The sequence below is a fragment of the Agrobacterium sp. CMT1 genome, assembly GCF_037203725.1.
Lineage (GTDB): Bacteria > Pseudomonadota > Alphaproteobacteria > Rhizobiales > Rhizobiaceae > Agrobacterium > Agrobacterium pusense.
Window position 1 is genome coordinate 57,672 of sequence record NZ_JBBCAR010000021.1, and the last position, 57,487, is coordinate 115,158.

The 57,487-nt window shown below is 58.7% G+C and carries 50 protein-coding genes, 1 tRNA gene and 1 pseudogene (2 of these 52 only partly in view); 16 read left to right on the forward strand and 36 right to left on the reverse strand.

Annotated features, from left to right (window positions below; genetic code table 11):
- The 5 genes and pseudogenes from WA845_RS24870 to cpdR form a co-directional block, all read right to left on the reverse strand.
- Positions 1–790, reverse strand: partial view of an ABC transporter permease gene (locus tag WA845_RS24870; protein WP_112555202.1) — the 5' portion only. It extends 212 nt beyond the left edge of the window; 790 of the gene's 1,002 nt are visible here — the first part of the coding sequence; its start codon is at positions 788–790; its stop codon lies beyond the left edge, outside the window.
- 12 nt (positions 791–802) lie between these two features.
- A pseudogene (locus WA845_RS24875) lies at positions 803–2,323 on the reverse strand (sugar ABC transporter ATP-binding protein).
- Between the two features lie 70 nt (positions 2,324–2,393).
- The gene (locus tag WA845_RS24880; protein WP_112555200.1) at positions 2,394–3,407 is read right to left on the reverse strand and encodes a substrate-binding domain-containing protein; all 1,014 of its coding nucleotides are present in this window, start codon (positions 3,405–3,407) and stop codon (positions 2,394–2,396) included.
- Positions 3,408–3,692: 285 nt separating this feature from the next.
- Positions 3,693–3,767 (reverse strand) — tRNA-Val (locus WA845_RS24885).
- 81 nt (positions 3,768–3,848) lie between these two features.
- Complete coding sequence (gene cpdR, locus WA845_RS24890) at positions 3,849–4,211, reverse strand: cell cycle two-component system response regulator CpdR (protein WP_003497910.1); 363 nt, start codon at positions 4,209–4,211, stop codon at positions 3,849–3,851.
- Between the two features lie 181 nt (positions 4,212–4,392).
- On the opposite strand from cpdR, the gene WA845_RS24895 reads away from it, so the two are divergent.
- Positions 4,393–5,277: an N-formylglutamate amidohydrolase gene (locus tag WA845_RS24895; protein WP_037090410.1), complete on the forward strand. Its 885-nt coding sequence runs from the start codon at positions 4,393–4,395 to the stop codon at positions 5,275–5,277.
- A gap of 313 nt (positions 5,278–5,590) precedes the next feature.
- On the forward strand, positions 5,591–6,367 hold the full coding sequence (gene hisN / locus WA845_RS24900; protein ID WP_035207365.1) for a histidinol-phosphatase: 777 nt from the start codon (positions 5,591–5,593) through the stop codon (positions 6,365–6,367).
- A gap of 21 nt (positions 6,368–6,388) precedes the next feature.
- On the opposite strand, the gene WA845_RS24905 is transcribed toward hisN, so the two are convergent.
- Positions 6,389–7,330, reverse strand: coding sequence for an alpha/beta fold hydrolase (locus tag WA845_RS24905; protein WP_045534631.1), 942 nt, complete (start codon positions 7,328–7,330; stop codon positions 6,389–6,391).
- The gene (locus WA845_RS24910; protein WP_162719215.1) at positions 7,327–7,476 is read right to left on the reverse strand and encodes a hypothetical protein; all 150 of its coding nucleotides are present in this window, start codon (positions 7,474–7,476) and stop codon (positions 7,327–7,329) included. The genes WA845_RS24905 and WA845_RS24910 overlap by 4 nt, the downstream gene beginning before the upstream one ends.
- A 223-nt stretch (positions 7,477–7,699) precedes the next feature.
- On the opposite strand from WA845_RS24910, the gene hspL reads away from it, so the two are divergent.
- Positions 7,700–8,182 (forward strand): heat shock protein HspL, encoded by a 483-nt coding sequence (gene hspL, locus WA845_RS24915; protein WP_004437287.1) that lies wholly within the window; start codon positions 7,700–7,702, stop codon positions 8,180–8,182.
- Positions 8,183–8,244: 62 nt separating this feature from the next.
- On the opposite strand, the gene WA845_RS24920 is transcribed toward hspL, so the two are convergent.
- Entirely contained in the window at positions 8,245–9,264 is a 1,020-nt protein-coding gene (locus WA845_RS24920) for a bile acid:sodium symporter family protein (protein WP_022563300.1), read from the reverse strand.
- Positions 9,265–9,362: 98 nt separating this feature from the next.
- Between WA845_RS24920 and WA845_RS24925 the strand changes: the two genes are divergently transcribed.
- Positions 9,363–10,223: a LysR family transcriptional regulator gene (locus WA845_RS24925; protein WP_044459571.1), complete on the forward strand. Its 861-nt coding sequence runs from the start codon at positions 9,363–9,365 to the stop codon at positions 10,221–10,223.
- A gap of 6 nt (positions 10,224–10,229) precedes the next feature.
- Here the strand turns inward: WA845_RS24925 and glpK are convergent, their stop codons facing one another.
- The 16 genes from glpK to WA845_RS25005 all read right to left on the reverse strand — a co-directional run bounded on the left by glpK (position 10,230) and on the right by WA845_RS25005 (position 30,654).
- On the reverse strand, positions 10,230–11,729 hold the full coding sequence (gene glpK / locus WA845_RS24930) for a glycerol kinase GlpK (RefSeq protein WP_112555198.1): 1,500 nt from the start codon (positions 11,727–11,729) through the stop codon (positions 10,230–10,232).
- A gap of 69 nt (positions 11,730–11,798) precedes the next feature.
- Positions 11,799–13,520, reverse strand: coding sequence for an ABC transporter substrate-binding protein (locus WA845_RS24935; protein WP_112555196.1), 1,722 nt, complete (start codon positions 13,518–13,520; stop codon positions 11,799–11,801).
- Between the two features lie 74 nt (positions 13,521–13,594).
- Positions 13,595–13,888 carry a DUF2160 domain-containing protein gene (locus tag WA845_RS24940; protein ID WP_004437276.1) on the reverse strand — a complete coding sequence of 98 codons (294 nt, stop codon included), beginning with the start codon at positions 13,886–13,888 and terminating at the stop codon, positions 13,595–13,597.
- A gap of 2 nt (positions 13,889–13,890) precedes the next feature.
- Positions 13,891–14,814, reverse strand: a complete 924-nt coding sequence (locus WA845_RS24945; RefSeq protein ID WP_112555194.1) for a carbohydrate ABC transporter permease — start codon at positions 14,812–14,814, stop codon at positions 13,891–13,893.
- Between the two features lie 3 nt (positions 14,815–14,817).
- The gene (locus tag WA845_RS24950) at positions 14,818–15,684 is read right to left on the reverse strand and encodes a carbohydrate ABC transporter permease (RefSeq protein WP_004437268.1); all 867 of its coding nucleotides are present in this window, start codon (positions 15,682–15,684) and stop codon (positions 14,818–14,820) included.
- Positions 15,685–15,686: 2 nt separating this feature from the next.
- Entirely contained in the window at positions 15,687–16,757 is a 1,071-nt protein-coding gene (locus WA845_RS24955; RefSeq protein WP_022563294.1) for an ABC transporter ATP-binding protein, read from the reverse strand.
- Between the two features lie 12 nt (positions 16,758–16,769).
- The gene (locus tag WA845_RS24960; protein WP_006699929.1) at positions 16,770–17,840 is read right to left on the reverse strand and encodes an ABC transporter ATP-binding protein; all 1,071 of its coding nucleotides are present in this window, start codon (positions 17,838–17,840) and stop codon (positions 16,770–16,772) included.
- Between the two features lie 36 nt (positions 17,841–17,876).
- Positions 17,877–19,400 carry a glycerol-3-phosphate dehydrogenase gene (locus tag WA845_RS24965; protein ID WP_112555192.1) on the reverse strand — a complete coding sequence of 508 codons (1,524 nt, stop codon included), beginning with the start codon at positions 19,398–19,400 and terminating at the stop codon, positions 17,877–17,879.
- Between the two features lie 108 nt (positions 19,401–19,508).
- A complete protein-coding gene (locus tag WA845_RS24970) occupies positions 19,509–20,282 on the reverse strand; it encodes a DeoR/GlpR family DNA-binding transcription regulator (protein ID WP_006699927.1) in 774 nt (257 codons plus the stop codon).
- Between the two features lie 142 nt (positions 20,283–20,424).
- Positions 20,425–21,891 carry a siroheme synthase CysG gene (gene cysG, locus WA845_RS24975; RefSeq protein WP_162719216.1) on the reverse strand — a complete coding sequence of 489 codons (1,467 nt, stop codon included), beginning with the start codon at positions 21,889–21,891 and terminating at the stop codon, positions 20,425–20,427.
- A complete protein-coding gene (locus WA845_RS24980) occupies positions 21,863–24,511 on the reverse strand; it encodes a nitrate reductase (RefSeq protein WP_112555190.1) in 2,649 nt (882 codons plus the stop codon). Before WA845_RS24980 ends, cysG begins: the two co-directional genes overlap by 29 nt.
- A gap of 238 nt (positions 24,512–24,749) precedes the next feature.
- Positions 24,750–25,085, reverse strand: coding sequence for a nitrite reductase small subunit NirD (gene nirD / locus WA845_RS24985; RefSeq protein ID WP_112557237.1), 336 nt, complete (start codon positions 25,083–25,085; stop codon positions 24,750–24,752).
- 5 nt (positions 25,086–25,090) lie between these two features.
- Positions 25,091–27,538, reverse strand: a complete 2,448-nt coding sequence (gene nirB / locus WA845_RS24990; RefSeq protein ID WP_112557235.1) for a nitrite reductase large subunit NirB — start codon at positions 27,536–27,538, stop codon at positions 25,091–25,093.
- Positions 27,539–27,543: 5 nt separating this feature from the next.
- Positions 27,544–28,341 (reverse strand): ABC transporter ATP-binding protein, encoded by a 798-nt coding sequence (locus tag WA845_RS24995; protein ID WP_112557233.1) that lies wholly within the window; start codon positions 28,339–28,341, stop codon positions 27,544–27,546.
- Between the two features lie 13 nt (positions 28,342–28,354).
- Positions 28,355–29,248 carry a nitrate ABC transporter permease gene (gene ntrB / locus WA845_RS25000; RefSeq protein ID WP_112557231.1) on the reverse strand — a complete coding sequence of 298 codons (894 nt, stop codon included), beginning with the start codon at positions 29,246–29,248 and terminating at the stop codon, positions 28,355–28,357.
- A gap of 113 nt (positions 29,249–29,361) precedes the next feature.
- Positions 29,362–30,654: a CmpA/NrtA family ABC transporter substrate-binding protein gene (locus WA845_RS25005; RefSeq protein ID WP_006699923.1), complete on the reverse strand. Its 1,293-nt coding sequence runs from the start codon at positions 30,652–30,654 to the stop codon at positions 29,362–29,364.
- A gap of 33 nt (positions 30,655–30,687) precedes the next feature.
- On the opposite strand from WA845_RS25005, the gene WA845_RS25010 reads away from it, so the two are divergent.
- On the forward strand, positions 30,688–30,903 hold the full coding sequence (locus WA845_RS25010) for a hypothetical protein (protein WP_112557229.1): 216 nt from the start codon (positions 30,688–30,690) through the stop codon (positions 30,901–30,903).
- Positions 30,904–31,032: 129 nt separating this feature from the next.
- Here WA845_RS25010 and WA845_RS25015 read toward each other — a convergent pair whose 3' ends face one another.
- The 3 genes from WA845_RS25015 to WA845_RS25025 all read right to left on the reverse strand — a co-directional run bounded on the left by WA845_RS25015 (position 31,033) and on the right by WA845_RS25025 (position 33,715).
- The gene (locus WA845_RS25015; RefSeq protein WP_112557227.1) at positions 31,033–32,328 is read right to left on the reverse strand and encodes a CmpA/NrtA family ABC transporter substrate-binding protein; all 1,296 of its coding nucleotides are present in this window, start codon (positions 32,326–32,328) and stop codon (positions 31,033–31,035) included.
- Positions 32,329–32,361: 33 nt separating this feature from the next.
- The gene (locus WA845_RS25020) at positions 32,362–32,949 is read right to left on the reverse strand and encodes an ANTAR domain-containing response regulator (RefSeq protein ID WP_006699921.1); all 588 of its coding nucleotides are present in this window, start codon (positions 32,947–32,949) and stop codon (positions 32,362–32,364) included.
- Positions 32,950–33,049: 100 nt separating this feature from the next.
- Entirely contained in the window at positions 33,050–33,715 is a 666-nt protein-coding gene (locus tag WA845_RS25025; protein ID WP_004437233.1) for a GntR family transcriptional regulator, read from the reverse strand.
- 266 nt (positions 33,716–33,981) lie between these two features.
- Between WA845_RS25025 and WA845_RS25030 the strand changes: the two genes are divergently transcribed.
- The 6 genes from WA845_RS25030 (at position 33,982) to amyA (ending at position 41,778) form a co-directional block, all read left to right on the forward strand.
- A complete protein-coding gene (locus tag WA845_RS25030; RefSeq protein ID WP_006699920.1) occupies positions 33,982–35,223 on the forward strand; it encodes an NRAMP family divalent metal transporter in 1,242 nt (413 codons plus the stop codon).
- A 22-nt stretch (positions 35,224–35,245) separates the two neighbouring features.
- Positions 35,246–36,013 (forward strand): LamB/YcsF family protein, encoded by a 768-nt coding sequence (locus tag WA845_RS25035; protein ID WP_006699919.1) that lies wholly within the window; start codon positions 35,246–35,248, stop codon positions 36,011–36,013.
- A gap of 11 nt (positions 36,014–36,024) precedes the next feature.
- Positions 36,025–36,834 carry a putative hydro-lyase gene (locus tag WA845_RS25040; protein WP_006699918.1) on the forward strand — a complete coding sequence of 270 codons (810 nt, stop codon included), beginning with the start codon at positions 36,025–36,027 and terminating at the stop codon, positions 36,832–36,834.
- 7 nt (positions 36,835–36,841) lie between these two features.
- Positions 36,842–38,452, forward strand: a complete 1,611-nt coding sequence (locus tag WA845_RS25045; protein ID WP_112557225.1) for a 5-oxoprolinase/urea amidolyase family protein — start codon at positions 36,842–36,844, stop codon at positions 38,450–38,452.
- Positions 38,449–40,179, forward strand: coding sequence for an acetyl/propionyl/methylcrotonyl-CoA carboxylase subunit alpha (locus WA845_RS25050; RefSeq protein ID WP_112557223.1), 1,731 nt, complete (start codon positions 38,449–38,451; stop codon positions 40,177–40,179). The genes WA845_RS25045 and WA845_RS25050 overlap by 4 nt, the downstream gene beginning before the upstream one ends.
- Before the next feature lie 111 nt (positions 40,180–40,290).
- Positions 40,291–41,778 carry an alpha-amylase gene (gene amyA, locus WA845_RS25055; protein ID WP_037090378.1) on the forward strand — a complete coding sequence of 496 codons (1,488 nt, stop codon included), beginning with the start codon at positions 40,291–40,293 and terminating at the stop codon, positions 41,776–41,778.
- A 30-nt stretch (positions 41,779–41,808) separates the two neighbouring features.
- Here the strand turns inward: amyA and soxR are convergent, their stop codons facing one another.
- A complete protein-coding gene (soxR, locus tag WA845_RS25060; protein ID WP_003584914.1) occupies positions 41,809–42,264 on the reverse strand; it encodes a redox-sensitive transcriptional activator SoxR in 456 nt (151 codons plus the stop codon).
- A gap of 155 nt (positions 42,265–42,419) precedes the next feature.
- The gene (locus WA845_RS25065; protein ID WP_112557221.1) at positions 42,420–44,525 is read right to left on the reverse strand and encodes a TonB-dependent receptor plug domain-containing protein; all 2,106 of its coding nucleotides are present in this window, start codon (positions 44,523–44,525) and stop codon (positions 42,420–42,422) included.
- A gap of 148 nt (positions 44,526–44,673) precedes the next feature.
- On the opposite strand from WA845_RS25065, the gene WA845_RS25070 reads away from it, so the two are divergent.
- The gene (locus tag WA845_RS25070; RefSeq protein ID WP_112557219.1) at positions 44,674–46,143 is read left to right on the forward strand and encodes a glycosyl transferase family protein; all 1,470 of its coding nucleotides are present in this window, start codon (positions 44,674–44,676) and stop codon (positions 46,141–46,143) included.
- 10 nt (positions 46,144–46,153) lie between these two features.
- Here WA845_RS25070 and WA845_RS25075 read toward each other — a convergent pair whose 3' ends face one another.
- The 6 genes from WA845_RS25075 to repA form a co-directional block, all read right to left on the reverse strand.
- A complete protein-coding gene (locus WA845_RS25075) occupies positions 46,154–47,353 on the reverse strand; it encodes a low temperature requirement protein A (protein WP_045534587.1) in 1,200 nt (399 codons plus the stop codon).
- Positions 47,350–47,676, reverse strand: a complete 327-nt coding sequence (locus WA845_RS25080; RefSeq protein ID WP_223215478.1) for a hypothetical protein — start codon at positions 47,674–47,676, stop codon at positions 47,350–47,352. Before WA845_RS25080 ends, WA845_RS25075 begins: the two co-directional genes overlap by 4 nt.
- A gap of 65 nt (positions 47,677–47,741) precedes the next feature.
- Positions 47,742–47,954 (reverse strand): hypothetical protein, encoded by a 213-nt coding sequence (locus WA845_RS25085; RefSeq protein ID WP_112557217.1) that lies wholly within the window; start codon positions 47,952–47,954, stop codon positions 47,742–47,744.
- A gap of 452 nt (positions 47,955–48,406) precedes the next feature.
- Positions 48,407–49,684 (reverse strand): plasmid replication protein RepC, encoded by a 1,278-nt coding sequence (gene repC, locus WA845_RS25090; RefSeq protein ID WP_112557215.1) that lies wholly within the window; start codon positions 49,682–49,684, stop codon positions 48,407–48,409.
- Positions 49,685–49,869: 185 nt separating this feature from the next.
- Positions 49,870–50,883, reverse strand: coding sequence for a plasmid partitioning protein RepB (gene repB, locus WA845_RS25095; protein ID WP_112557213.1), 1,014 nt, complete (start codon positions 50,881–50,883; stop codon positions 49,870–49,872).
- A complete protein-coding gene (gene repA / locus WA845_RS25100; RefSeq protein WP_022563274.1) occupies positions 50,880–52,094 on the reverse strand; it encodes a plasmid partitioning protein RepA in 1,215 nt (404 codons plus the stop codon). The genes repB and repA overlap by 4 nt, the downstream gene beginning before the upstream one ends.
- A 420-nt stretch (positions 52,095–52,514) precedes the next feature.
- Here repA and WA845_RS25105 point away from each other — a divergent pair, with 420 nt between their 5' ends.
- From WA845_RS25105 to WA845_RS25120, 4 genes are all read left to right on the forward strand, one after another.
- Positions 52,515–53,900, forward strand: coding sequence for an FAD/NAD(P)-binding protein (locus WA845_RS25105; RefSeq protein WP_337322838.1), 1,386 nt, complete (start codon positions 52,515–52,517; stop codon positions 53,898–53,900).
- A gap of 323 nt (positions 53,901–54,223) precedes the next feature.
- Entirely contained in the window at positions 54,224–54,619 is a 396-nt protein-coding gene (locus WA845_RS25110) for a RidA family protein (protein WP_022563271.1), read from the forward strand.
- Positions 54,620–54,651: 32 nt separating this feature from the next.
- Entirely contained in the window at positions 54,652–55,740 is a 1,089-nt protein-coding gene (locus WA845_RS25115) for a D-TA family PLP-dependent enzyme (RefSeq protein WP_003584894.1), read from the forward strand.
- A 70-nt stretch (positions 55,741–55,810) separates the two neighbouring features.
- On the forward strand, positions 55,811–57,289 hold the full coding sequence (locus WA845_RS25120) for a M81 family metallopeptidase (protein ID WP_112557251.1): 1,479 nt from the start codon (positions 55,811–55,813) through the stop codon (positions 57,287–57,289).
- Positions 57,290–57,299: 10 nt separating this feature from the next.
- On the opposite strand, the gene WA845_RS25125 is transcribed toward WA845_RS25120, so the two are convergent.
- A protein-coding gene (locus WA845_RS25125; RefSeq protein ID WP_112557265.1) for a HutD/Ves family protein crosses the window boundary here: on the reverse strand, positions 57,300–57,487 show its 3' end. The gene runs 385 nt beyond the window's last position; 188 of the gene's 573 nt are visible here — the last part of the coding sequence; its start codon lies beyond the right edge, outside the window — the gene reads right to left on this strand; its stop codon occupies positions 57,300–57,302.

Sequence of the window (57,487 nt, forward strand, 5' to 3'; positions counted from 1 at the left end):
TGAGTTCCATGCCGATGCCGAAGCTTGGCTGGGCAGAACCGAAGCGCGCCATGTAGATAACACCTGCAACACCGCAAAGCATCGAACAAAGCGTTGTGGTGGTGAAGACCACGCGGCCGACACGGATGCCGGAATAGGCCGCGGCCTTGGGATTACTGCCGGTGTAGAAAACCTTGCGGAAAGCAGTCGCGCGCCGCAGCAGCAGATCGAAAGAAACGACCACCACCATAAATATGATCAGCACCAGCGGTATGCCGCCAATCACACCCTGACCGATGAACTTGAATTCCGGCGGCAGGGAGTAGAGCCCGAGCGGCCGCCCGCCGGTCGCCAGCAGGCAAACACCGCGCGCAATGACCATGACGCCCAGCGACACGATGAAATGATGCAGACCGATGACCGTGGTCAGAAATCCCATGACCATGCCGACCAATGTCGTCAGGCAGATTGCCAACCCCGCCGCCACCCAGGGGTCGACGCCGTTGAGGAAAAGCCAGCCGGCTGCCACCATCGCAAGCGCCGTAACGGATCCCACCGAAAGATCGATGCCACCAGAGATCAGCAGGATCGTCATGCCCACCACGACGATGCTTTCGATGGCGAAGACCATGGCCATGGCCCGCAGATTATCCACGGTCAGGAAGTACGGCGAGATGAAGGACATCACGGCAAAAAGCGCGAGAATGATTACGACCAGCCCGGTTTCCCGCGCCTTGAGCGCCGGCTCCCACCACGCTGTGCGGCGAACCGCCGTCCCGGCAAGGCTTGAAGGTGTTTCCGATGTTGCCATTTTCCCGCTCCCTCAGGCTTCCGCCGCATTTTGCATAATAGTGATCGACGCGAGCTGCATGATCTTCTCCTCCGTCATGTCGTCCCCCTCGACCTGGCCGGTGATGCGCCCCTCGCGCACGACAAGCACACGATCGCTGACGCCGATGAGTTCCGGCAGTTCGGAAGAGATGACGACCACGCCAACCCCCTCACGCGCCAGTTCCCGGATCTGGCGGTGGATTTCCGCCTTGGCACCCACATCCACCCCCCGTGTCGGCTCATCCAGAAAGATGACCTTCGGTTCCACCGACAGCATCTTCGCCAGCGCCACCTTCTGCTGGTTGCCGCCGCTCAGGGTCGAGACGGAATCGCCGACGCTGTTCGCCCGCAGTTTCAGCCGGCGCCCCAGCTCATCTGCGCGCTTCATCTCTTTGCGCCGTTCGATGAAACCCATGCCATTCGATATCCTGCCAATGTCGAGCGCGGAGACATTGGCGGCGATGGACATGTTCAGGAACAGCCCATCCCCCTTGCGGTCCTCGGAAAGATAAACGATCCCTTCCCGGATGCTGTCACGATAGTCTTTCAGGCCAAGCCGCCGGCCACGTAACATAACCTCGCCTGTCGGCTTGCCCTCCAGCCGGCAGACCGCCCGCGCGATCTCGCTTCTTCCCGCACCGATCAGTCCAGCCAACCCCAGGATTTCACCCCGACGCAGATCGAAACCGACGTCGAAAACGCGCTTTCCTTCATTCAGACCCCGAACAGAGAGAATGACGTCGTCAGATTTCTCATCATCCGAGAGCTTCGGCGGGTAGAGCTTGTCGAGTACCCGTCCCACCATGCTGTTAACGACTTCCTCAGGGGAAATATCAGCAATATTCTCCGTCCTGATATGGCAACCGTCGCGCATGACGGTGATGCGGTCGCAATGTTCGAAAATCTCTGCCATGCGATGCGAAATATAGATGATGGCAATGCCGCGCTCGGCCAGCCGGTGCATGATCCGGAAAAGTGTCTGGGCTTCGGTCTCTGTCAGCGCTGCCGTTGGCTCATCGAGGATCAGGATGCGGCAATCCAGCGTCAACGCCTTGGCAATCTCAACGATCTGCTGCTGCGAAATCGAAAGGCCGCCCGCGCGGCTGGCGGGATCGATGTCGCCGATCTCCCGCAGCACCGCTGCCGCCCGCTTTTCCAGGTCGCGGTAATTCATGAACCAGGAACGGCTTCGACCGGTCTCTGACATAAACATGTTTTCGGCAACCGAAATATCAGGGCAAAGAGCGATCTCCTGATGCACGAAACCGATGCCGAGCCGGTTCGCCACATTAGGCGAGGATATCTTGACCGGCTTGCCATCCAGCAGGATCTCCCCTCCATCGGGCTGCAGAATGCCGTCAATGATATGCATCAGCGTCGACTTTCAGGCACCGTTTTCCCCGGCCAGCGCGTGGATTTCGCCGCGCCGCAGGTCAAGTGCAGCACTCCGCAGCGCCTTCACGGGCCCGAATGCCTTATGAATATTCGTCATGCTGAGGATGACCTCACCCATAACGCCCTCCCGAACCGGCTTTCCCACATGGCCGGCGAGGCGTAAACCTCGCCGGGTCCAGATCGACGCCTCAGCGCCCCTTCATATATTCGTTGAGATCGAAGGAGGCGGCATTGGCCTTGGTGATGACTGCAAAACCATTGTCCATCGAAGGCACCTGCATCGGGTTGAAGCCGGAGACCTTGTAGTCGTTGAACGGGTCGATCAGGTCCGAATGAGCACCGAGAAACGTGTTCATGAAACCCATGAAGCCCTGAACCCCCTGATTGGGATTGATGGCCATATAGATATTACCCTGCTTGATGTGTTCCAGCGTTGCCGGCGTGATATCCGCATGCAGGATCAGGACCTTCTTTTTTGCCTCGAGAACGGCGGTCGTCGCACCTTCAGCCGAACCGGCCTCAGGGATCCACAATGCACCGAGATTGGGATTGGCCTGCAGTAGTGCGGCGGTTGCCTGATAAGCGACGTTTGCATCCTGGTTGGTCGCTTGCCGGCCAACGAGCTTCATCTGCGGATAAGTCCGCCCCATATAGTCTATGAGGGCGGTAACGCGCAGATCATGGTTGCTTTGGCCCGGATTTTCCAGAACGGCATATTCGCCTTTTTCGCCGAGCTTCTTGACGATTTCGTCAGCCGCAAACTTCGCCTCTGCGACATTGTCCGAGGTAATATAGGCGGTGCGCTTCGACTTCGGAGAATCGGCGGCAAAAGTGGTGACGGATACACCTGAGGCGATCGCCTTGTTGATCGGCTCGATGAAAGGATCGGCCTGCATCGGGTGCAGGAGAACGCCTTTCGGCTTCTTCACCAGCTCCTGCTCGAAGGACGCGATCTGCTTTGTGATGTCATATTCCGGCGTGCCGGTGAAAACAGCTTCGCAGCCGAGCGCCTTGGCGGCCTGCTTGAACCCTTCAAATACCGGCACCCAATAGGGATGGCTGGAAACCATGACATTCATCACATAGGTTTCGCCGGGTTCACAGGCAAACTTGCCTGCGGCGGCGGCCGGCGAACCGGGGCCAGCAGCAAGCGCCACGGCCAATACACCCGCAGCGACGGTCGATTTCAGAAAAGCCAACATATTCCCCCCCCAAGGATAATGACTTGTCGCGCAATAAATTTTAGTCTCTGTAATTTATTGCATGCTGATGGGATAGCTGGAAAAACTGGAGACGTCAACGGCACTGAATTTTATTTTTCAATGCGAAATTTATTGCAAACATACCCCGCCATCGCAGTGACTTGAAGCTCGTGCGCAGGCGAAAGCCAGCAGCGACAGAAATCGCTTCCGAGGAAAAAGGGCTGGGCTGAAGGAGAAACGAAAAAAGGGTTTCCGACTGCTCAGAAACCCCTTTATGAATTCGGATGGTGGGCGTGACAGGGATTGAACCTGTGACCCCTACGATGTCAACGTAGTGCTCTCCCGCTGAGCTACACGCCCTCCGTGGCGGCGGATAGACCACAAAACCGGTTCATGCGTCAACTGCTTTTTTTCGGTTTTGTGAAGGTTTTTTGAGAGGCCTTACGCCACAAGGAGTTTGTTGACCTCATCCACCAGATCGCGCAGATGGAACGGCTTGGAAAGCACCTTGGCGTCCTTCGGAGCCTTCGAATCGGCATTCAGCGCAACCGCTGCAAAGCCGGTGATGAACATGACTTTCAGGTCCGGGTCGAGTTCGGTCGCGCGTCGTGCAAGCTCGATACCGTCCATTTCGGGCATGACGATATCGGTGAGCAGAAGGGAAAAGGGCTCCTCGCGCAGCCGGTCGTAAGCGCTTGCGCCATTGTCGAAGGAAGAAACCTTGTAACCGGCTTTTTCCAGCGCCTTGACGAGGAAGCGGCGCATATCGTTATCGTCTTCAGCGAGAAGAATTTTCTGATTCATGGTTAAGTGACCGTAACTGCTCAATGTTTGGAATACCCTAGCCCGATTATAGGATTTTCACGGTAAATATCCTGTGAACACGTGAATCGGTATAGCGCTACTTGGGCGACAGTATGGACTTGCCGCACCGTAACTGGCAACATGAACCTCCTGATAGTTTGCGACATGGTAAATGGCCTGAATGGACTGGGTAACAGGTGAATATGAGCTGTTCGAAGTAACGGAACCTGCCGTTCAAACCCTGCCATTCGTCTATAATTCCCCCCATAGCGGCCGCTGCTATCCCATCTCCTTCCTAGAGTCGGCGCGGCTCGATTCGCATGACATCCGTCGTTCCGAGGACCACTTCGTCGACGAGCTTTTCGGCGCCGCCCCAGAGATTGGCGCGCCGCTGTTGAAAGCGAATTTTCCGCGCGCCTATCTCGACGTCAATCGAGAGCCCTACGAGCTCGATCCCCGCATGTTCGAGGGCACCTTGCCGCCCTACGCCAATATCGGCTCCATGCGGGTTGCAGGCGGCCTTGGCACCGTGCCGCGTATCGTTGCGGAAAACATGGATATTTATGCCCATCGCCTGCCGGTGGATGAAGCCCTCTCCCGTATCGAGACCATATACAAACCCTACCACGCCTGTCTGCGCCGCCTGCTGTCCCGCACGCACGCACATTTTGGCATGGCGGTCCTGATTGATTGCCATTCGATGCCCGGCAACATCCGGGTCACCGGGTCAAACCTCAGACCTGATGTTATTATCGGCGACCGCTACGGCACCAGCGCCTCCCAGGAAGTCTCGCGTGCGGCCCTGCATTTCCTCGAAGAACTTGGCTTCGTCGCCGTCTGCAACAAGCCCTATGCCGGCGGCTTCATTACCGAACATTACGGCCGTCCCATACGCTCGCTTCACGCGCTGCAGATAGAGGTCAACCGGTCGCTTTATGTCGATGAAAAAACGCTTTTGAAGAAAGGCGATTTCCCCGCCATTCAGGCTTCGCTGGAAATATTCATGCGCCAGCTCGGGGCTTTCGTGTCGGAATATGCGATCGAAACTTCGCTCGCCGCCGAATAGCACAGCCAAGCTTCTCAATTAAATCGTTCGCCCCTTGCCTGGCTGTGCGCCGGGCAAAAAAAACCGCGCCTTGGCGCGGTCAAGTCTAGGGAGGAAACACCCAAGGAGGGTATTTACAGTCAAAGACTGTAGCATCACGCTACGCAGTAATTGCACAATTGTCAATCATTTTATTTTTTGCATGTTTTTTGTGCTTTTGCCGAAAATATGGAAACCGCGGCTTCGTCACCATACGAGTGGACGGCGGATGTGATTCCGGTCTATGCATTTCGCCACACAATTGAGGCCATCAATTCACGCAATGAGGTTTCGCATGCTGCCCGACCGGAATTTCTTCTTCGAACTTGCTGATGCGGCCAGCGCCGAAACGCTTCCCCGCTTTCGCACGGGCGTTGCCGTTACCAACAAGCAGGATGGCGGCTATGATCCGGTGACGGAAGGCGATCAAGCGGCCGAAAGCGCCATTCGTGCGCTCATCGAGGCTCGTTTTCCCCAGCACGGCATCCTTGGGGAAGAACATGGTAATGTCGGTCTCGACCGCGAGCATGTCTGGGTCATCGACCCCATTGACGGCACACGCGCCTTCATTTCCGGCGTGCCCGTATGGGGAACTCTGATCGGCTTCCAGTCTGCCGGCCGCGCCACGATGGGTATGATGGACCAGCCCTTCACCAGGGAGCGTTACTTTGCCGACGGCACCTCCGCCTGGTATTTCGGACCCGAGGGCGAACGAACCATCCGCACGCGTGACTGCGCTTCGCTATCGGACGCAATACTTTTTACCACAACACCCCATATTTTCACCGCCGAGGAAAAGCCCTTCTACGAAAAGGTGCAGGATCAGGTCCGCCTTTTCCGCTACGGCGTGGATTGTTACGCCTATTGCCTGCTGGCCGCGGGTCATGTCGATCTCGTCATTGAATCCGGCCTGAAGCCCTACGATGTGGGCGCACTTATTCCGGTCATCGAGCAGGCCGGCGGCATCATCACCACATGGGATGGCGGCCGTCCTGAAAATGGCGGCCGCATTCTGGCCGCCGGCTCCAGATCCGTACACGAACAGGCGCTTGCCATTCTCTCCAGACTATAGACCTGCCCTGCAAGGCGGCCATCACTCCGGCGCGAAAAACGCGTCGATGGCGGCCAGTGCCTGCTTGCGGAAAACATCCCGCTCATGCAGCAGTTCATGACGCGCGCCGGTGATGGGAAGAAGCTGCGCTGCCCGGAAATTGCGCGACAGCTCTTCCTGCGCCTTATAGGGCGTTATCGTATCCAGCATGGGCGCCAGAATGAGGGTAGGAATGGTTATGTTCGTCAGATGATCCTGACGGGTCACGCGGCCCATGGTCTTCAATGCCTCATAGACCCAGCGGGCCGTTGGCGCGCCAATGAACAGTTCCGGAAACTGCCTGTGCAGCGAGAGATTCCTTGCGAAACGTTTTGCGTCCGAGGTTAGCGGATTGCCGTCAAAATCCCGTTCGCGCTGGTCCCTGCCAAGCTGAACCCTTCCCAGGCCGGCAAGGCTCAAAGCCGTGGCGACCAGCCGGATAACGGATGACGGGACGGATTGCTGACTGTCGAGTTCGATGAAGGGCGAACAAAGCGCCAGCCGATCAATCCTGTTCGCGAGCCCCGGCGCTGCGGCAAGCGCGGCAAGCGCGCCGGTAGAATGTGCAATCATGAAGAACGGCAGCCTCGTATCCGGAAGCACCACCTGTTCCAGAAAAAGGCTGATGTCGTGCTGATAATCGGAAAAGCGCCGCACGTGCCCGGCACCCGGCCTTTTCAGCAGCCGTTCGGAACCGCCCTGCCCGCGCGTATCGAACGTCGCGACCCAGAAGCCCATGGCCGTCAGATCGGCCACTGTTTCAAAATATTTTTCGATACATTCGTTTCTGCCATGCAGCAGAACCACCGTTCCGCGGGCAACATGACGATGGGTTCGAAAGATCGCATAGCGGAGCTGTTTGCCGCCATGGCCAGAAAAATATCCAACCACATGGCTGTCGGGAACCGGATTGTCTTCACTGGCGCGCAATGTGGCTTCGATCATCGGTCTTTTTCCGGCTTTTCAACTCTTTTCGGATAGGTCGGCAGCGCGGGAAGGTCAAAGAAAAAATTGCCGGAACCGTCGGTTAAAGCAGTCGCGGTTCCGGCGAGTAAGACAGAAGAAGAAGGGACGTTATTGCTTCTGTCCACGGAGAATGTCTCCGATGACGGGAGTTTTATGGCTCTCAAACTGAACGATGCCGGAACCGGATGTTCAGACATGGTTCATGTTGCATCCACCCCTTGACGCCGCGCGACGCCATTCCCATCTCCTTCATGCGGTCGCCAAAGCGGGGCCGCGCCAAATGTCCGACCGTCGCCAGAATGGGATGGCGGACTTAACCGCAAACAGTCGCTTCTTAAGGAGGACACCATGCGTCACGTTGATTTTTCCCCTCTCTATCGTTCCACCGTGGGCTTCGACCGCCTTTTTTCGATGCTTGACGGCCTCGGCCAGCCCGAGCAGGCCCAGTCCTATCCGCCCTACAATATCGAGCGGACCGGTGAGAATACCTATCGCATCACCATGGCGGTTGCCGGTTTCGATGAAAATGAACTCAGCATCGAATCCCGCGCCAATGCGCTGACCGTGAAAGCCGAGAAGGCCACGGATGAGAAGACGACGGAAGGCGAATTTCTGTATCGCGGCATCGCCACGCGCGCCTTCGAACGCCGCTTCCAGCTTGCCGACCACGTAGAAGTTCAGACCGCTTCCCTGAAGAATGGCCTGCTTCACATCGATCTCGTTCGCAATATTCCGGAAGCCATGAAGCCGCGCCGCATTGCGATCTCGTCCGACAGCGCCGATGCGCCGAAGACCATCGAAGCCCAGGTTACCCCGGCTCAGGTCAACTAAGTATTCCACATGCAAGACAGACGGCCCCCTTGAGGGGCCGTTTTTGTTGGCGGGAGCGCGTTTTATCGAGCGGAGGCTGCGGCGCCTTCTGCCGCAGCCGCTTCGGCTATCGCTGCCTTTTCATGGGCCTTGCGGGCATAACGCTGGGCAAGGACAGCGCAGACCATCAACTGGATCTGATGAAAGAGCATGATCGGTAAAACGATGGCACCGATGCTCTGGCCGGCGAAGATCGCGCCGGCCATGGGCACGCCGCTGGCGAGGCTCTTTTTCGAGCCGCAGAAGGTGATGGTGATCTCATCGGCCTTGTCGAAACCCAATAGCCGGCTGCCGAACATCGTCACACATAGGACAAGCGCCAGCAGCAGGATATTGATGACGATGACCACACCGATATCCCGGAGCGAAAACGTGTGCCATATGCCCTCGATGACCGCATCGGAAAAGGCGAGATAAACGACCATAAGAATGGAGCCGCGATCGACCGGAGAAAGCAATTTCTTGCGCGCCCTGATCCAGTCACCAATCCAGGGCTGCAGGACCTGACCGACGATGAAAGGCAGAAGCAGCTGCAGGAAGATTTGCAGGAAAGCATCCAGCGAAAATCCGCCGCCATGGCCGCCGACCGTGAACAGCAGGCCAACCAGCAACGGCGTCAGGAACATGCCGAAAATATTCGAAGCCGAGGCTGAACAAATCGCCGCCGGCACGTTTCCGCCCGCCATTGACGTGAAGGCGATGGATGACTGCACGGTGGATGGCAGCACACAGAGAAACAGCACGCCCATATAGAGCGGTGCCGGCAGGATGCTTTCGGGAATGAAGCCTATCGCCACACCAAGAAGCGGGAAAAGGCCGAAGGTCACGAGCAGGATCGCCAGATGCAGACGCCAGTGCAGGATGCCCGCAATCACCACATCCCGCGAAAGCCGCGCGCCGTGCAGGAAGAACAGCAGAGCGATCGCGAGTTTTGTCGCAAGCCCGAAATATTCTGCCGGCTCGCCGCTGATCGGCAGGATGGAAGCCAGAATTACGGTGGCCACCAGCATCATGGTGAAACGGTCGGGCAGGAAGCGGGTCATGGGAGGTCTTTCCGGCAGCGGTTTTGCTTGAAACGCGCGCCACTATCGCTCATCATGATTTCGGATGCAAAGATTAACAGTTATCATGATTTGAGATAATGCTGAACCTTCAACATCTTGCCAGCTTCGTCATGCTCCAGCAAACCGGTAGTTTTACCCTTGCTGCCGAACGGCTCGGCATTGGCCAATCTACTGTCAGCCAGCATATTCAAAGGCTTGAGGCCTCCCTTGGCCGCCGATTGATCGCACGCAACACCCATCAGGTAAAACTGACCGGCGAGGGTGAGGCATTACTCGGTTACGCTCGCAACATGCTTGAAATCGATAGCAAGGTCTCTTCGCTCTTCAGCGAAAGCCGCCTGCGCGGTCGGCTGCGGCTTGGTGTGTCGGAAGATTTTGTCGCCAGTCGCCTTACGACCATTCTGGAGGAATTCATTCGGCTTTACCCGCTGGTTGACCTTGAACTAACGGTCTCGCTGAGCGGTGTGCTTTACCAGATGCAGGACAATGGCGAACTTGACGTGGTGTTGGCCAAGCGTCGTCTCGGCGACAAGCTTGGTCATTTCCTTTATCGCGAACCGCTCGTCTGGCTGGCGCGCGATCCTGAGCGGATGCTGAACCAGCCGGATGCGCTCCCGCTGATTGCCTTTCCGCCACCGAGCATCACCCGGAAGGCGGCGCAGGAGGCACTGGACCGGGCCGGTCTCGCCTGGCGGATCGTCTGCACCTGCGGCAGTCTCAGTGGACTAACCGCCGCAGCAAGGGCGGGCATGGGCATTCTGGTGCAGCCGCGCAGCATGGCGCCGGCTGGTCTGAAGGAGATTGCCGCAGGCGTGCTGCCGCTGCTGGAAGACGTGGAATTCGTGCTTCAACCGAGCAAGGGCGCGGAGGCGGAGCTGGTGCGCGCCCTTTCCGATCTCGTTTCCAGCAAGAGCATCGCACCCGGCAGTTTCGTGTAACCGGCCTTAATTGTCCCGTTTCGAGAGGCAACGGCCGACGCTGTCGCGCCAGCCTGCGATAGCGTTCTTCCGCTCGCTCTCTTCCATCTCGGGGCTGAAGCGGCGGTCGCGCCGCCAATGGTCGGCGAAGGCCTTGCGGTCCGGCCAGATGCCGGCACGTGAGGCCGCAAGCCAGGCGGCACCAAGGATTGTCGTCTCGAGAAACACCGGTCTATCGACGGGCGCGGCGAGAATATCTGCCAGCCGCTGCATCGTCCAATCGGAGGCGACCATGCCGCCGTCGACCCTCAGCACCGTCTTGCCATTGTCACCTGCCCAGTCCTTGCGCATCGCATCCAGCAGGTCGAACGTCTGATAGGCAACGCTTTCGAGCGCCGCGCGGGCAAATTCCGCCGGGCCCGTCCCGCGTGTGAGGCCGAAGATCGCACCCCGCGCTTCGGCATCCCAATAAGGCGCGCCAAGACCGGTAAAGGCAGGCACGAGATAAACGCGCTGCTTTAGATCGGCCTTTTCGGCAAGCGCGCTGACTTCTGATGCAACCGAGATGAAACCAAGCTCGTCACGCAGCCACTGCACCGCCGCCCCGGCGATGAAGATAGAGCCTTCCAGCGCATAGGTCGTCACGCCGTCGAGACGATAAGCAATCGTCGTCAGCAGCCGGTTTGTGGAGGCCACCCGGTCTGTGCCCGTATTGAGAAGTGCGAAGCAACCGGTGCCGTAGGTCGATTTCATCATGCCCGGCTCGAAGCAGGCGTTGCCGATCACCGCCGCCTGCTGGTCGCCCGCAACGCCGAGGATCGGAATTTCCGCGCCCAGAAGCGACTTGTCCGTTACGCCGAAATCGGCGGCGCAATCCAGAACCTCCGGCAGCATGGCGCGGGGGATGTCGAGGATGGACAGGAGCTCATCATCCCAGACATTGTCTTCGATATTATAGATCAGCGTTCGCGAGGCGTTGGTGGCGTCGGTCACGTGCCGGCGGCCGCCGGTGAGACGGTAGATCAGGAAACTGTCGACGGTACCGAAGCAGATTTCTCCCTTGCCCGCCCTTTCGCGAAGACCGCTGACGCTGTCCAAGAGCCATTTCAGCTTCGTGCCGGAAAAATATGGATCGAGCAGCAGTCCGGTCTTTTTAGAGAAGAGCGGTTCCAGCCCCCTTCTTTTCAAATCCTCGCAGACCGGGGCGGCACGGCGATCCTGCCAGACCACGGCGCGGTGCACCGCTTCGCCGGTGTTGCGGTCCCACAGCACCGTCGTTTCCCGCTGATTGGTGATGCCTATCGCCTCTATATCGGTTGCGGCGATGCCGGCATCGGCAAGTGCAAGTCGGATGGTTTCAAGCACACTTTTCCAGATGTCTTCGGCATCGTGTTCGACCCAGCCGGAGGCAGGAAAATGCTGCGGAAATTCTCGCTGCCCGACACCGATGACCCGCATGTCGCGATCAAAGACCATCGACCTTGTCGATGTCGTGCCCTGATCGATCGCCAGAATATAACCGCCCATTATGTCACTCCCTTTTAAACGCAATGACGGGGCGGCAGAGCCGCCCCGATTTAAGATTTTATGCAGACATCACTTCTGCCAGCTTTTCACCAGTTCGTCGTAATTGACGGTGACCGGCTTTTCCTTTTCGTTGGCGATCTTTAGCTGCGGCGCGAGATTGCCCTTCGAAACGGCGTCCTTGTTCCAGTATTCGATATCATGCTCTTCCGCCAGCTTCGGGCCGATATCGCCCTGCACGCCAGCACGTTCCAAGCGGCTCATGACCTTTTCCTGTTCAGCGCAGAGCGAGTCCATGGCAGCCTGTGCGGTCTTGGCACCCGACGACGCATCGCCGATTGCCTGCCACCAGAGCTGTGCCAGCTTTGGATAATCAGGAACGTTGGTGCCAGTCGGCGACCACTGAACGCGGGCCGGCGAGCGATAGAACTCGACAAGACCACCGAGCTTGGAGGCCCGGTCCGTGAAGCTCTTGTGATGGATGGTGCTGTCACGAATGAAGGTGAGACCGACATGGCTCTTCTTCACATCCACGGTCTTTGAGGTCACGAACTGCGCATAGAGCCATGCGGCCTTGGCGCGGTCGTCTGGCGTGGATTTCATCAACGTCCAGGAACCCACATCCTGATAACCGAGCTTCATGCCGTCCTTCCAGTAGGCGCCGTGCGGCGAGGGTGCGACGCGCCATTTCGGCGAACCGTCCTCGTTCACCACAGGCAGGCCGGGCTTGGCCATGTCGGCAGTAAAGGCCGTGTACCAGAAGATCTGCTGGGCGATGTTGCCCTGTGCCGGCACCGGGCCTGACTCGGAGAAGGTCATGCCCTGCGCTTCCGGCGGCGCATATTTCTTCAGCCATTCGAGATATTTCTCGATGGAATAGACCGAAGCGGGACCATTGGTATCACCACCGCGCGCCACGCAGGAGCCGACCGGCTGCGACTTGTCATTGACCTTGATGCCCCATTCATCGACCGGCAGGCCGTTTGGCAGGCCCTTGTCGCCATTGCCGGCCATGGAAAGCCAGGCATCGGTGAATCGCCAGCCGAGCGAGGGGTCCTTCTTGCCGTAGTCCATATGGCCGAAGACCTTCTTGCCGCCGACGTCGCGGCCGGTGAAGAATTCGGCGATGTCCTCATAGGCCGACCAGTTGACGGGAACGCCGAGGTCGTAGCCGTATTTGGCCTTGAAGTCCGCTTTGTTCTTGTCGTCGTTGAACCAGTCGTAACGGAACCAGTAGAGGTTTGCGAACTGCTGGTCGGGAAGCTGGTAGAGCTTCTTGTCCGGTGCCGTCGTGAACGCGCTGCCGATGAAGTCCTTTAGGTCGAGACCCGGATTGGTGACATCCTTGCCCTCATTGGCCATGAAGTCCGTCAGGTTGCGCACCTGCTGGTAACGCCAATGGGTGCCGATGAGGTCGCTGTCGTTGACCCAGCCATCGTAAAGGTTCTGGCCGGTCTGCATCTGGGTCTGGATCTTTTCGACAACGTCACCTTCCTGGATAAGGTCGTGCGTCACCTTGATGCCGGTAATGGCGGTAAATGCAGGCGCCAGAACCTTTGATTCATATTCATGCGTCGTCAGGGATTCGGATACGACCTTGATCTCCATGCCCGCGAAAGGCTTCGCGGCATCAATGAACCATTGTACTTCCTTTTCCTGCTCTGCACGGGAAAGCGCCGACATGTCGCCGATTTCCTTGTCCAGAAACTGCTTTGCTTCCTCCATTCCGGCAAAAGCCGAACCTGTCATTGCCAGCAGCATGGCTGCCGTCGTCGTCATCAGATGCCGTCGCATATCAGTCCTCCCAAGGGTTGCGATTGCATGAAGTCTGCGAGATGCGGTTTTCCTCCGCCGCATCTTTTCCTGCTCTAGACAAAACGGAAAACGCCAACGGCGTAGACCACGGATAGAGCGAGAGCCCACCACAGGTTCGGGCCGACCAGCCCGAGCCATGCGAGATGAATGAAGGCGCTGCCAAGCAGCGAGATGAACAGCCTGTCACCACGCGTCGTTTCGAAGCGCAACAGGCCGAAGCGGGGATTGCCGCCAGGCGAGAGACGTTCCCAGAACCACATGCCGACCAGCAAAACCGCGATGGTGCCGAAAAAGGCCGCCGTCTGCCACGTCCACGCCATCCAGGTAAAATCGGGCATCTTCGTCATGGTCAAACCCTTCCCAGCGCAAAGCCTTTGGCGATGTAATTGCGCACGAACCAGATCACCAGAGCGCCGGGTATCAGCGTCAACACGCCGGCAGCGGCAAGCAGGCCCCAGTCCATGCCGGCAGCAGAAACGGTGCGCGTCATCGTCGCGGCGATCGGTTTTGCGTCCGTGGTGGTCAGCGTGCGGGCGATCAGAAGCTCGACCCACGAGAACATGAAGCTGAAGAAGCAGGCGACGCCGATGCCGGAAGCGATGAGCGGCATGAAGATCTTCACGAAGAATTTCGGAAAGGAGTAGCCGTCAATATAGGCGGTCTCGTCGATTTCCTTCGGCACGCCGGACATGAAACCTTCGAGAATCCAAACCGCCAGCGGCACGTTGAACAGGCAATGCGCGAGCGCCACCGCAATATGCGTGTCGATCAGCCCGAAAGCGGAATAAAGCTGAAAGAACGGCAGCGCAAAGACCGCCGGTGGCGCCATGCGGTTGGTCAAAAGCCAGAAGAACAGGTGCTTGTCGCCGAGAAAACGGTAACGCGAAAAGGCATAGGCCGCTGGCAGCGCGACAGCCACCGAGATCACCATGTTCATGACGACATAGATGATCGAATTGATATAGCCGGAATACCAGGATGAATCGGTGAAGATCGTCCTGTAGTTCTGCAGCGTCGGCTGATGCGGATAGAGCGTCATGGAAGAGACGATTTCCGCATTCGTCTTGAAGCTCATATTGATAAGCCAGTAGATCGGCACGAGCAGAAGCAGGATGTAGATGGTCGGCACCAGCCAGGAAAACCGGGATGGCCCGTGATGGCGGCGTGAGCGCGCCGTTGCGGCAAAGCTGGGTCTTGCCGACGTGTCAACGCCCGACGAGCCGGAGACCAAGCCGTTACGTTCCACGCCGGTCGTGACATTGGAGGCGCTCATGACTCAGGTCTCCGCGTCGTGGCTGGTCATCACGGTATAGAACACCCACGATAACAGCAGGATGATGAGGAAGTAGATCAGCGACATGGCCGCTGCCGGGCCGAGGTCGAACTGGCCAAGTGCCATCTTCACGAGATCGATGGACAGGAAGGTTGTGGAATTGCCCGGGCCGCCGCCGGTGACGACGAAGGGTTCGGTATAGATCATGAAACTGTCCATGAAGCGCAGCAGGAAGGCGATCAGCAGCACCCGTTTCATCTTCGGCAGCTGGATGAACCGGAACACCGCAAAACGCGACGCGCCATCGATCCTTGCCGCCTGATAATAGGCGTCAGGAATGGAAACCAGGCTGGCATAACACAGAAGCACGACAAGGCTCGTCCAGTGCCACACATCCATGATGACGACGGTAATCCAGGCATCGACGGGATCGTTGACATAGTTGTAGTCGAGCCCGAGCTGATTGGCGTAATAACCGAGAAGTCCGATATCGCTGCGCCCGAAGACCTGCCAGATCGTGCCCACCACATTCCACGGCACCAGCAGCGGCAGTGCCATGGTGACGAGGCAGATCGGCACGCCGATGCCGGATTTCGGCATTTTGAGTGCGATGAAGATGCCGAGCGGAATTTCAATCGCGAGGATGATGCCGGAGAATAGCAGGTTGCGCCCCAGCGCATCCCAGAACCGGTCCGACGCCAGGATTTCCTCGAACCATTGCGTTCCCGCCCAGAAGAACTGGTTGTTGCCGAAGGTGTCCTGCACCGAATAATTCACGACGGTCATCAGCGGAATGACGGCGGAGAAGGCGACCAGCACCAGCACTGGCAGCACCATGAACCATGCCTTGTTGTTCCAGCTTTTTTCCATGGTCAGGCCCCCATCTTTACACGCCAGGAATCGGCGAAAACACCGATGGCGGCCGGGTCGAAGCGCACACCGGCCTCCGCCGGGATTTCCTCGTCTTCCGCAACGACGATCGCGAGTTTCTGGCCGGCGAACCGGGCACGCACGATCTTCTGCCGGCCGATGTCCTCGACCTTATCGACAGTGATGGGCATGCCGCCGCGCTCCAGCCGGACGAATTCCGGGCGGATGCCGATTTCGATGCGCTGCCCCGATGCGATCGTCGGCGCACCTGCCAGCGGCACACCAAGACCGCCGACTACAGCCGTCGTCCCCTCGATATTGGCGGGCAGAACATTCATGCCCGGCGAGCCGATAAAATAACCGACAAATGTATGCCCCGGCCGCTCGAAAAGCTCAGCCGGCGTGCCGATCTGGACAATCTGGCCATCATACATCACCACCACCTTGTCGGCGAAGGTCAGCGCTTCGGTCTGGTCATGGGTGACGTAGACCATGGTGAAACCGGACTGGCGATGCAGGCGCTTCAGCTGCGAGCGCAGCACCCATTTCATATGCGGATCGATGACCGTCAGCGGCTCATCAAAGAGAATGGCGTTGACGTCGGAGCGTACGAGGCCGCGCGCCAGCGAGATCTTCTGCTTCTGGTCCGCCGTCAACCCGCGGGCCCTGCGTTTGGCCATACCGGAGAGGTCGGTCATCTCAAGGATTTCCCGCACGCGGCGGTCGACCTCGGCCTCCGGCACATGCCGGTTGCGCAGCGGAAAAGCAAGATTGTCGTAAACTGTCATCGTGTCGTAAACGACCGGGAACTGGAACACCTGGGCGATATTGCGATCTTCAGTCGCAAAATCCGTGACGTCTGTTCCGTCGAACGCGATGCGGCCTTCGGAGGGGCGCAGCAGGCCAGAAATGATGTTGAGCAGCGTGGTCTTACCACAACCGGAGGGACCGAGAAGTGCATAGGCCCCGCCATCCTCCCATTCGTGATGAACCTCCTTCAGCGCATAATCGCCGGCAGCCTGCGCCTTGGCGTTATAGGCGTGGCGGATATGATCGAGCGTGATACGTGCCATGACCGATCCCCCTTACGCCGCTTCGCCGATGGCGCGGCCATTTGCGTCGAATGCCATCAGGTGGCTTGTATCGAGAAACAGCTCGATATCCCTGTCCGGTTCGATGTCGTGGATGCCATGCGCCAGCATGACCCAGCGTCGGCCCGAAAATTCCACATGCACGAAGCTTTCCGACCCGGCGATTTCCGAGATCAGCGTCCGCGCCCGTATGGATTGCCGTGCTTCACCCTTCGCCTGCGGGAAAAGATGATGCGGCTGGAAAGCGATGGTCAAAGGTCCATCCGGCACGGTGGCAAGGTGCGCCGGCACCGCGACAACTGCGCGATCAGCACGGGTAAAGGCTCCACCCGTCTTGATGACCTCGATGGTGTTGAGCGGCGGGTCGGCGAAAATTTCCGCCGTCACAATATCCACCGGGCGCCGGTAAACCTCGATGGTGCGACTGAACTGGGTTACCCTGCCCTCGTTGAGTGTTGCCGTATTGCCGCCCAACAGCAGCGCCTCTGACGGCTCTGTGGTGGCATAAACGAAGATCGCGCCCGACTCCGCGAAAATGCGCGGCAGCTCCTCGCGCAATTCTTCGCGCAGCTTGTAATCGAGATTGGCCAACGGCTCATCGAGCAGCACCAGAGTGGCGTTCTTGACGATGGCGCGGGCAAGTGCCGTGCGCTGCTGCTGGCCGCCGGAAAGATTGAGCGGCGTACGGTCGAGATAGGGTGTAAGCCTCAGAAGCTCCGCGGCTTTTCTCACTTCCCGGTCGATGGTTGCCTGATCCTTGCCCGCAACCCGCATCGGCGAGGCAATGTTTTCGTAAACGCTGAGCGCCGGATAGTTGATGAACTGTTGGTACACCATGGCGACGTTGCGCTTCTGGACCGGCCAGCCGGTCACATCCTCGCCGTTGACCAGGATCGAGCCGCTGCTTGGCTTGTCCAGCCCTGCCATAAGCCGCATGAGCGACGTCTTGCCCGAAAGCGTCGGTCCAAGCAGAACGTTCAGGCTTCCGCGCTGCAACGTCAGATCCGTGGGATGAATATGATAGTCACCGCCCACCATCTTCGAGACATTTCGCAATTCAAGCATGGTGATCCAAAGCCTCCTCCGCTTTTGTCCGGATCGTCAGATTGCCTTCAATCGTCCACCTGCAATGTCATCGATGTAGTCCTCCAACCCACGCACCTCGTCGGGGGTCAAAAAAAGCCCCTGCTTGGTACGGCGCCACAAAATATCCTCCGCCGTCAGCGCCCATTCCCGCGCCATCAGCCAGCGAACTTCGGCTTCATAGAGCGTGCCGCCGAAATGCCGCCCAAGCGCCGACGCGTCTGTCGCATTGCCTATCATCGCCGCCACATCGGTGCCGTAGCAGCGTACGAGCCGCTCCGCATGACGCTTTTCCATGAAGGGATAACGCGATAGCAGCGCAGAAACCTCCGCAGCATAAGCTTCTACATTGAAATTTCCGCCCGGCAGATGAGAACCCGCTGTCCATGGGGCTCCCTTTGTTCCCAGCGCATCGCCGATCTTTTCAAGAGCATGTTCGGCGAGTCGCCGATAAGTGGTGAGCTTGCCGCCGAAAATATTGAGAAGTGGTGCCTCGCCGTCGGTCCCCTCGGTCTTCAAGACATAATCACGCGTCGCCTCCTGCGCTTTTGACGCGCCGTCATCAAAAAGCGGCCGCACCCCGGAATAGGTCCAGACAATATCGGCCGGCTTCACCGGTTCGGCAAAATATTCACTCGCCGCGCTGCAGAGATAGCTGATTTCCTCGTCGCTGATCTTAACAGCCCGGGGGTCACCGGTATAGTCGCGATCCGTCGTGCCGATCAGGGTGAAATCCTGTTCGTAAGGGATGGCGAAAATGATGCGGCCATCCGGATTCTGAAAGAAGTAAGCGCGCGGATCGGAGAACTTCTTGCGCACGATGATATGGCTGCCCTGGACGAGGCGAACATTGTGAACGTTGTTTTTTCCGAAGGTCGCCGACAGAACCCTGTCGACCCATGGACCGGCGGCATTCACCAACATCCGCGCCCGGTGGACCTGCGTTTCTCCGGCGGCATTTCTCGTCTCGACCCGCCAGAACGCGCCGTCGCGCCGCGCGGAAACCACCTGCGTCCGATTGAGGATCAACGCGCCACGGTCAGCGGCATCACGGGCGTTCAGCACGACCAGGCGGGCGTCATCGACCCATCCGTCGGAATACTCGAAAGCCCGGGCGAAAATCGGTTTCAAAGGCTTTCCGGCCGGATCACGGCGCAGATCGAGCGAGCGGGTGGCGGGCAGAAGCTTGCGGCCGCCAAGATGATCGTAAAGGAAGAGCCCGAGACGCACGAGCCAAGCCGGACGCACACCGCCCTTCTGGAAGGGCAGCACGAAACGCATGGGCCAGATGATATGAGGCGCCATGGCCCACAGAACCTCGCGTTCCATCAGCGCTTCGCGCACCAGGCGAAACTCGTAATGTTCGAGATAACGCAGGCCGCCATGAATGAGCTTGGTTGCAGCAGACGACGTACCGGAGGCGAAATCGTTCATTTCTGCAAGTGCGACGGAATAGCCCCTGCCGACGGCGTCGCGCGCAATGCCGCAGCCATTGATACCGCCGCCGATCACGAAAATATCGTGAATTGCCTCGTCAGACATGCACCCTCCCGCGCTTTCATCGACGCTCTCCTCATCGATATATTGAAAGCACGACCATCTAATTCGAAGATAAAACGAATGTCAAACGAAATTCCGACAGCCGGTGGATCAGGTGCCGCGGGCCTCCGTCTCGATCAGCCGGACATCGTGATCGGCGCAGATGCCGCGGATGGAATCAATCGGACAATGATCGGTGATGAAGGTATGAACCTGCGAAAGATGGCCGATGCGGACAGGGGCCGTCCGTTCGAATTTGAGCGAATCCGATACCAGAATCACATGGCGCGCGTTGGAGATGATTGCCTGCGCAACCTTGACCTCGCGGAAATCGAAATCCAGCAGGGCGCCGTCCTCATCGATGGCGGACACGCCGATGACGGCGAAATCCACTTTGAACTGGCGAATGAAATCCACGGCCGCTTCGCCGACAATGCCGCCATCGGAGCCGCGCACGACACCACCGGCAATCACCACCTCAATACCCGGGAAAACACGTAACCTGTTGGCAACATTTATATTATTCGTGATTACCATCAGTTCGTGATGATCCGCCAGCGCTTCGCCCACCGCCTCCGTGGTCGTGCCGATGTTGATGAAAAGCGACGAATTGTTGGGAATGAGAGCGGCGGCAGCGGCTCCGATCGCCTGCTTCTCCACGGAAGCAATCGCCCGCCGAGCCTCGTATTTGACATTTTCATTGCCGCTTGGAAAAAGCGCGCCGCCGTGGATGCGGGTCAGAACACGGGTATCGCAGAGGTCGTTCAGGTCCTTGCGGATCGTCTGAGGGGTGACGGAAAACCGAGATGCCAGCTCGTCGACCAGCACTCGCCCGTTCGCTTTCGCCAGCGCGACGATTTCATCCTGACGCGGTGTGAGCAACATTTCGCCCTCCCTCCTCTTTCAATTTTTTCGTTTTATTGAAGAGCGAACGAAAAACCAATGTCAAGGGATGGTTTAGGCCGACCGTGGGTGGCCGCGTCGACGTCGTGTGTCAAAAATTTGCGCCGGGGCGGCGCGTGGTCCGTCATCGAGCTATCAGAACGGGCAGAAGGATCTCCTTTGCGTCCATCACGGACAGCGCCGGGGAAGCGGCGCGGAACGCATCGCCAATGCCGATCAGAACGGGCTCGTTTACCCCCAGCCGCTCGATTGCCGCAGACAGTTGCGTGAGTGTGCCGCACCAGCGCTGCTCATTCGCCCGGGTGACGGAAACCACGACGGCAACGGGCGTCGAGGCGTCCATGCCGTGGGCGAGCAAGGAGGACTGGATTGCCGCCGCGGTTCGCCCGCCCATGTAAAAAACCGTGGTTACGGCGGGGTCGGCAAGCGATGTCCAGTCAATATTCTCCGGCAGCTTTCCCTGACGGGAATGGCCGGTGATGAAGCGCACTGACTGGGCGTGGTCGCGATGGGTCAGGGAAATGCCGAGGCGGGAGGCCATGGCGCTTGCCGCGGTGATGCCGGGCACGACATCGACGGGAATGTTTTCAGCCGCCAGCGCGGCGATCTCCTCACCGGCGCGCCCGAAAATCATCGGATCGCCGGATTTCAGGCGCACCACCCTCTTTCCCGCCTTTGCAAGCCGGATCATCATGTCGTTGATATCTTCCTGCCTGCAGCTTTCGCGGCCGCCGCGCTTGCCAACCAGCATGCGCTTGGCCTCCCGCCGCGCCAGCTCCAGCACCTCGGCTGAGACAAGATCGTCAAACAGGATGACATCTGCCGCCTGCAGGGCGCGCACCGCTTTCAGCGTCAGCAGTTCGGCGTCTCCAGGGCCGGCGCCCACAAGCGTCACCCGCCCCCCAACCTCGCAAGCCTGCATTCCGGTAGCCATCAGCAATCGTTCTTCGCTCTCTTCGTCCAGCCTTTCGGTAAAGGCCCGATCGACGAATTTCTCCCAGAACAGCCGCCGGGACGGACCTGGCGTCAGCCGCAGGTTAACCCGCTCACGGATGGTCCGGGCAAGCGCGCCCCAATCCCTGAGCGAGGGCGGCAGCAATGTCTCAATGCGCCGACGGATAGCCTGAGCCAGAATAGGTGCTGCGCCATCGGTGGAGATCGAGACGACCACTGGCGAGCGATTGACGATGGAGCCGAACTGGAACTGGCAGAATTCCGGCTTGTCGATGACGTTGACGGGAACACCCGCCGCCCGCGCAGCGGCATGAAAGGCTGCCGCCTCCGTATCCGTTTCGCAATCCGCCAGCGCCAGTTCCGCATTGGCGAATATGCCACTATGCCAGCGCATGGCATGGAAATGCAGGCGAGTGCTTCTGACAACGAGCCCTGCAAATGTCTCGGACAGGTCACCCCTCTCACAAAAGACATGCAATTCCGCGCCGCAGGCCAGCAACAGCTCCGCCTTCCAGGCGGCCCCATCCGATCCGCCCGCCAGCACCACGCGCTTGCCCTCAAGCCCCCAGAAAACCGGCAGCTTGGCGAGTTTCTCCATACGGGCCGGTTCATTCCGCTGCGGTTTTAAGGCATCCATTGATGACCCCCTTGATTTCGGCGCGGCACGAGCCGCAATTGGTGCCGGCATTCAACACCTTGCCGATGGCTTCGACGCTATGGCAGCCATCCCGGACTGCAGCCGTGATCTGGTTGACGCCGACATTGAAGCAAGAGCAGACCGTGGCCCCCGGATCGGGACGGCCGGCTCCGGGGCGACCGGCGATCAGCGCAAACCGCATTCGCAGATCCTCATGGCGCTCGGTCAATTGTAAAATCGCCCAGTTGCGTGCAACAGCCACCGGCCGCCTTGCGATGAACAGCGCCGCCAGCAGTATATCGCCATCGAAAAAGGCAAGGCGCAGATCGCCGGTTTGCCGGTCGCTATAACCCAGCGGCTCGATCCCGGCGTCGATGCCGAAGACCTGTCGTGCCCAGAGCGTCCAGTCCTGCGGCTCTTCCGCAAAGGCAAGCTCCATGCGATAGCCGCCATCCGCCTTTGCAATCGCCCAATAGGCGCAGTCCGGCGCATCGGGCCGGGTGCGGGAAATGGCGAAACCGTAAGCCTTCGCTTCGAAACGTCTTGCCCTCACGCCCGTGTTTTTCGAGGCGGGCTGGCCGGAATAAGGGTCCGTGACCGGGGCCACAACCATATCGATCCGCGCCAGCGAGGCGAACTGGTCGTTCCAGTGCATCGGCGCGAACACCGACCCGCGCGCCTGCCTTTCGCTGATCAACGCCCGCAGCAGAACCTTACCATGTGGACTTTCCAGCTCTACCAGATCGGCGCTTTCGATGCCCAGCGCCTGTGCATCGCGCGGGTGAAGCTCGGCGAATGGCTCGGCGATATGGGCGGTAAGGCGTGCGCTTTTGCCGGTGCGGGTCATGGTATGCCACTGGTCGCGAATGCGCCCGGTATTCAGCGTCAGCGGATAGTCCGCCGACGTTCTGTCCACCTCCGGCAAGGCTGTGACGATGAACCGCGCCTTGCCATCGGCGTGATAAAACCGGCCATCTGCGAAGAAACGCGCCGTGCCGGCGTCACCTGCCTGCGGTCTTGGCCATTGGAAGGGCGCCATCCCGTCATAGACTTTCGGGTCGACGCCACTGATGTCGAAATCGCGACTGCCCAGATTTTCGAAGCCAGACAGAGCCGCATGTTCGGAGAAAATCTCCGACGCGTGCCGGAAGGCAAAGGCTGCGCCGAAACCCATGCGCCGGCCCACTTCCGCCATCTGCCACCAGTCCGCTTTCGCTTCACCGGGTGCATCGAGAAAACCGCGCTGGCGGGAAATGCGCCGCTCGGAATTGGTGACCGTGCCGTCTTTTTCCCCCCAGCCAAGCGATGGCAGAAGCACATGGGCATGGCGCGCCGTATCGGTCTTGTCCATGACATCGGACACCACGACGAATGGACAGGCCTTGATGGCCGCTTCGACAGCACCGGCGTCAGGCATGGACACCACTGGATTGGTTGCCATGATCCACAGCGCCTTGATGCGGCCATCGGCCACGGCCCGAAACATATCAACGGCCTTGAGGCCGGGTTTTTCCGCAATGGCAGGCGAGGCCCAGAAGCGCTGCACGCGATCACGATCCCCGGCACTTTCGATGGCCATATGGGCGGCCAGCATGTTGGCCAGCCCGCCGACCTCGCGCCCGCCCATGGCGTTCGGCTGACCGGTCAGCGAAAACGGTCCCATGCCGGGCCTGCCGATGCGACCGGTCGCAAGGTGGCAATTGATGATAGCGTTGACCTTGTCGGTGCCGCTTTGCGATTGGTTGACGCCCTGGCTGTAACAGGTGACGGTTTTTTCGGCGCGTTCGAACAATTCGTAAAAGGAAATCAGTTCGGCAATCGTCAGCCCGGTGGCCTCAGCGATATCAGGCAGGCTATATTCGGTTGCTGCCTGCATCGCGGCATCAAAACCGACCGTGTGATCTTCCACATAGACGTGATCGACTGCAGGACTACCGGAAAGGTGCGCCAGCAGGCCGGTAAACAGCGCCACATCTCCATCCGGGCGGATGGCGAGGTGCATATCGGCAATATCGGCGCTCATCGTGCGACGCGGATCGATGACAACGACTTTCATTTCCGGCCGTGCCGCCTTTGCCGCCGCTAGCCTCTGGTAGAGAACGGGATGGCACCAGGCGAGATTTGAACCGGTGAGGATCACCAGATCGGCAAGCTCCATATCCTCATAGGTGCCCGGCACCGTATCGGCCCCGAAAGCGCGGCGATGGCCGGCGACCGAGGACGACATGCAGAGCCTTGAGTTGGTATCGATATTGGCCGAACCGATGAAACCTTTCATCAGCTTGTTGGCGAGGTAATAATCCTCCGTCAGCAATTGGCCGGAGACGTAAAAGGCGACCGAATCCGGGCCATGTTCGGCAATGGTGTCGGAGAAGCGGGAAGCGACGAGATCAAGCGCTTCGTCCCATGTTGCCCGCTTGCCATTGATCTCAGGGTAAAGAATGCGTCCTTCAAGGTCGATGGTTTCGGCGAGAGCCGAGCCCTTGGAGCACAGCCGGCCGAAATTGGCGGGGTGGTCCTGATCGCCTCTGATGGAAACGATGCCATCGTCGTTGACGGTGGCGATGACGCCGCAGCCGACGCCGCAATAGGGACAGGTGGTTTTGGTTTCAACGGGCATGGGTTTGCCCTCTCAGTGTGTGGCGGTTACGCCGCCTCAACGTGTGGCGCTTACCCCCCTCTGCCCTGCCGGGCATCTCCCCCTCAAGGGGGGAGATCAATCGCGGCACAAACTTCCATTCACAACTGGCGTCGTCGCCGGTGGAGAGGGAACGAGGAGCCCTCCGCTTGTCGATCTCCCCCCTTGAGGGGGAGATGCCCGGCAGGGCAGAGGGGGGTAAAGCCACCGCCATCGCAATTCACTCCGCCGCAATCATCAGGGTTTCGAGCGCTATCGAAAGCCTTCCATCCAGATTACGCAGCGGAATGGTCCTCACCTCGCCCTCATCCGCCCCCAAGGCCTTGCCGGTTTCCAGCGAAATGACCCAATTATGCAAGGGACACGTCACCGAAGCGCCATGCACGATGCCCTGGCTCAGCGGCCCGCCCTTATGCGGGCAATGGTCCTCGATGGCGAAGACCTGATTTTCCGCTGTGCGGAACACAGCGATCTTGCCCATCGGCGTTTTTACGCACCGTGCGCCGCGCAGTGGGATGTCGGAGATGTCACCAATATCGATCCAGTTGACGTCCATCGTTCTCACTCCGCTGCCTCGCTGAAACCGATTGCCGCCATGGGCCTGAATTCGTGCTTGTCGTGGCCGGACACACGCTCGGACCAGGGATCGACCTGCGCGATTTTCTGGCTGAAGACGAAGCGTTCGAAATAGGCCCGACGCTTCTCCGCATCATTCATGATCTGGCGACGAACCTCGTCGTAGCCGATGCGCTTGGCCCATTTGTAGATGCGCTCAAGGTAGCGCGCCTGCTCACGGTACATTTGGGTGAGCGCCACGATATGCTCCAGCGCCTCATCCTCGGTTCTGACAAGACCCAGAACCTCCGTGCCCTTGATATCGAGACCGGCGGCGCCGGCGAAATGGATTTCGAACCCGGAATCGACGCAGATGACGCCAATATCCTTGCAGGTGGCCTCGGCGCAGTTGCGCGGACAGCCTGAAACAGCAAGCTTCAGCTTGGCGGGTGTCCACGAGCCCCACATGAATTTTTCAATGCGGATGCCAAGCCCGGTGGAATCCTGCGTGCCGAAGCGGCACCATTGCTGGCCGACACAGGTCTTCACGGTGCGCAAGCCCTTGGCATAGGCCTGGCCGGAAATGAACCCGGCCTTGCCGAGGTCGGCCCAGACCGCCGGCAAATCCTCCTTCTCGATGCCGAGAAGGTCGATGCGCTGGCCGCCCGTCACCTTCACCATCGGGATTTCGAACTTGTCGACCACATCGGCAATCGCCCGCAGTTCGGAGGAGGAGGTGACCCCACCCCACATACGCGGCACGACGGAATAGGTGCCATCCTTCTGGATGTTGGCGTGGACGCGCTCATTGATGTAACGCGACTGATAGTCATCGGCATATTCGTCCGGGAAATCGCAGACGAGGTAATAGTTGAGCGCCGGCCGGCATTTCGCACAGCCGCAGGAGGTTTTCCACTCAAGCTCCTGCATCACAGCGGGAATGGTCTTAAGACCCTTGGCCTTGATGAGACGGCGTACATCGTCGTGGCCGAGATCGGTGCATTTGCACATGGGCTGCACGGCAGCGGGGTTATAACTGTCGCCGAGCGTCAGCGTCATCAGCTGTTCGACGAGGCCGGTGCAATTGCCGCAGGAGGCGGAAGCCTTGGTGTGGGCGCGCACATCATCCAGAGACGTCAATCCCTTGGAGGTGATGGACGAGGTGATCTTACCCTTGCAAACGCCGTTGCAGCCGCAGATTTCCGCATCATCCGGCAAGGCTGCAACGGCCGCCATAGGGTCCAGCGGCGACCCTCCCTGATAGGCATGACCGAAGATCAGGGTCTCACGCATGGCAGAAATATCGGTGGACTTCTTCATCAGGTCGAAGAACCACGATCCGTCCGACGTCTCGCCGTAAAGCACCGCGCCGATGATGCGGTTTTCCTTGAGGATCAGGCGCTTGTAGACGCCGGCCGTGGCGTCTCGCAGCACGATTTCCTCGCGGTCGTCGCCTTCTGCGAAATCGCCGGCGGAAAACAGGTTGATGCCGGTAACCTTGAGCTTCGTGTTAGTGACGGAGCCGTGATATTCGGCCGAACCGCCGCATAGGCGGTCAGCCAGCACCCGGGCCGATTCATAAAGCGGTGCAACCAGCCCGTAGCATATGCCGCGATGTTCCGCGCATTCGCCGAGCGCATAGATCGAGGCGTCCGACGTCATCATGCCATCGTCAACGACGATACCGCGATTGACGGCAAGACCGGCTTCCCTGGCAAGACCGGAAGCGGGACGGATACCGACCGCCATCACCACCATGTCGCCTTTGATGATCCTGCCGTCTTCCAGTTCGATGCCCTCGACCTTCTCCTTGCCAAGAATGCATTTGGTATTGGCCTTGGTGATGATGTCGATGCCGCGCTCGGTGAGCGCCTTCTCCAGAAGATAGGCCGCTGCCGGATCAAGCTGACGCTCCATGATCGTCGGCATCAGGTGGATGACGGTGACGTCCATTCCCTGACGCTTGAGACCATAGGCGGCTTCCAGCCCGAGAAGCCCGGCGCCGATGACAATGGCGCGGCCCTTTCCTTCTGCGATCTCCAGCATCTTCGTCACATCACCGAGATCGCGATAGGCGAGCACGCCGGGCAATTGATGGCCGGGGACGGGAATGATGAAGGGCAGAGAACCGGTGGCGATCACCAGCTTGTCATAGGAAGCCGTAATACCGTTTTCGCTGGTGACGGTCTTTTTGTCCCGATCGATACCGGTGACTTTCGCACCCTTGTGCAGCGTCACATTATTGGCCGCATACCAGTCGTCATTGTGGATGACGATGTCCTCGAAGCTCTTTTCGCCTGAAAGCACCGGCGAGAGCATGATGCGATCGTAATTAACGCGCGGCTCAGCATTGAAAATGGTGACATCGTAGAGGCCGGGCGCGGTTTCGAACAGGTTTTCCAGCATGCGCCCCGGCGCCATGCCATTACCGATGATGACGAGTTTCTGCGTCATGGTCGTTACTCCGCGGCTTCGACGAAGCGGTGACGTTCATAAAGGAACTTCAGCACGGCCTCGCGGCATTTGAGGTAGGTCTTGTCGGATGCAAGCTCGATACGGTTGCGCGGGCGTACCAGCGGCACCTCGAGCACTTCGCCGATGTGAGCTGCGGGACCGTTGGTCATCATCACGATACGGTCGGAGAGCAGCACAGCCTCGTCCACGTCATGGGTGATCATGACCATGGTGTTGCCGAGCCGGGCGTGGATTTCCATCACCGCGTCCTGAAGATGGGCGCGGGTCAGCGCATCCAGCGCCCCGAAAGGCTCGTCCAGCAGCAGGATTTTCGGCTCCATGGCGAGCGCCCGGGCAATGCCGACACGCTGTTTCATGCCGCCGGAAATTTCCGAAGGCTTTTTGTCTTTCGCGTGCCCCATCTGAACGAGATCGAGATTGCGCATGACCCAGTCATCCCGCTCGGCCCGTGTCTTGGTATTGCGGAAGACCTTCTCGACAGCGAGATTGACGTTTTCATAAACCGAAAGCCACGGCAGCAGGCTGTGGTTCTGAAACACGACGGCGCGTTCAGGTCCGGGTTCGTTGACCTCCCGGTTTTCGAGGAGCACGGCACCGGCGGAGACTTTCGTCAACCCGGCGATGAGGTTCAGCATGGTGGATTTGCCGCAACCGGAGTGGCCGATGACCGAGACGAATTCACCCTTTTCGATAGTGAGGTTGATGCCTTTCAGCACCTCGGCGCGCGAGCCGCCCTTGTCGAAATATTTGTCGATGTGATCGAGCTTGAGATATGCGTTCATAGTTATCGCCCTTTCAGTTGGCCGCAGCGCCGCGGGTGATGACCTTGCCGAGCGCCGCCACTAGCTTGTCGAGCATGAAGCCGACGACGCCGATGTAGGCGAGTGCCACGATGATGTCGGGCAAGCGCGAGGAATTCCAAGCGTCCCAGATGAAGAAGCCGATGCCGACGCCGCCGGTCAGCATTTCTGCCGCCACGATCGCGAGCCATGAAAGGCCGATGCCGATGCGCAGGCCGGTGAAGATGTAGGGTGCCGCCGAAGGCAGCATGATCTTGAAGAAGAATTCCAGCTGGTTCAGCCGCAGCACCTGCGCCACGTTACGGTAGTCCTGCGGAATGTTGCGCACGCCGACTGCGGTATTGATGATGACCGGCCAGATGGAGGTGATGAAGATCACGAAAATGGCCGACGGATTGCTGTCCTGAAAGGCGGCCAGTGAAAGCGGCAGCCAGGCGAGCGGCGGCACGGTGCGCAGCACCTGAAAAATCGGATCGAGCCCGCGCATCGCCCAGACCGACTGGCCGATGACAGCCCCGAGAATGATGCCGGCGATGGCGGCAAGACCGAAACCGTAGGCCACCCGCTCCAGCGAGACCAGCACGCGCAGGCCGAGACCTATATCCTGCGAGCCGTTATGGAAGAACGGCGATACGATGAGATCGTAGCTCTCCTCGAAAACCTGGCTCGGCGGCGGCAGGGAGGCGCCGGGGGCGGAACAGAGCAGCTGCCAGACAGCAAGCAGAATGGCGAGAACGACAAACGGCGGGATGATGTTGCGGGCCGCTACCACCCCCCATTTGCGCAGATCAATCCGCGGCGACTGTTTCGGCGCAAGCGCCACGACATTTGCCTTCTTCGCTGCCTGCTGCTGCGGCTCTTCGTTGAATTTTCGGGCCAATGCGGACATGGGCATTTCCTCTTGATGTCGGTTGCGGTCTGGGCTCGCCCCTCACCCGGTCTTCAGCCGCACCGGTTGGGAAGCGCGGCCGGCGGATGAAGGGCGACGCCCGGGTCTCCTCGTCAGGAGGCCGCCTTGATGGACAGGCTCTCGAGATAGGCCGACGGGTTTTCCGGGTCGAAGACCTTGCCGTCGAAGAAGGTTTCCTTGCCGCGCGAGGTGGAAGCGGGCAGATCGGTTACGCCGAGATCCTTGGCGGCAGCGCGCCAGATATCCTCTCGGTTCACCTTCGCAACCAGCGCCTTCACATCGGTGTCGGGCGCGAATTTGCCCCAGCGGATGTTTTCGGTGATGAACCAGCTGTCGTGGCTGTGGAAGGGATAGGAGGCATGGTCCTGCCAGAACTTCATCTGCAGGCCGGTATTTTCGAGCACGCGGCCGTTGCCGTAATTGATATTGCCCTTCAGGCGGCCAAGTACATCCTTCGGCGGCACGTTGAACCACTGGCGTTTGCCGAGGATGGTGGACATTTCCTCCTTGTTCGCCATCTCGTCACACCACATCTGTGCTTCAATGACCGCCATCAGCAGCGCCTTGGTGGCGTTGGGGTTCTTTTCCACCCAGTCGGCGCGCATGCCGAGCGCCTTTTCCGGATGGCCCTTCCAGAGTTCGCCTGTCGTACAGGCAGTAAAGCCGATGCCCTGATTGACCAGCTGCTCGTTCCAGGGCTCGCCCACACAGAAGACGTCCATGTTGCCAACCTTCATATTGGCGACCATCTGCGGCGGCGGAACGACGATGGTGGAAACGTCCTTGTCGGGATCGATACCGCCGGCGGCAAGCCAATAGCGGATCCAGAGATCATGCGTGCCGCCGGGGAACGTCATCGCGGCCTTGATTTCCTTGCCTTCTACCTTCTTCTTCTCGAACGCCGCCTTCAGTTTGGAGGCATCGAGTTGAACGCCGGTATCTGCATATTCCCTGGCGACGGAGATGCCCTGGCTGTCGAGGTTCAGGCGGGCGAGGATTGTCATCGGCACCGGCACATTGTTCTGGGTTACCTTGCCCGTATGCATCAGATACGGCATCGGCGTCAGAATATGCGCGCCGTCAATACCGTTCGAGGCGCCGCCGAGCACCAGATTGTCGCGCGTTGCGCCCCATGACGCCTGCTTCAGAACCTCGACGTCAGGCATGCCATGCTTGGCGAAGAGGCCCTTTTCCGCGGCGATAACGAGCGGTGCGGCGTCGGTGAGCGCGATAAAACCGATTTTCGCACCTTTCACTTCCGGCTCAGCGGTTGCCGCGAATGCACCGGATGGAAAGGCCACGCGTACGGCGCTGACAAGGGCTGCCGCGGCTGTCGTCTGCAGTATCGTGCGGCGGCTGACATCGCCGGAGAATATCTTTTTCATTCGCATGTTCCCCTTATTGGGCCACCTTTTCGGGTGACGTTTTCGCTTGCGAAAAAACCGGAAAATAAAAAAACGCCGCTCGGTGTTTGCGCCTTCGGAACGGAGGTGTTCCGGGCAGCAAAACCTTGCGACGTCTATGTCTTTGAAAGCGCCTATGCCGCGCCCTGCTTGCTCCGATCGCCGTTGACCGGTGCGAAAAACAAAAAGCAAAAGGCGTGCCAGTTTATCGAGATCGAATTAAATCGCTGAAAATAAATAAGTATTTCAGAAGATGAGCTGTGCGATTAAACTTTAATCAGAGATTTTCTTGGCTTGCATTTGGGCAATGGAGAAATCCCGCGCTTGAATTTTATGCAGCTTGACCAGCTTGGGGACCGTTTATGCCTCACCGGAAGCGTGAGAAACAGCCGTAGATGTACGTACTGAAAATTTCTTCACATAGCCTTCTATATCGGCGGGATCGAATATGAGGCCATCTACGAAACGATCACCTTCTTCCTGCCCTTCGACACGGATATCGGCATCATCAGGTGCATTGGCGTCGCCCAGCACCGCCCGGTAAATATCCGGCCGGTAGGAAGACAAGGCGGCCGCCACACCTTTACGAGAAAATTCCGCCTGCCCCCAGCGGATCATCTGGCTGTAAATCCACAAAGCCTGACTTTGCCGGGGATAATTCGCATGGCCGCCATGAAAGGTGAAATATTTGTCGATCACGCGCCTATTCCCCCGGCTATCAATGCTGAATTCACCGGCAAGCACACGACGGATAATCGCCTCAGGCGCTCCGATGTAACGCGGATCGGCAAGGGCCCGGCTTAGTTCATCGTGATTTTCTGCAAGGTCGCACCAGCGCGCGGCCGCATCAAGCGCCGTCAGCAGCCGTCCGACCGTTTCTTGTTGGTTTTCCGCCCATTCGGGCCGCATGCCGATGACCTTTTCGGGTGCGGAAGGCCACAGGTCCTGCTTGGCGGCAACGATCCGGCCGACACCGCGTTCGGCGGCGACGATATTCCACGGCGCTCCAACGCAGAAACCGTCAATCGCTCCCGCAGCGAGCGCATCCGATGTCAACGGCGGCGGCACGACCACAAGCTTGACATCGTTATCGGGGTGAATGCCACCAGCGGCAAGCCAGTAGCGAAATTCGTAATTATGCGAGGAAAACGGGTAGGTCATGCCAAGCGTCGGTGGTGGCTCGCCGCGGGCACGCATATCATCGAGCACACGCTTCAGCGCCTCGGCATTTTCGAGCGCTCCCGCCGTTTCGGAAAGTCCGGTCACGGCCTTCATGCGGTCAAACAGGCGAGTCGAAAGCGTGATCGCATTGCCGCCGCGTCCGAGTGAAAAAGGCGTAATCGTCGGCGAAGGGTTGGAACCGAGCCCGAGCATGGAGGCAACGGGCATTGGCGACAGCATATGGGCAATGTCGAATTGCCGGAACGCCAGCCGGTCACGCACATTTGCCCAGGAAACGTCTTTCACGAGATCGAGCGTAATGCCCTCGCGTTCTGCAAAGCCGAATTCGGCCGCTGCGATAAGAACCGATGCGTCAACAAGGGGTATAAAGCCAGCACGCAGGATTTTCTGCCGGTCACTGCCGACCCTTGCCGGTGCGCCCGGGGCTTTCGTCGCTCCGCTGTCTGGTCCTGCGGTTTGTTCCGGTGCCGCCATGTTATTCACTCCACGCTGTCCGGCTGGTCTTCGTCACATCAACAGACCGGCCGCGGTGACCACGCTTTGCGCGATCTCGGAAATCTTCTTTTTCTCGTTCATTGCCGTTTGCCGCAGAAGTGCAAAGGCCTCTTCTTCGGAAAGGCCGCGCATCTTCATCAATATGCCTTTGGCGCGTTCGATGACCTTGCGCTCCTCAAGCGCCGATTTCGCATCGGCCAGCTCCCGCTGCAGGCGGCTGAAAGCATTGAAGCGGCTGACCGCCATATCGAGAATCGGTTTCACACGCTCTTTCTTCAACCCGTCCACCACGTACGCGGAGACACCGGCCTCGACGGCCGCCTCGATGGAGGCGGTGTCGGAACGATCGACAAACATGGCGATTGGCCGGCCAACCGTGCGGGTGAGCTGAAACAGATGCTCCATCATGTCACGATTTGGATTTTCAAGATCGATGAAAATGACATCAGGCTGCAGCGTCTCGATGGTGCGCGCCACCCCGTTCACCTCGTGGATGACGGTAACGCGCTGATAGCCCGCCTCGCGCAGGCCCTCCTCTATGATGGAAGCGCGGATCGCGTTTTCGTCGATAACGAGAATTGTCAGGTCGCGAAGCGTCATGCCAGCATTGATGACGCAGCGCAGCAAACTTGGCAATCGCCCTGATCGGCAAAAGTGAAACAGTACGGCACGAGATGTTTCGCCGCCGCCGCCCGCTATGTCAGGAGGCGTGTTCCACGGCACGTTCCAGCGCTTTCAGGACCGTACGCTCTGAAAGATTGAGATAGGTGTCCATCTCGTCGCCCGCTTCCTGCGCCTTGCCTTCCTCCATCAGTGACAGGATCTTGCTGTTCATGTCGACAAATGGAGAATGAAGCTGTTCGGGATCTTTCAAGAGGCCGAAACACAGCCGGAGTTCAGCGGCGATGCGCTCGTAAAAGTCGCTGATCCGGGCACTGTCGAGGAGATCAACGACAGCGGCATGAAATTTCATGTTGGCGCTGCCCACGCCCAGCCAATCAGCAGCCTCACGCTTTACCTTCGCATCCTCGACCGCTGCCCGCATCGTTTTGATCGCGGGGTGCTTGTGCCAGGCCTGACGTAATGCTCCACACTCGACCATGCGCCGCACCCGGTAAATATCGATGACCGAGGACATGGTGGGGACTGCGACGAACACACCGCGATTGGCCTCATGACGCAGAAGCCCGTCCTTGGTCAAAAGGCGGAATGCTTCGCGCAGCGAATTGCGGGAGACATCGAAACGTTCACTGAAGGCTGCCTCTGACAGGCGCTGACCCGGCGCCAGCTCACCTGATATCAGCAGGGTACGAATACCCTTGGCCAATCGATCCGCAAGCGGCAGACCCTCTATCGTTTCCGTCATGGCGCTCCTTTCCTAAGAGCAATGCAGCATCGGGAATTCCGTGACAGGCATGTTCGGACACGGCATGTTCTGCCCATAGCACAAAGCATTAGCAAAGCACGAAAAAAACATGCTGAATTCATGCGCATAACGTCCAACAAATAGACAAAATAAGAGAACGATTATTATTTATTGTTGAACAATATTGACAATTTCGCGGAACACGACAAACTCGCTCTCATAAAGCATCCGCGAGGGGCGGATTGCAAATGGAGCGGAGAAAATCCATGGAGCAGAATAAGCTCACCCCGACTGCCGATCTAAAAATTTCAAAACGCGCATCGCTTCTGGGAGCGATCTTCCTGATGGCCACATCCGCCATCGGTCCGGGATTCATTACCCAAACGGCGACATTCACCACGCAGCTGGGCGCCGCCTTTGCCTTCGGCATCCTCGCCTCCATTCTCATCGACTTCGTCGTTCAGCTCAACATCTGGCGTATCGTCACGCTGACGCGCATGCGCGCATCCGATATCGCGAACGCTGCCATTCCCGGTTCCGGTTATCTTCTGGCCATCCTCGTCATTGTTGGCGGTCTTTTCTTCAACATCGGCAATATTGGCGGCACCGGCCTTGGTCTCAACGCCATTTTCGGACTTGATCCGAAAATCGGTGGCGCCATCAGCGCTGTCTTCTCCATCGCCATCTTCGTTTCCAAGCGGGCGGGCCTTGCGGTCGACCGGTTCATCATTTTCGCCGGCATCCTGATGATCGTGCTCACGCTCTATGTGGCCTTCGTTTCCGCACCACCAGTGGGCGACGCTTTCCGCCAGACCTTTCTGCCGGACACGATCAATTTTGCGACCATCACCACCATCGTCGGCGGCACTGTTGGCGGGTATATCACCTATTCCGGCGCGCATCGGCTGTTGGATCGCGGCATGGTTGGCATCGAAAACCTGCCGGCCGTCAACCGCGCCGCGCTGACCGGCATCGCCGTCACCGGCGTCATGCGTTATGTGCTGTTCCTCGCCATTCTCGGCGTCGTCGCCAGCGGCGTCGTCATCGACACCTCCAGCCAGGCCGCCAACCCGGCTGCGCAGGCCTTTCGTTCGGCCGCAGGCGATCTCGGCTTCCGCCTCTTCGGCGTCATCTTCTGGGCAGCGGCTATTACCAGCGTCATCGGCGCAGCCTATACCTCCGTTTCATTCCTGCCCGTTTTCAAGCAGGACATGACCGAACGTGCCCGCAACATGGCGACGGTCGTTTTCATCGCGGTCTCGCTCGTCTGCTACCTGCTGATCACGACGCCGCCCGCCGCCATGCTGGTCTTTGTCGGCGGCCTGAACGGCCTCATTCTGCCCATCGGCCTCAGCATCTTCCTGTTTGCCGCATGGAAACGTGAAGACCTGATGGGTGGCCACCGCTACTCGCGTGTTCTGCTGGTACTCGGCGTTCTGACTTGCGCATTGACATGGTACATGGGCTACAAGTCAGCCGGCACCATCTTCGGCCTGCTCGGCCTGTAAGCAAAAACCAAGGGAGGCAAACATGGCCGCTATCGATCTCAACAGCGATCTTGGCGAAAGTTACGGCGCATGGCGCATGGGTGATGACGAGGCGATGCTCGCCATCGTTTCCAGCGCCAACATCGCCTGCGGATTTCACGCAGGCGACCCGGCCGGCATCTACCGCACCGTCAAGGCCGCTGCCGAAAAGGGCGTTGTCGTTGGCGCCCATGTCTCCTATCCTGACCGCGTCGGCTTCGGCCGCCGCGATCTGGACGCCACCTCGGAAGAACTGATTGCCGATGTCATCTACCAGATCGGCGCGCTGAAGGGTGTTGCCGCCGCGGCCGGAACCACGGTGCGTTACGTCAAGCCGCATGGCGCGCTCTATAACCGCATTGCCAATGACGCAAAACAGGGACAGGCCGTCATCGACGGCATCAAGGCGGTCGATCCTTCACTGGTGCTGATGGGCCTCGCCAACGCGCCCATCCTCGATCTCGCCCGCAAGTCCGGTCTTGCCGTCGTTGCCGAAGCTTTTGCCGACCGCGCCTATACGCCTCAGGGCCAGCTCGTTTCCCGCCGGGAAGCCGGTGCCGTATTACATGACGCGGCAAAAATTGCCGACCGCATGGTGCAGCTTGCCCGCGAAGGCACGCTGGAGGCGATCGATGGCAGTATTATAAAAATCGAAGCGCAATCCATCTGTGTACATGGCGACAGCCCCGGTGCGGTCGCCATCGCCCAGGAAATCCGCCGGCGCTTCGAGGCTGATGGCATCGACATCCGCTCTTTTGCATCCAATCGCTGAAAGGATAGCCGATGACGATACCCACATCCTATCTCAATCACACGGACGCGGACGCCGCCCGCAAGGCCCGCGCCACCTATCGCGGCGGTCTTGTCGCCCCTACCTCCGGCATCGCGCCCGGCTTCACACAGGCGAACATGATCGTGCTGCCGCGCGACTGGGCTTTCGATTTTCTGCTTTATGCGCAACGCAATCCCAAGCCCTGCCCGGTACTCGACGTGTCCGATCCCGGATCGCCAACCACGCTTCTGGCGCCTGGCGCCGATCTCAGGACTGATTTGCCGCTTTATCGCATCTGGCGTGACGGCAAGCTTGTTGAGGAAACCGCTGATGCCACCGCCGCATGGGCTGAGCGCGACGATCTCGTCGCCTTCCTCATTGGCTGCAGCTTCACCTTCGAAACACCGATGGTGGAGGCGGGTATCGAAATCCGCCATATGACGGACAAGAGCAATGTGCCCATGTATCTCACCAACCGCCCCTGCCGTCCGGCCGGTCGGCTGAAGGGCAATATGGTCGTTTCCATGCGGCCGATCCCGGCGTCGCGCGTCGCTGATGCGGCAACCATTTCAGGACGTTTTCCAGCGGTGCATGGTTCGCCCGTGCATGTGGGTGCGCCCGAGGAGATCGGCATTACCGATCTCGCAAAGCCCGATTTCGGCGACGCGGTGCGGATCGAACCCGGCGAGGTTCCGGTCTTCTGGGCCTGCGGCGTCACCCCACAGGCCGCCGTGATGGCATCCGGTGTTCCCTTTGCCATTACCCATGCGCCGGGACACATGTTCATCACCGACATTCCCGACACCGCCTATCACGCGTGAGGATATGATGCGTTTTCTTCCCGTCAGCCTCACCACCATTCTTGTCGAACTCGCCGATCTCGATGAAACGCTGGCGCTTTTCGCCTCGCTGCAGAACGATCCCATCGAAGGCATAGAAGAGACGGTGCCGGCTGCCCGCACGCTGATGATCCGGTTCCGGCCCGAGAAGATCGGCTCCGAAGCGCTGGCTGCGCAGCTTGCGAGCCGCGATCTCTCGGCAAAGATCGCGCCATCGGACAATCTTGTAGAAATCCCCGTCCGTTATAATGGCGAAGACCTCGCCGATGTTGCCGGACTGACCGGAATGAGCGTCGAAGAGGTTATCCGCCGCCATACCGAAAGCGAATTCACCGTGGCCTTCTGCGGCTTCGCCCCCGGCTTCGGTTACCTTGTCGGCGGCGATCAGGCACTGCATGTGCCGCGCCGGCAGAGCCCGCGCACCCGTATTCCGGCCGGCTCCGTAGCATTGGCCGGTGCTTTCAGCGGCGTCTACCCACAAAACAGCCCCGGCGGCTGGCAGATCATCGGCACCACGCCGGTGAAGATGTGGGACATCGACCGTGAGCCTGGTGCGCTTTTCCAGCCGGGTTACCGGGTGCGTTTCTTCGACATGGACAAGGCCGGCAGAAGAGTCGACATTCCAGCCCCGACACAGCGCGAAAAGGGGCAAACAAAGGACGGCCCGCATTTCGAGGTGCTCGCCGCGCCGATGCCGGCAATTTTCCAGGATCTCGGCCGCTTTGGCCAGACCGGACAGGGCGTATCGGCCTCTGGCGCGCTGGATCGCGGCGCGTTCAACGCCGCAAACCGTATCGTCGGCAATCCGGTCAATACGCCGTGCCTCGAACTGACGCTCGGCGGTTTTTCTTTCAGGAGCACGAGCCGAGCAGTCATTGGCACAGCCGGCGCCCCCTGCCCCATCACCATAACGGCAGCAGATCGCAGTTTCTTGGCAAAGGCGCATGCACCGGTTTCCCTTGAGGCCGGTGATGTGGTCACTTTCGGCCAGCCGCCGAAAGGTATGCGTTGTTATCTTGCGGTGCGCGGTGGCTTCGATGTCCAGCCGGTGCTCGGCAGTTTCGCGACGGATACACTTGCCGTTGTTGGCCCGGAGCCGGTCGGTGCAGGCGCCATCCTGCCGCTTAAGGGTGAGACGTCCGGCCTTTCCAGCGTATCGATCAACGAGGTTCCGGCTTTCGAGCCGCCGGCAACGGGCGAGATCGTGACACTGGATGTCGTTCTCGGGCCCCGAACGGACTGGTTCACGCAGAGGGGTATCGAGACGCTGACTGGCCAGCTCTGGCAGGTCACCCCACAATCGAACCGGGTCGGCATTCGCCTCTCAGGCGACGTGCCGGTGGAACGCAAGGACAGTGCGGAGCTTCCGAGCGAAGGCACGGCAACGGGCGCGATCCAGATTCCCCATAGCGGCCAGCCGGTTCTTTTCCTTGCCGATCACCCGCTGACCGGAGGTTATCCCGTCATCGGCGCGGTAGCGGAATATCATCTCGATCTTGCCGGGCAGGTCCCGGTCAACGCCAAAATCAAATTCCGCCCGATCGGCCCCTTTGCCGAAATCGCGGCCAAAAACATAGAATTCCGAGGAGAAAAGCGATGAAAAAAGTGCTGATTGCCAATCGCGGCGAGATCGCGGTGCGCATCATCCGCGCCTGTCGCGATTACGGCCTGCAATCGGTCGCCGTTTATGCCGATCCCGATCAGGACGCGCTTTTCGTCCGGCTGGCGGATGAGGCCTATGCGCTGGAGGGCGTGCGCCCCGCCGAGACCTATCTCGACATTACCAAGCTGATCGCGGTTGCCAAACGCGCTGGCGCGGACGCCGTGCATCCCGGTTACGGCTTTCTGTCCGAACGCGCGGAGTTTGCCCAAGCCGTCATCGATGCCGGCCTGATCTGGATCGGTCCCGACCCTCATGTCATCGAGGCGCTGGGCGACAAGGTCGAAGCACGGCGCATCGCCACCGGCGTCGGCGCACCGCTGGTGGCCGGCAGCGACGGTCCGGTTTCTTCTGCCACAGAAGTCATCGCTTTTGCCGAACAACACGGCCTGCCCGTCGCCATCAAGGCCGCCCATGGCGGGGGCGGCCGAGGTCTTAAGGTCGCATGGAAAATGGAGGAGATCGCCGACCTCTACGAATCCGCCGTGCGCGAAGCAACCGCCGCCTTCGGTCGTGGCGAATGCTTTCTGGAGCGCTTCCTTGACCGGCCGCGCCATATCGAAGCGCAGGTTCTGGCCGATAAACACGGCAATGTGCTTGTTCTCGGCACCCGGGACTGCTCGCTGCAACGCCGGAACCAGAAACTGATCGAAGAGGCCCCCGCCCCCTTCCTGTCCGATGAGCAGCGCCAAAAAATCCATGACGCCGCCAAGGCGATCTGCGCCGCAGCCGGTTATTCCGGCGCCGGCACCGTCGAATTCCTGCTCGGCGTTGACGGCACGATTTCTTTCCTCGAGGTCAATACGCGCCTGCAGGTGGAACATCCTGTCACCGAGGAAACCACCGGCATCGATCTCGTCATTGAACAGTTCCGTATTGCCGAAGGCAAGACGTTGCGTGTCCTTGAAACGCCCGAACCGCGCGGGCACTCCATGGAGTTCCGCATCAATGCCGAAGACCCTGGCCGCGGCTTCCTGCCGACGCCCGGCTCGATCTCGGTTTTCGACGCGCCGTCCGGTCCCGGCATTCGCATGGATAGCGGTGTCGTCAGCGGCTCCGTCGTGCCTGGTGTCTTCGACTCGCTGATGGCGAAGCTCATCGTGACAGGTGTTGACCGAGATCAGGTCCTGCGCCGTGCCCGCCGCGCGCTGAAGGAATTCCGCATCGAGGGTATCGCGACCGTTCTTCCGTTCCATCGCGCCGCGATCGAGACGGACGACTTCATCGGCACGGATGGGTTCAAGGTTCACACCCGCTGGATCGAAACCGATTTTGCCGCCATGCCCGACGCCATGGAGCGCCCGGCACCGGCCGACGATCCTTCCATGACACGAACCTATCTCGAGATTGACGGAAAGCGTGTTTCGGTCGGCCTGCCCAGCATTCTCCTTTCCAGCCTCGGCAGCGTCAACGGCGGCCAGGCGTCCGTTTCCGGCACTGCGGTCGACAGGAACGAGGGTGAAATCACTGCTCCCGTTTCCGGCACCTTGCAGTCCTTCAAGGTAAAAGATGGCGACACGGTCGCGGAAGGTGATCTCCTGGCAATCATGGAAGCAATGAAGATGGAGACGCAGATTGTCGCCACCAGGGCCGGCAGGATCCGCCTGATCGGCAAGGAAGGCGACTATCTTCAGGCCGGCGATAGGGTGCTCGAAATAGCCGGCTAATATTGAAGCGCCGCAACGACCTCATAATCGCAGATCGCGCATCCCCGGTGGCGGAACCCTTTCGTCACCGGGCCGTTTATGGCGCGACCTGCTAACCATCGTGAGGGAAATATGGCCGGACGCACCTTGCTTCAATTCTTCCATTGGTATTATCCGGACGGAGGGAAATTATGGAGCGAGGTGGCCGAGAAGGCCGAAAGCCTTGCCAAAATGGGCATTACCGACGTCTGGCTGCCGCCCGCCTACAAGGGCGCCGCCGGCGGTTATTCGGTTGGATATGACACCTACGATCTCTTCGACCTCGGCGAATTCGACCAGAAGGGCACCGTCGCCACCAAATACGGTGATCGTGGCGCCCTCGAGCATGCGGGCAAGACGCTGAAAGAGAATGGCATTCGTGTCATTCACGACGTCGTTCTCAATCACAAGATGGGTGCCGACGAGAAGGAAAAGGTACGGGTTCGCCGCGTCAATCCCGACGATCGCACGGATATCGACGACGAGGATTTTTCCGCACTCGCTTATACACGTTTCACCTTTCCCGGCCGAGGCGGCGCGCATTCCAAATTCATCTGGGACCAGAAATGTTTCAGCGGCGTCGATCACATCGAAGAGCCGACCGAAGACGGCATTTTCCGGCTCGTCAACGAATATGGCGACGGTGAGTGGAACGAGGAAGTCGACCAAGAAAACGGCAATTTCGACTATCTGATGGGCGCGGACGTCGAGTTTCGCAATCGGGCCGTCTATGAAGAGCTCAAATATTGGGGCCGCTGGCTTTCCGAGCAGGTCCAGGTGGACGGCTTCCGTCTGGATGCCGCGAAACATATTCCGGCATGGTTCTTCCGCGACTGGGTCGGCCATATGCGCGAGACTATTGACCCCGATCTTTTCGTCGTAGCGGAATATTGGCACCCCGATCTTGAGGCCTTGAAGAGCTATCTCGAACTCGTCGACAAGCAGCTGATGCTTTTCGATGTCGCCCTTCACCACAGCTTCCACGACGCGTCGAAACAGGGCGGTGGTTTTGACATGCGCAGCATTTTCGATGGTGCGCTTGTTTCCGTCGTTCCCGATCACGCCGTCACGCTTGTCGATAACCACGACACCCAGCCCTTGCAATCGCTGGAGGCTCCGGTGGAGCCCTGGTTCAAGCCCCTCGCCTATGCAATCATATTGCTGCGTGAAAACGGCGTGCCTTGCGTTTTTTATCCCGATCTGTTCGGCACGAGCTATACCGACACGGGTAATGACGGCAATGAGTACAAAATCGATATGCCGGCCATCGAATGCCTGCCGAAGCTCATAGAGGCGCGCAGCCGTTTCGCCAATGGCGTACAGACGGACATTTTTGATGACCCGAACTGCATCGCCTTCATTCGCCATGGCACCGCCGATGCGCCGGGCTGTGTCGTGGTGATGTCGAATGGCGAACCGGCGGAAAAGCATGTCGATCTCGGTCCGGATCATGCAAGGGCGGTCTGGCGCGACTTCCTCGGGCACCGTCAAGAGGAGATCACCCTCGATGAGAGCGGCAAGGGCGTCTTCCCCACCAACGGCGGCAGTGTCAGCGTTTGGGTGCCAGCCGAATCCGGGTGAGCAACAAGGCTAACGGTCCGAAAATTATGCTCACTCTGCCGAAACGAGGCGGCGCGGACCTGCGCCGTTATCGGCGAGAACATCGTTCGGATTGCGCAACGGACAATCATCCAGCGAAAGGCACCCGCAACCGATACAGCCGGTAAGCTGGTCGCGCAGCATGATCAGGTTGTTGATGCGAAGCTGGAGCATTTCCCGCCAGGATTGGGAGAACCTGCGCCAGTCGGCTGTTGTCGCCACCCGATCCTGCGGCAGGTCGGCCATTGCGTCCCTGATGATGCTCAGCTGTATACCCGCCCGCTGCGCAATGCGGATGATGGCGATGCGCCTCAGAACGGCGCGATGATAACGGCGTTGATTGCCGGCGGTGCGCCAGCCCTCGATCAATCCCTTCGCCTCGTAAAAATGGATGGTGGAGACGGCGATGCCGCTGCGGCGGGCAACCTCTCCCACCGTCAGGCTGTGTTTGAGTATGGTATTTTCCATTCTGGCTCCTGCTTCCGGACCGATTTCCGCTCGGAAACGCGGAAACACAACGAAGAGCAGCCGGTATAATTCCTCAACCATAGTTGAGGTCAATAGACAACGGTCAAAAAAAGAGGCGCCCGATGGCGCCTCCGAATTTCGCGACTATGACTGGATCAGAACTTCGCTGTCATGCTGATCCAGAAACGACGGCCTTCCATGACGGTGTTGAAATCGTCGTTGCCGACATCCTTGTCGAAGACGTTGTAGACGGCGGCATTGAGATCGACATTTTCGGCGACCGCATATTTCGCGCCGATATCCAGCGTGGTGTAGGCGTCATATTTTCGACCGGCCTTGCCGTTGATCGTCACCGGCGTGCCGTTCGTGCCGATGCGCGGGCCGGCATTGATTTCCGATCCGTGGTAATTCAGCGAGGCCCAGGCTTCCAGACCATCGATCGGTGTCACCCAGTCGCCGCGCAGATTGGCCATATGCTCCGGTGTCCGCGCCAATGGAAAACCTTGGTAATCACCGGTCTTCTGTTCGGAATGCGTATAGGTATAGTTGCCGCGCAGCGTCAGTTCCGGCGTCGCGTACCAGGTCGCCGTCAATTCCACACCCTGAATGACCGCATCGTCGATATTGTAATTATACCAGAGGCGGTAGTTGCGGTCTTCGCTCCAGCGGACAGGCGTTCCATCGGGATTGAGCACCAGCGCGTTGGAAATCTTGTCCTTGAAATCGGTGTAGAAATAGGTGGCCCCCAGAGCGACGTCACCATTCTCCCAAAGTGCCGCCACTTCGTAACTCGTGCTTTTTTCCGCTTCGAGGTTGGGATCGCCGATGATCACACCGCAGGTGCCGCTCGGACCATAGGTGCAACCGCCCCCACCTGTCGTATAGGCATAACCCGGCGCGATCTGACGGATTTCCGGTGCGCGGAAACCGGTGGAAACGCCGCCCTTGATGGTCAGCTCTTCCGTGGCGCTCCAGACGCCATATAGACGCGGGCTGAAATGGTTGCCGTATTTTTCATGGTTATCGAGGCGAAGCCCGCCCGTCAGCGCGAAGTTGTCAACGATGCGCCACTCATCCTCAAGGAATAGAGCCCATTGCGTGGCCGAAAACGTCTCGTCCCGGCCGGTACGGCGGCCCGGGTTCTGGTCCGTCAGCCGTGCCTCAAAATATTGGCCGCCCGTGACCAGTGTGTGGTTGCCGAAAAGCTCGAAAGGCGTGGTGAACTTGCCATCGAGCACGGTATTGCGCACCTCCGGCGAGCGTGCATTTTCAGTCACGCGGCCGGTTCGGATGTTTCTGGTGAAATTGGTGCGTTCCGCCCATTCCTGCTGCAACGAGAATTCGGATGTGGTCGGTCCCCAGCGGCCGGTGTGCGAGAGTGACCAGTGGTCACGCGTGTTGATGTTGTAGGTGCCGTCGCTATTGGCCGCGAGCGATTCGCCAGGCTCGGCGCTACGGCGCAGCCTTGTCTTGCCACCTTCGAGATAGATGTCGTGATCTTCGTTCGGCGTAAACGTCAGGCGGCCGTTGAAATCATATTCCTTGGCGCCGGTGGTCCCGCTCAAAATGCGGTCTTCGCCGCGCGTGAAGCCCCTGCCCCAGAGCTGCAGACCAAGCTGATCCTTGAGGATCGGACCGTTCGCATACCAGGAGACCTGGCCGCTGTTGCCGAATTTCGAATGCTGTTGAACCGTGCCCTCGGTGGTGACGGAGCCCGACCAGACGTCGCCGACCTTGCGGGTGATGATGTTGATCACGCCGCCCATGGCATCCGAGCCATAAAGCGAGGACATGGGACCGCGCACCACTTCGATACGTTCGATCGCCGAAACCGGCGGCACGAAGCTCTGTTCGAAGCCGGAGTTGCCATTCGTGCGGGCATCGCGCGTGCTCTGCCGCTTGCCGTCAACGAGGATCAACGTATAGGCGCCCGGCAAGCCGCGGATGAAAACATCCTTTTCGTTGGCGATCCCGGTGACGGACACGCCCTGCACTTCGCGCAAGGCGTCAGTCAGGTCGCGATACGCCCCCTTTTCCAGATCCTCCCGTGTGACGACGGTGATGCTGGCCGGAGCGTCTTTTACATTCTGCTCGAAACCGGACGCGGTGACGACGATCTGCTCAAGAACAGTGGTATTTTCGGATGCCTGCTGCGCAAAAGCGGGCAGAGCAATATTTAACGCGGTTCCCGCCATTGCTGCCGAAAAAGTAGTCTTTATTGTCATCGAAGCCTTTTTGCAGCCCCGGTACTTCAATTCCATGTTATGCCCCCGCATTTAACTTGAGAATTTCACCCCACTTATTTACGAGGGGCGTGTAGGCGCAACAGGTTTGTTTTCGAACAGTTCTAAATTCTAGAAATTGCAAAAAGGGCTCCCTCTTAAGAGGAGTGGAGTAAAAATTCGCCAGATGACAACCAGCAAGAGAAAAGACGGACCGGCTTCCACGGCAAAACCCGACAGGCTTGGGCAGCTGAAACTGCTTGTCGCTTTTGATGCGTTGTTGCGGGAAGGTAGTGTCAGCCGCGCCGCGGCGGGCATGGGACTTCCAACATCATCGATGAGCCGGATCTTGCAGCAGCTACGGGAAAAATACGGGGATCAGCTCTTTCTCCGCACCGGCCAAGGCCTGCGCCCCACCCCCTTTGCCGAAACCATGCGCCTGCGCATCCGCTCCCTGGCGGCAGAGGCCGAAAATCTGATCGATTACTCGCAGGAAGAACCCGAGGCGCCGGCCACCATCAATAAGAGCGGCTGGGAGCAGCCGGCATTGATGAAAGCACCGCCACTTTCCCTTCGCCCCAGCATTCTTCTTGAAGGTCAGCCGACGCCGGAAAACATTGCCGAGCGTCTCGCCCGCATCGGCCACAATTCCGCCCCACAGGAACGGCTCGCCAAGTATATTGCAACGTCTGCGATGGGAATAGGCAACAGCCGTCCGCTCAGCCAATCGGAGGCGACGGATGCACTGTCGATCATTCTGGAAGGGGATGCCGATCCGATACAGATCGGGGCACTGCTCGCCACCATGCATTATCGCGGCGTGACAGCGGCCGAACTGGCCGGCTTCATCCAGGCGACGTGGCGACATGTCGGGCGAGACCGCTACCGGCCTGTCACCGTCGATCTCGACTGGCCGGCTTATATGTCCCCCAAACACCGCGACGCGCCATGGTTCGTGCATTCCGCCCGCCTCGTTTCCATGGCGGGGTACAGGGTGCTGTTGCACGGCCATGTTGGTCAGGGCGAAAATGGCGGCAAGCTTGAACGCGCCGCACAAGCCTGCAGTATTCCCCTTTGCCGTTCGCTTTCGCAGGCGGCCGAGGCCACGTCATCCGAAGGGATCGCCTATCTCCCCCTGGGCGGCCTGTCTGTGCAATTCCAGAGCCTGCTCAGTCTCCATGGCATTCTGGAAATGCGCCTGCCGGTGCATACTGTCGTCCACCTTCTCAATCCACTGCGCGCAAGGAGCACCATTATAGGGCTTGCCCGTCCGGCCTATCAGGAGCTGCATCGCGATACCGCCCGCCTGCTCGCCGTGGAGAATCTCGCCATACTCGGTAACACGCGGGATTTCGCACAGTTCACGCCATTCCGCAGCACACGGATTTTCGGTCTTTCAAGCGGAAGGGACGTGGAGGTCCTGGTCCCCGCCCGCGAAGCACCGCCTGCCGAAATGCCAACCATGTTTACCACCTTCGAATATTGGCGTGCAGTCTGGACAGGAGCCGCGAAAGACGAAAGGGCGGAAACCATCATCATATCCACCGCCGCCGCCGCGTTGATGCTCGTCAATGACATGGGGCTTTCCTTTGACGAAGCTTACGCGAAAAGCCTCAAGCTCTGGAACGAGAGGACGCGCAATCTGGTCAGCGTCTGAGCATTCGAGATCACGCCGTGGCGACTGACTTTTTCAAAGCCAGATATTCCCACAGGGCAACAAGCAGCAGAATACCCGTGCTGGCCAGCTGCAGGATGAATAGCGGAATGCCCGGCACCGGCAACAATAGGCAGAGCGCTGCCACGCCCGCAAAATGCGAGACGGGGCGCTGATAGGTCGCTGCGATCTTGACACCGATATTGCCTGCCAGAAAGAGGACGGGACCACCGACGATTGCGATGGCCTCCCTTATCGTTGCGGCCTCGTGGGCGTGGGACAGGCTGAAATCCTCTCCCACCGCCGTCAGAATGATACCGGCGACGATTGGCAAATGTCCGTAATTGAAGAGATTATGGGCGATCTTCGCCTTCTCGTCGGCGTTCTCGGCTTTTCTGGAGGCTTCCGCCTGTCCGTGATGGAAGTAAATCCACCACATCGCGACGGTGCTGATGAATGCGGAGCAGAAAACGACAAATGTCAGCCCGGAGTTCATATATTCGGTTGCCGTCCGGCCAGTGGTCAGAATTGTTTCCCCCAGACAGATGATGACAAACAGGGCGCAACGTTCCGCCAGATGCTCTCCAGAAAGATGCAGACTGTCGTCATCGCGAGAACGCAAGCCGGGGACAACATAGCGGCAGGCCGGACCGGCATACTCGATTGCGAGCGCCATGCCCCACAGGAGAATGCGTTCCCCCAGATCGCAAAACCCGCCTGCCAGCCAGAACAGGCTCGAGATGGCCAGCCAGATCGTCACCCTCACGAACACCAGAAACGACTGCCGGTCTTCATCCCTGAAGGCATAGAGAGCAAACAGGCTTCGACCGATCTGCATGACGCTGTAAATCAGCGCGAAGACCAGGCCCTGTTCGGCAAAGGCTTCCGGCAAGGCGATGGCCAGCAGTACACCGCCAAACATCAGCACGAAGAGCAAAATCCTGACCGGTTCTTTCTCAGTATTCAGCAGATTGGTGATCCAGGTGGTGTGTATCCACAGCCACCACAGGGACAATATCAGGATGCCGGCTTCCAGCACCGCCGTTGGCCCAAAGTCTTTCGCCAGAGAATGGGATAATTGAATAAGAGCGAAAACGAAAACCAGATCAAAGAACAGCTCAGGAAATGTCGCCTTTCCCGTCTCCTGGCCGTCATGCCGGATCCAGCTTTCTGCCCTCGGCGCCCGTCGGGAAATCTGGGTTCTTGTTCTCATTCTGCTTCCGTTTGCGGAGCATAGATCATCGCAATCCCTCGCTGTCGCAAGACGTGGGTTTCAGCCCCGGTATTGTTATGATCTGACCCGCGGCCGGGGAATTCCAGCCCACGCGCGCTGTCGGGAAGGAACTGCGGTCCCACCAGCCGCACCGTTTTTCCGGAGACATCAATAATGTAACTTTGGGCGGAAGGCGCCGATGAAACCGCTGCGTTACCGTCTTTTTTATCTTCCAGCCGGCTGATTTCCAGGGACTGGGAAAATACCGGCACGACCATTACGCAGACGAGGCCGGCGGCGAGAAAGAGGGGCTTGGGTAACATCGAAATTCCCTGACGCTTTTATCTGCGCCAATAACAGCCATCCCCTGCATTTGTTCCGCACAGCTTCAGGTATCGCCGTCAAGGTAAGTGCGGTATTGCACGTAATCACCGCTCGATCGCCCATCGACGACTTCAGGCGGCCGCCCCTCGCCCCCTGGGAGATAGCCGGTGTCTTCGAGGACTGATTTCACGAGCTCTGCAATTGCAATATGTCGGGGCAGAGCTTTATCCGCCATGTAAAGGGCGACGGCCAGTTCTATATCATCCGGAAATGTCATGAGCGTGGCGTTCCGTTAAACCATCGACTGGAACGCGCAGTGCCAGGGAAAGTTCAATTCGTCGGCGCCAAGGTAGCGCGGATTGGCGACATATCGCGGAACTTTTTTCGAGGGAGGAACTTCTGCCCGAACATCCACAGCCTGATGTTCACCGTACGATTTTCATCCCGGCCCCGTCGCCATCTAACTGATGCCGGAAGGCGGTGAGACGGCTACTTCGCATTTAAAATGCTCCAGACTCAAGCAATTGAAACCAATCACGGAAACGCGCAAACGAAAGCTAAATTGGACTTAACTTTCGTTACTGTGCATTAACCATGGGAAGCCCCGATCGGACACAAAGTGTTCTACCAGCTTCGTTCCAACGAATCTTTTGGTGTTTGCGTGGACATCAAGAATCTAACCGCGTAGCCGGTTTTTCGCAAGCTGCCGCCGCTCCGCTCATCACGCCCTCATGATCTCGTTCCCGCTTCCTGCTTGTCTGTTCGGCCACGCAGTTGCGCCGTGAGCATGGCCTTGAGATCGAAACTGCCTTCCTGGGCCTTACGTGTGAGATTGCGCAGATATCCGCCAAGCGAACTGATTTGATCAGCCTTCTGCAACAGGCAAGCGAGGATGGCCGCTGTTCCCTGCCTCCCGAAGGTGGCCAAAGCATCCTGATAGGCCGACTGGCTGATGCTGAACATGGTTCTGATGACGGAAGTTGCCACCTCCATATCTCTCCAGCCAGTCACCGCACCTCCAGGTGCATAGAGGGAAATATCGGGGCACGCTTTCAAAACCAAAACAATATCAGGAACAAAAAATTGCTTATGAAGATCGTTCCTGGGTGTTGGCTTTGGAGGTGTGACACCAGCGACCGCGGCATCTGCGGATGTGGACGCGATTGTTGCAGCAGTTCGAACCGGCGCGGCATCCTCCAATTCCTGCGGTTCAGATATGGATTCGGATTCTGAATTCTTTATGAGGCGCTCATTTTGGCAGTCATTGCCGCTCAAATTTTCCGATTTTTCAAGATTTTCCAGATAGTTGGTCACTTCTGCGCGGAGTGAAGCCAGAAAACCGGCGATTTCCTTGAGTTCAGCTGTCTTCGAATTGCGCCCTAGAGCCCGCGCGATGTCGTTGTAGCGGGCCTGAAACCCGTCAAAGATCTCGATCTTGCCGCTGGCAGCAATCATTTCGCAGAGTTTCTGGATGTCCCGCCGGCAGAGGCTGATCGTCTCGCGAAGCCGTTGAAGATCGAGCCGTTCGCGAATGATGCGTTCGGCCAGTTCCTCTATTTCCGTTTTACGGGCAAGAAGCGGTGCGAGTGAGAACCCGTAGGCTTCGCTGATCTCGCCACCCCTGTGCTTCCGTGCGTAACGTTTCCCATTCGGGCTGTCTTTGCGGATGATGAGGCCGGCTTCGACAAGAGCCGAAAGATGCCGGCGCAATGTCTGTTCCGCCATGCCATGTGCCCTGAGCGACAACTGCGTATTGGATGGAAACACCACCAATCCGGCTTCGCTGGAAAGCTCATTTTTGGGATAAAAGCTCAGGAGCGCGTTCAGAACGGCAAGCGAGCGATCGGTTACGCCGAGCAGCGGTCTTGCTTCACAGACCGACCGATAGAGTTTCCATTTGTCGACTGCTTCGCACTTTCTGTTTTTCTGCGCGGCAAACTGGGTTGCGAGCACGCCAAACGACATCGCTCGCCGCCCAAAGGGCGTCGTTACACATGTGCTGTCCATGTCTTTCACCTTTCACAAGGCAAAAGAAAATCGCTCACCGAAAAATTCGATGCCAAGACTCTTGACTATGATTCGCGGAAATGAGATTCTTCGGGTGCTTAAATCAAAGAAAGGCTTCCGCGCGGCAACGTTCGGGGGCTTTTTTCTTTTGTGATGCGTCTCCTGTTAGTCGTTCGGGTTAGAAATCACTGCTTGGACCGATACTCGGCAAACAGCGTCTGAAGATGTTCCAGAACGAATTCGGCAAATTCCGGTGCTTCGTTCTTGTCGATCGATATATCGAGCTTCCGGTCGCTCTCGACCACTTTCGCCAGGCGACCGCCCGTATCCGAAGACCATACGCCGGTTTTCTTGACCTGTGTCTTTGGCTTCAAAAAGTCTAGAAGCGCCTTGAAGCGTTCTTCGGAAGGAAGCGAGGCAACCGCCGGTTCGCTGACATATGCGCGGGCCGCCTCCTTGACCTGTGAGGAGGAAAGCTGGTCGGCAAGATCCATCCAGTTGCGGCGGCCGACAGTGGGTGCGGGGCCTATGAGATCGACCAGATCCTCTGGAATGCGTCCAACGACCGAAAGCATATTGGACAGATCGCCCTTATGAAGCGACATTGCCGCCATGATCGTGTCTCGAGGGAACCGCATCTGCAGTTTCTGCGCAAAGCGCGCTTTCTCGATATAGGTCAGGTCGCGGCGTTCGTTATTTTCCTGGCCCTGGGCCACCACCAGCTGTTCATCGCTGAGATCCCGCACAACGGCCTTGACCGGAATTCCAAGACTTGAAACGGCGCGAAGGCGGCGATGACCGAAGGCGACCTGATAACGGCCCGGGAAATCGGGATGCGGGCGCACGAGAATCGGCACCTGCTGCCCCTGCTCACGAATTGCCTCCACCAGACCGGCATCGGCCTCTTCGGAAGCGGGCATACGATCCGGTATGAAGGAGGGATCGATATCCGCGGGGTCGAGAGAGACAATCGTCAGTCCTTCGGCGAGCTGCTTTTCAATGGCTTCAGCCCGTTTGGCGCGCTCCGAGACTTCATTCAGCGATTGACCGATCATACCGACGGGGGAATTCAAAACATCCGTCACCAGCTCAGGGGAGCCGAGGATAGGCCTGATACGGGGTCGCGAACGCTCCGGCGTGGTATCGTTGTTGTCGGTACCCGGTGTGCCAAGATTTGCGAAGATCTGTTTTCTGCTCATGCTGCCCTACCCCACGCTTTTTTAATCAGTCCTTCGATTTCAGCGTTCACATTGTTCATAGCTTCCAGCGCGCGATCATAGGTCGACCGGGTGAATTGCGTCCTCTCCACTTCGAAGAGAGTCTGGTTGGTCAATCCAGCGTCCGAGACCGCCGTGCTTTTCAGCATCGGATGATTGAGGACGTTTTCACCAAAGATCGATCGCAGGAAAGCGACCATCTGGTTCTGCGGCCCGTCGCTCGGTTCGAAACGGGTGATCAGGTAACGCATCCAGTTATAATCCGACCGAGCACCGGCCCGGCCAATTTCCGCCAGAAGGTCGCCGGTCATGGCGAGGAACTGGTTCATCGACATCACGTCAAGCATCTGCGGATGGACGGTGACGAGCACCGATGTCGCCGCTGTCAGAGCCGAAAGCGTCAGATAACCGAGTTGCGGTGGGCAATCGATGACGACAACGTCGTAGAAATTTTGCGCTTGGGCGATCGCCTGGCCGATACGGGCGAAAAACAGCGTGTCACCCGGTGCACGGCGCATCAGCGCACGCGGAGTATCGTGTTCGAACTCCATAAGTTCCAGATTGCCAGGAACAATGTGGAGATCGGGAATATAGGTGCCACGGACAATCTCGGCGATGGGGCGGCGTTCATCGTCATAACGAATCGCGCCATAAAGCGTCTCGTTCGGCCCGACATCAATCTCGGGCTGGTGACCAAAAAGCGCGGAAAGGCTGGCCTGGGGGTCGAGATCGATGGCAAGAACCCGATAGCCACGTAGTGCCAGATATTGCGCCAGATGGGCAGAGGTGGTTGTCTTTCCCGAACCGCCCTTGAAATTCATGACGGCGATGACCTGTAACTCTTCGCCCTCCCGGCGGTGGGGCAGGTAGCGGCGTGTGCCACGCGCACCCTGGTCCAGAAAACCCCTGATATCGCGCATGTCTTCTACGGAATAGGAGCGACGCCCGGATACCTGCGCGGCATCAAGCTCAGGCAACTCGGAAGCGATCTGGCGCAGATAGGCTTCGCCAATGCCGATGAGCTTTGCGGTCTCCGCCGGAGAGAAATGCCGCATGCTCTTTTCGGTATGGGGGGAAAATGTATTTGCGTTATGCGCCTGCAACTGGGCTGACAACGCAGCCGAATGCTGTTGTATAAGACTCGTCAGGTCAGGTGCTCCTGCGGCACGTCTTAAATCGGCACTCTGTGTCATCGGTCTTCTTTCGCTCGAAATTGCAGTAGCGGTTTTTTTCGAAAAAGGCGGTTTTTTCCGCAACTGAGATATAAGCGCCGATTCTCTTTTTGGCGCAATAGGCTTTTTTCTCATGTGCAGAGGCGCCGCTAAAGCATTGTGGAAGAATCATTTTTTCCTTCTTGGCGTTTTCTGGTTTGCCGCGGCTAACTTGGCCTCGTTTTCCCTCCCTCCCTCCCTCGCCCTCTCGGCTTGAGTTATTGCAGCAGGTGGGCCGGAAGTTTGCCGCGGCTAACTTTCGCTATCTTCCGGCTAGGGCAGGGCAGTTGGGAAATTCAAGGGTGGACATTCGCAGCTGGTTAATCTCTACTGCATGACTAGAGTATGGGATGCCTCGCGCCGGTTGCCGGGCAATTCCATTGTCGTTGGTTGGAGGATTGAATGTCCTATGACGTCGCTCTAGTCGGTTCGGGTTTCTCGGCCATTTGTACAGCAGCCCATCTCCTGTCATCACTGCCAGCGGAGGCGTCGATTGCCATCGTTGGTGACGAGTCGGATTTTGGCCGCGGAACCGCCTATCGCACGGAACTACCCTATCATCGGCTGAATGTGCCTGCGGGGCGTATGAGCGTCTTCCCGGACCGCCCGGACGATTTTGTCGAATGGTTGGCGCAGAACGGGCTGGGAAGCGATCCCCTTCTATTCGCGTCGAGGGGCGATTATGGGCTCTATTTGCGGGACCGGCTCGCCAGTCTTCTCAGAAGCCGGGAACAGCGGGCGCGTGTGGATTTTATTCGGGCGAAGGCATCCGCTTGGCGGCCCGAATCACAAGGCGGCTTTACCTTCACCCTGGAAAATGGCGAGACATTGCAGGCACGCAATGTCGTTCTGTGTCTCGGCGTTGGTGCTGCAAGTTTGCCGGTGCAAACTGTCGCAAAACGTGAAGAGGGCGTGCAGCGCGTGGTGAGCCATTGCTGGCAGCCGGGATGGTTGTCCCGGGTGAAGAGCGGGGATCGTATCTGTATCCTTGGTTCCGGCCTCACGATGATCGATCAGGTGTTGACGCTGCGCGGAAAAGGTCACCGGGGCCCGATCCATGTCCTGTCCCGCCGTGGGCTCATTCCGCATCCGCATGTTAGTCCGCCTGTGCCGCCGAGCGCTCCGCGTCTGCCTGAAAGTTCTACTGAGATAAGTGAGCTATTACGATCTCTCCGTCAACAGGTGGCCAACGGGGCGCCATGGCGCTCGGTTATGGACGGTTTGCGGCCAAAAACACAATCGCTATGGCAGAGCCTCAGCTCACAGCAACGCGCAAGGTTTTTGCGGCATGCGCTGCCTTGGTGGAATATCCATAGACATCGCATCGCGCCTGAAGTGCATGACGCCTTTGACAGGCTGTTGTCAGACGGCGTTCTCACTATCCACGCGGGTTATCTCCAGGCGATCGATGAACGGGAGGAGAGCATCTCCATTCGTTATCGCGTTCGGCATACACAGATGATTAAGGAACTGCAGGTCGATTGGGTCATCAATTGCACCGGCATGGAACGCGCGGGTATCGGCCACTCTCGCCTTCTGGAAAGCATGCGATCTGACGGGGTGCTTCGGCTCGATTCCTTTGGCCTTGGTGTCGAGGTCGACGGCGACTCCCGGCTGCTTCGCACGGATGGCCAGGCATGGCCAGGTCTCTTCGCCGTCGGCGCGCTGACGGCAGGCCGGTTCTGGGAAATTACCGCCGTTCCGGATATACGGATCCAGGCTCGTGATATAGCGCATTTCATCACTGACAGAGTGATCGGTAAGCGCCTCATATCCGCGCAAGGCTGATGCCTGTTGCGGACCCAACAATGGTGCCGGACTCTCCGGCCTCCTCACTTATACTGCGTAGTTTGCCGCGGCAAACTCGTCGGTTGAGTCACGGTCACCGCGTGGATGACGCTCTTTGGCCTGGATGCAATAGGTCATATTCGACGCGTGGCGAAAAATCGCCGGCCGTTAAGTAAGTATCCGCAACATTCAAAAAATGTCGCGAAAAGCGAACGAATCTCATCATTTGCTAAATAATTTACATGGGTTATGGAGTATCGTCGTTAAACCGGCTATAAATGCAAGAAAAATTGAACATCATGAAAATAATTTGCGAGGCTTGAATGGTGAAAAATAAGTTGGTGCGGTTCGAGGTCGCAGATAGCCAGGCCGGTGGGCAGCGTCGGCCCTTCGCCAAGGCCGTCCGGGCCGGTGATTTCGTCTATGTGTCCGGACAGGTGCCCACCATTGATGGCGAAGTGGTGACTGGCGGTATCGTCGCCCAGACCGAGCAGGTGGTGGCCAATCTCAAGGATGTCCTGGCGCTGGCTGATTGTACGCTTGCCGATGTGGTGAAGGTGAATGTCTGGCTGGATGACGCCAGGGATTTCTCCAGTTTTAACGCCGTGTTCCAGAAACATTTCATCGATCATCCGCCTGCACGCTCAACCGTACAATCCCCGCTGATGGTTGACGCCAAGGTGGAAATGGACGTTATCGCTTATAAGCCTTTGGCTTAAGTATCTGATTTATTTCGCTTAGAGAGCATATGATGACCTATCCATGGCCTGACGAGGGCGCAAAGCTTGATGCCATTTCGACGCCAATGCCGGTGATCGACGAAGACCGGCTTGCCGCAAATATAAAGAAAGCGCAGGCCTATCTCGACAGTCATGGCAAGGCCTTCCGGCCGCATATCAAGACACACAAGATACCGGCCATCGCCCGACAGCAGCTTCAGGCCGGCGCTATAGGCATCAATTGCCAGAAAGTTAGCGAAGCGGAGGTTTTCGCAGACGCCGGTTTTGACGATATCCTGATTACCTACAATATTCTTGGTGCCGCGAAACTGTCGCGGTTGAAAGCGCTGAATGCCCGTATAGCTCAGCTGAGCGTCGTTGCTGATAGCGACGTGACGGTTGCCGGCCTCGCTGCCACATTTGATGAGGGGCGGCCGCTCGCCGTGCTTGTTGAATGTGATACCGGCGGAAAGCGTTGCGGTGTGCAGACACCGGAGGCGGCAGCGGCACTTGCTGAGAAAATCGTCGCCGCGCCGGGACTTATATTCAAGGGTATCTTGACCTATCCGGCACCGGGCGGAGCTGAAAAGGTGGAAAGCTTCCTGCGCGACACCATGGCGCTGCTTGCGGCAAAAGGCGTGGACTGCCCGGTTCGTTCCAGCGGCGGCTCGCCGGACTTCTATGCAGCGCATCTCGTTCCCTCTGCAACCGAACACCGGGCAGGCACCTATGTCTATAATGACCGGGCGATGTTGCGTGCCGGCCATTGCACGGCCGATGATCTGGCAATGCATGTTCTCGCTACCGTTGTTTCGCGGCCTGCAGCGGACCGCGCCGTGCTTGATTGCGGCTCCAAGGCTTTGACCTCCGATCTCCTCGGCTTCAACGATTATGGGCTGATCGAAGGCCATGAAGGCGCAAAAATCATCTCACTCTCTGAAGAACACGCGGTTGTCGATCTTTCCGGCTGCGCGTCCGGCGGTCCCCGGATCGGCGATGTCGTCAGGGTCGTACCGAACCATACATGCGTCGTCAGCAACCTTTTCGACAGGATGGTGTTCCATCGAAACGGCGTTGTTACCCGCGTCGAAGAGGTCGCTGCACGCGGCACGGTCTGGTAATGTTACCCGGCTAATTAACTTGAGGAAACGAGCTCAGCCCGCAGGCAGCTCCGGCAACGAGACCCCATAAATGCGCATATTCACGGCGTCGCTCGCCACCGAAACCAACACGTTTTCACCTGTTCCCACGGATATGGATGCCTTTCGTGCGGCTTTCTATGCCGGGCCGGGTGAACATCCGGACACGCCGACGCTCTGCTCCTCGCCGGTCCCCATTCTGCGGCGCCGCGGCAAGGCGGAAGGGTTCACGGTCATCGAGGGCACGTCCTGCTGGGCGGAGCCTGCCGGCCTCATCCAGCGCCAGACGTATGAAACACTGCGCGACACCATTCTTTCGGAGCTCCGGGCAGCCCTGCCGGTCGATGCTGTGGTTCTTGGCCTGCATGGCGCCATGGTGGCGCAGGGCTATGACGATCCTGAAGGGGATTTCCTGTCGCGGATGCGGGCAATGGTGGGCCCGGACGTCTTGATTGCGGCGGAGTTCGATCCCCATAGCCATCTCACGGCATTAAGGGTTGAAAGCCTAGATATCATGGCGACGTTCCTGGAATTTCCCCATACCGATTTTGAGGAACGCGGCGAACATGTCGTCGAAATGGCGTTGCGTACTCTGCGCGGCGAAATCAGGCCCGTCATCTCGACTTTCGATTGCCGAATGATCACCATTTATCCGACCAGCCGTGAGCCGATGCGTTCTTATGTGGACCGGCTGAAGGCGATGGAGGGCAAAGACGGTATTCTCTCCATCTCCGTTATTCATGGATTCATGGCAGGTGATGTACCGGACATGGGCACACGCATCGTCGTTGTTACGGATGACGACAGGACCAAAGGGGACGCGCTGGCCGAAAAGCTGGGCCGTGAACTTTATGCCATGCGCAGGCTGACCGCCATGCCGATGCTGGATACGGAAGCTGGTCTCGACCAGGCCGTTGCCATTCGCAGCGCAAATTCGCAAAGGCCGGTGGTGGTTTCGGATATATGGGACAATCCCGGCGGCGGTGTCGCGGGTGACGCGACCCACATTCTGCGCCGCATGGTAGAGCGCGGCATGGACAGGATCGGCGTCGCGACGATCTGGGATCCCATCGCAGTCTCTTTTTGCCATGCAGCGGGGGAGGGCGCAGAGCTCGATCTTCGCATAGGTGGCAAATCCAGTCCGCAGGGCGGCGATCCGCTGGATTTCCGAGTAATGGTTATGCGCACCGTCGAGACGGGCTGGCAGAGTTTCCGTAATAGTCGCGTCACGCTCGGCCGCGCCGCCGTTGTCCGGCCGCTCGGCACCGAAATCGACATCATTCTCATTACCAGTCGAACGCAAACTTATGAGCCGGATATCTTTTCCAATCTTGGAATCGATTTCGCGAAAAAAGACCTGTTGCTCGTCAAGTCGACCAACCATTTTCACGCGGGTTTTGCGCCGATCGCTTCAGAGATCGTCTATATCGCGGCCCCGACCTCCTATCCCACCGACCCGGCAAAAACACCTTACCGCAAGGCAAGCCTTGGCCTATGGCCACGGGTTGCCGACCCGCTCGGTCTCGATTGAGGGAAGCAGCTTAGACCTGATCAAACGTCACGACGAAGAAACGACCATCTTCTTCCATGCCCTTCACTGCAAATCCGGCGCCGCGCTCCAGCAAGAGGCTGTCGCGTCGCTGCAAATGCACCGTTTGGCCGGCCGATGAGACGCTGACGGGATCAACGGCAAAAATTATTGTCGCCGTTGAGCCTGTCGACTGGACAG

What these genes read in the sequence shown, in the direction of transcription:
- WA845_RS24880 (WP_112555200.1), bottom strand. Translation starts at nt 3,407, where the DNA reads ATGTTGGCTTTTCTGAAATCGACCGTCGCTGCGGGTGTATTGGCCGTG.
- cpdR (WP_003497910.1), bottom strand. Translation starts at nt 4,211, where the DNA reads ATGAATCAGAAAATTCTTCTCGCTGAAGACGATAACGATATGCGCCGC.
- WA845_RS24895 (WP_037090410.1), top strand. Translation starts at nt 4,393, where the DNA reads ATGGACTGGGTAACAGGTGAATATGAGCTGTTCGAAGTAACGGAACCT.
- hisN (WP_035207365.1), top strand. Translation starts at nt 5,591, where the DNA reads ATGCTGCCCGACCGGAATTTCTTCTTCGAACTTGCTGATGCGGCCAGC.
- WA845_RS24905 (WP_045534631.1), bottom strand. Translation starts at nt 7,330, where the DNA reads ATGATCGAAGCCACATTGCGCGCCAGTGAAGACAATCCGGTTCCCGAC.
- hspL (WP_004437287.1), top strand. Translation starts at nt 7,700, where the DNA reads ATGCGTCACGTTGATTTTTCCCCTCTCTATCGTTCCACCGTGGGCTTC.
- WA845_RS24920 (WP_022563300.1), bottom strand. Translation starts at nt 9,264, where the DNA reads ATGACCCGCTTCCTGCCCGACCGTTTCACCATGATGCTGGTGGCCACC.
- WA845_RS24925 (WP_044459571.1), top strand. Translation starts at nt 9,363, where the DNA reads ATGCTGAACCTTCAACATCTTGCCAGCTTCGTCATGCTCCAGCAAACC.
- glpK (WP_112555198.1), bottom strand. Translation starts at nt 11,729, where the DNA reads ATGGGCGGTTATATTCTGGCGATCGATCAGGGCACGACATCGACAAGG.
- WA845_RS24935 (WP_112555196.1), bottom strand. Translation starts at nt 13,520, where the DNA reads ATGCGACGGCATCTGATGACGACGACGGCAGCCATGCTGCTGGCAATG.
- WA845_RS24940 (WP_004437276.1), bottom strand. Translation starts at nt 13,888, where the DNA reads ATGACGAAGATGCCCGATTTTACCTGGATGGCGTGGACGTGGCAGACG.
- WA845_RS24945 (WP_112555194.1), bottom strand. Translation starts at nt 14,814, where the DNA reads ATGAGCGCCTCCAATGTCACGACCGGCGTGGAACGTAACGGCTTGGTC.
- WA845_RS24950 (WP_004437268.1), bottom strand. Translation starts at nt 15,684, where the DNA reads ATGGAAAAAAGCTGGAACAACAAGGCATGGTTCATGGTGCTGCCAGTG.
- WA845_RS24955 (WP_022563294.1), bottom strand. Translation starts at nt 16,757, where the DNA reads ATGGCACGTATCACGCTCGATCATATCCGCCACGCCTATAACGCCAAG.
- WA845_RS24960 (WP_006699929.1), bottom strand. Translation starts at nt 17,840, where the DNA reads ATGCTTGAATTGCGAAATGTCTCGAAGATGGTGGGCGGTGACTATCAT.
- WA845_RS24965 (WP_112555192.1), bottom strand. Translation starts at nt 19,400, where the DNA reads ATGTCTGACGAGGCAATTCACGATATTTTCGTGATCGGCGGCGGTATC.
- WA845_RS24970 (WP_006699927.1), bottom strand. Translation starts at nt 20,282, where the DNA reads ATGTTGCTCACACCGCGTCAGGATGAAATCGTCGCGCTGGCGAAAGCG.
- cysG (WP_162719216.1), bottom strand. Translation starts at nt 21,891, where the DNA reads ATGGATGCCTTAAAACCGCAGCGGAATGAACCGGCCCGTATGGAGAAA.
- WA845_RS24980 (WP_112555190.1), bottom strand. Translation starts at nt 24,511, where the DNA reads ATGCCCGTTGAAACCAAAACCACCTGTCCCTATTGCGGCGTCGGCTGC.
- nirD (WP_112557237.1), bottom strand. Translation starts at nt 25,085, where the DNA reads ATGGACGTCAACTGGATCGATATTGGTGACATCTCCGACATCCCACTG.
- nirB (WP_112557235.1), bottom strand. Translation starts at nt 27,538, where the DNA reads ATGACGCAGAAACTCGTCATCATCGGTAATGGCATGGCGCCGGGGCGC.
- WA845_RS24995 (WP_112557233.1), bottom strand. Translation starts at nt 28,341, where the DNA reads ATGAACGCATATCTCAAGCTCGATCACATCGACAAATATTTCGACAAG.
- ntrB (WP_112557231.1), bottom strand. Translation starts at nt 29,248, where the DNA reads ATGTCCGCATTGGCCCGAAAATTCAACGAAGAGCCGCAGCAGCAGGCA.
- WA845_RS25005 (WP_006699923.1), bottom strand. Translation starts at nt 30,654, where the DNA reads ATGAAAAAGATATTCTCCGGCGATGTCAGCCGCCGCACGATACTGCAG.
- WA845_RS25015 (WP_112557227.1), bottom strand. Translation starts at nt 32,328, where the DNA reads ATGGCGGCACCGGAACAAACCGCAGGACCAGACAGCGGAGCGACGAAA.
- WA845_RS25020 (WP_006699921.1), bottom strand. Translation starts at nt 32,949, where the DNA reads ATGACGCTTCGCGACCTGACAATTCTCGTTATCGACGAAAACGCGATC.
- WA845_RS25025 (WP_004437233.1), bottom strand. Translation starts at nt 33,715, where the DNA reads ATGACGGAAACGATAGAGGGTCTGCCGCTTGCGGATCGATTGGCCAAG.
- WA845_RS25030 (WP_006699920.1), top strand. Translation starts at nt 33,982, where the DNA reads ATGGAGCAGAATAAGCTCACCCCGACTGCCGATCTAAAAATTTCAAAA.
- WA845_RS25035 (WP_006699919.1), top strand. Translation starts at nt 35,246, where the DNA reads ATGGCCGCTATCGATCTCAACAGCGATCTTGGCGAAAGTTACGGCGCA.
- WA845_RS25040 (WP_006699918.1), top strand. Translation starts at nt 36,025, where the DNA reads ATGACGATACCCACATCCTATCTCAATCACACGGACGCGGACGCCGCC.
- WA845_RS25045 (WP_112557225.1), top strand. Translation starts at nt 36,842, where the DNA reads ATGCGTTTTCTTCCCGTCAGCCTCACCACCATTCTTGTCGAACTCGCC.
- WA845_RS25050 (WP_112557223.1), top strand. Translation starts at nt 38,449, where the DNA reads ATGAAAAAAGTGCTGATTGCCAATCGCGGCGAGATCGCGGTGCGCATC.
- amyA (WP_037090378.1), top strand. Translation starts at nt 40,291, where the DNA reads ATGGCCGGACGCACCTTGCTTCAATTCTTCCATTGGTATTATCCGGAC.
- soxR (WP_003584914.1), bottom strand. Translation starts at nt 42,264, where the DNA reads ATGGAAAATACCATACTCAAACACAGCCTGACGGTGGGAGAGGTTGCC.
- WA845_RS25065 (WP_112557221.1), bottom strand. Translation starts at nt 44,525, where the DNA reads ATGGAATTGAAGTACCGGGGCTGCAAAAAGGCTTCGATGACAATAAAG.
- WA845_RS25070 (WP_112557219.1), top strand. Translation starts at nt 44,674, where the DNA reads ATGACAACCAGCAAGAGAAAAGACGGACCGGCTTCCACGGCAAAACCC.
- WA845_RS25075 (WP_045534587.1), bottom strand. Translation starts at nt 47,353, where the DNA reads ATGAGAACAAGAACCCAGATTTCCCGACGGGCGCCGAGGGCAGAAAGC.
- WA845_RS25080 (WP_223215478.1), bottom strand. Translation starts at nt 47,676, where the DNA reads ATGTTACCCAAGCCCCTCTTTCTCGCCGCCGGCCTCGTCTGCGTAATG.
- WA845_RS25085 (WP_112557217.1), bottom strand. Translation starts at nt 47,954, where the DNA reads ATGACATTTCCGGATGATATAGAACTGGCCGTCGCCCTTTACATGGCG.
- repC (WP_112557215.1), bottom strand. Translation starts at nt 49,684, where the DNA reads ATGGACAGCACATGTGTAACGACGCCCTTTGGGCGGCGAGCGATGTCG.
- repB (WP_112557213.1), bottom strand. Translation starts at nt 50,883, where the DNA reads ATGAGCAGAAAACAGATCTTCGCAAATCTTGGCACACCGGGTACCGAC.
- repA (WP_022563274.1), bottom strand. Translation starts at nt 52,094, where the DNA reads ATGACACAGAGTGCCGATTTAAGACGTGCCGCAGGAGCACCTGACCTG.
- WA845_RS25105 (WP_337322838.1), top strand. Translation starts at nt 52,515, where the DNA reads ATGTCCTATGACGTCGCTCTAGTCGGTTCGGGTTTCTCGGCCATTTGT.
- WA845_RS25110 (WP_022563271.1), top strand. Translation starts at nt 54,224, where the DNA reads ATGGTGAAAAATAAGTTGGTGCGGTTCGAGGTCGCAGATAGCCAGGCC.
- WA845_RS25115 (WP_003584894.1), top strand. Translation starts at nt 54,652, where the DNA reads ATGACCTATCCATGGCCTGACGAGGGCGCAAAGCTTGATGCCATTTCG.
- WA845_RS25120 (WP_112557251.1), top strand. Translation starts at nt 55,811, where the DNA reads ATGCGCATATTCACGGCGTCGCTCGCCACCGAAACCAACACGTTTTCA.